The organism is Actinomadura sp. CNU-125, from assembly GCF_001942465.1.
Taxonomy (GTDB): Bacteria; Actinomycetota; Actinomycetes; order Streptosporangiales; family Streptosporangiaceae; genus Spirillospora.
In genome coordinates, this window is the sequence record NZ_MKJY01000321.1 from 1 (window position 1) to 53101 (window position 53101).

The following is a 53101-nucleotide window of genomic DNA, read 5'->3' on the forward strand; positions in this document are numbered from 1 at the left end:
GTCACGGGCAACTGCACCCAGCACCAGCGCGACGTCCCGCGGCGATCAAGAACGCCCGCGAGATGGCGCTGCTGCCCTACACCAGCACCGCGCGCTGAGTCAGGGGGACGCAGACCATGAAGCTCATCCTGACCCAGCAGGTCTCCGGGCTCGGCGAGCCCGGCGACGTCATCGACGTCCGTGACGGCTACGGCCGCAACTACCTGATCCCGCGCGGGTTCGCCATCCGGTGGACGCGCGGCGGCGAGAAGGAGATCGACTCGATCAAGAAGGCGCGTTCGGCCCGCGAGATCGCGACCGTCGAGCACGCCAAGGAGGTCGCCGACCGGCTCGGCGGCCTGCGCGTCACGCTGCGCACCCGGACGGGCAGCAACGGCCGCCTGTTCGGCGCGGTGACCGCGGCCGACATCGCCGAGGCGGTCAAGGCCGCCGACGGCCCCGACCTGGACCGCCGCCGCATCGAGATCGGCAACCCGATCAAGACCGTCGGCACCCACCGGGTCAGCATCCGGCTGCACTCGGACGTCAACGCCACCATCGACGTCAACGTCGTCGAGGGCTGACGCCCGACGCCCGCACGATCGCGAACCGGCCCCCACGCGTCCACCGCGTGGGGGCCGGTTCGCGTGCGATGCCGTGAACCTCCCGTTGCTTTGGAAGATCGACAAGCGGCGGATACGTTCCGTTACTAGATCACCACGGAACGGAAGGGACGGTGTCGATCGTGCGATCAGGAGAGGACCTGCGGTTCGACCCGGCGCCGACGCGCCGGACGATCATCCGCGGCGCGATGGGGGCGGGCCTGCTCGCGGCGGGTTTCGCCCCGCACAATGGGGCCATGGCGGACGAACTTCCCGCCGGGGGACCGGGCGGCCTCGGCGAGCGGACGGCGGCGGAGTTCTGGGCGGGCGAACCGCGCCTCTACACGCGCGCCGACTGGGACGCCCGTCCGCCCAAACGTCCCGCCGAGGTGCTGAACCGCGCGCCGGACCACATCATCGTGCACCACACCGCGACGGCGAACAGCAAGGACAGGTCGCTCTCGCACGCGTTCGCGCTGTCCCGCAAGATCCAGCGCTGGCACATGGACGGCAACGGCTGGGACGACGCGGGCCAGCAGCTCACGATCAGCCGCGGCGGCATCGTCATGGAGGGCCGCAACCGCAGCCTCGACTCGATCCGCGCGGGGAACCTCGCCGTCGGCGCGCAGGTGCTGCACCACAACGACCACACCATCGGCATCGAGAACGAGGGCACCTACTCCACCAAGGGCGTTCCCAAACGGCTGTGGACATCCCTCGTCGAGGTGTGCGTGTGGCTCTGCGAGCAGTACCGTCTCGACCCCAACGAGGCGATCGCCGGGCACCGCGACTTCAACAACACCTCCTGCCCTGGCGACCGGCTCTACCGGAGGCTTCCCGACCTGCGCCGCGAGGTCGCGGCGCGCCTGGACGGGGTCCCGAAGGGCGGCGCCCACCCGGAGACGTCGATCTTCCCGCCGTTCGACCCCTTCGGGTGAGCGCGCGCGCCTTCGTGCGTCGTCGTCACGTGCCGCGGTCGGTGTAACCGGTGCGGCGGCGGGCGATGTCCGGGTCGAGCTCCTCGACCAGCGACCAGATGCCGGCGACCCGCTCCACCAGCGTCTCGGGCGGCAGCTCGGCCAGGCCCTCGGCCGCCAGGTCGTCGATCGCCTGCGCGAGCCGGTCCAGAGGGTCGCCGTCCGTGGAACACATGTTCGAATAGTAGTGAGCGGGAAGTGTGGGACGCGTGTGCTTTGCCGATTCGATACGCACATCGACGAACACGTAAAGTGATGACGTGTAGCTCAGCGGACGGCGCCGGTCACCATCCAGCGGTCCCCGCGTGCTCGCAGGCCGAGGGTGAGCATCCGCGTGCCCATCCACAGCCCGATCGCGATCCACAGGCCGACGAGCCCGCCGCCCGTCCGGTACGCGACGAGCGCGGCGGGCAGGAACACCAGCGTCGCGACGAGCGTCGTCGCGGCCAGGTACCCGCCGTCGCCCGCGCCGATCAGGATGCCGTCCAGGACGAACACCACGCCCGCGATCGGCTGCAGCAGCGCGACGAGCAGCAGTGACGCGAGCAGCAGGTCGCGCACGTCGCCGTCCCCGGTGAACAGCCCGGGCAGCCACGGCCGGACCACGAGGATCAGCGCTCCGAACAGCACTCCGCAGGCGATGCCCCAGCCGACCATCCGCCGGGTGACGGCCCGCGTCCCCGCGACGTCCGACGCCCCCAGGTACCGGCCGGTGATCGCCTGCCCCGCGATCGCGATGGCGTCCAGCGCGAACGCCAGCAGTGTCCACACCTGGAATCCGACCTGGTAGGCGGCGATCTCCGCGTCGCCCATCCGCGCCGCGATCGACGTCCCCGCGATCAGCACGACGCGGAGCGCGGCCGTCCGCAGCAGCAGCCCGAACCCCGCGGTCGCCGCCGTCCGCAGCCCCGCCGCGTCCGGACGCACCGGCGCGCCGTGCCGTCGCGCCCCCCGCAGCACCACCGCGACGTAGACGGCCGCGCTGCCCGTCTGCGCGAGGACGGTCCCCCACGCCGAACCCGCGATGCCCCACTCCAGGACGATCACGAACAGCACGTTGAGCACCAGGTTGCCGCCGAAGCCGCCGACCGACACGAGCAGCGGCGTCCGCGTGTCCTGCAGGCCGCGCAGCACGCCCGTCCCCGCGAGCACCACGAGCATGGACGGGATGCCGAACAGACTCACCCGCAGGTACGTCTCGGCGTAGGGCGCCACGTCCGCCGACGCGCCGAACGCGTCGACGATCGCCGGAACCAGCGGCCACGCGGCCGCGACGAGCACCGCCCCGATCGCGAGCGCGAGCCACATCCCGTCGATGCCCTGCCGGATCGCCGCCCGCAGATCGCCCGCACCGACCTGCCGGGCGACGCCCGCGGTCGTCCCGTACGCGAGGAAGACGCACAGGTACACCAGCGTGCTCAGCGCCTGCCCCGCCACGCCCAGGCCGCCGAGCTGGCCGGTGCCGAGGTGCCCGATGATGGCGCTGTCGGTCAGCAGGAACAGGGGTTCGGCGACCAGGGCGCCGAACGCCGGCACGGCCAGCCGCAGGATCTCGCGGTCGTGCGCGCTCACGAGACGGCGGGGGTTCATCACCGCTGAAACCTACCAGGGTGTAACCCACGAAACGGAGTTCACCCCTTACCGGAAAGTTCTTCGGCGACTTTCTTTCGCCCACACCCCGTGGACGAAGTCGTGCCTGGTCAGGAAGCCGCCACGCGATCTTGTGGATAACTGTCCCCAGAGTTGTCCACAGGTCTTGCACAAGCTCTACGGCGTGTTTGCACAGGTTGTCCACATAGTTATCCACAGGCTGCTTTGCTCCGCGCCCCCGATGCTCGGGAGAATGTCGGACGCCTCGGATAGACCTGAGACGCACGGGCGACGCGCGGACGGGGCCGCCGACGCCCGAGATGAAGGGGGTGCAGCCGTGAGCGTGTCCGACCTCGGACCCCATGAGCAGGAATTCGAACGCACTCCCCCGCACGACATCGCCGCCGAACAGGGCGTCCTCGGCGGCATGCTGCTCTCCCAGGACGCCATCGCCGAGGTCATCGAGGTCCTGCGCACCTCCGACTTCTACCGGCCCGCGCACCAGATCATCTACGACATCGTCCTCGACCTCTACGGCCGCGGCGACCCCGCCGACGCCGTCACCGTCTCCGGTGAGCTCACCAAGAACGGCGAGATCAACCGCATCGGCGGCGCCCCGTACCTGCACACGCTGATCTCCTCGGTGCCCACCGCCGCCAACGCCGGCTACTACGCCAAGATCGTCCACGAGCGCGCCGTGCTGCGCCGCCTCGTCGAGACCGGCACCCGCATCGTCCAGATGGGCTACGCCGCCGACGGCGCCGACGCGACGAGGTGCTCGACCGGGCCCAGGCCGAGGTCTTCGCCATCGCCGAGAAGCGCGCCGGCGAAGACTACGTGCCGCTCAGCGAGATCATGCCCGGCGCCCTGGACGAGATCGAGGCGATCGGCAGCCGCGGCGGCCAGATGGTCGGCACCCCCACCGGCTTCGCCGACCTCGACGCCCTCACCAACGGCCTCCACCCGGGTCAGATGATCGTCGTCGCCGCGCGCCCCGCGATGGGCAAAGCCCTCAAATGCGACACGCCGCTTCCGACCCCCTCGGGTTGGACGACGATGGGCGAGGTCCGTGTCGGTGACCACCTGATCGGTGCCGACGGCAGGCCCACCCGGGTCACCGCCGCCACCGAGGTCATGGAGGGGCGCCCCTGCTACGAGATCGAGTTCTCCGACGGCGAGGTCATCGTCGCCGACGCCGAACACCAGTGGCGCACCACCGCCCGACCCGCGCGCCGGGCCGGGCGTCCCGAGGTCCTCGCCGGAGCCGGGAGCGGACGTCCCGGCGGGTTCGGCGGCGAGCGCGAACCGGCGCCCGCCACACGGACCAGAACGACGGCGCAGATCCTCGCCACCCTTCGCCACGACGGCGCCCCGAACCACGCGGTCGAGGCGGCCGCCCCCTTCCGTCTCCCCGCGGCCGACCTCCCCGTCGACCCGTACCTGCTCGGGCTGCGACTGGGCTCCGGCCGGGCATCGCACCTCCCGGACGGCTACCTCCGCGCGTCCGCCGAACAGCGCCGGGCCGTCCTCGACGGGCTCCTGGACACGGCGGCCGACACCGGGGAGGACGGCCGCGTCCGCCTGACGGTCGCGAGCGCGCACCTCGCGCACGCGGTCCACGAGCTGCTCGCGACCCTCGGCCGCCGCGCCACCGTCGGAGCCGGACGTCCGGACGGTGCGGCGCCCCACCGGGTCAGCCTCGCCGACACCGACACCGACACCGGCGCCGACGCGCGGGTCCGCCACATCGTGGACGTGCGGCGGGTGGCGAGCGTGCCGGTGCGGTGCGTCCAGGTCGACAACGCCGACCACATGTACCTGGCGGGGCGGTCGTGCGTCCCGACGCACAACTCGACGCTCGCGCTCGACTTCGCGCGGGCGGCGTCGATCAAGCACGGGCTGACGTCGGCGTTCTTCAGCCTGGAGATGGGCCGCAACGAGATCACGATGCGCCTGCTGTCGGCGGAGGCGCGGGTGGCGCTGCACGCGATGCGGTCCGGCACGATGCAGGACGAGGACTGGACGCGCCTGGCGCGGCGGATGAGCGAGGTCGCCGAGGCGCCCCTGTTCATCGACGACTCCCCGAACATGTCGATGATGGAGATCCGGGCGAAGTGCCGGCGGCTGAAACAGCAGCACGACCTGAGGCTCGTGATCATCGACTACCTGCAGCTGATGCGTCCGGCAAGCGGGTGGAGAGCCGCCAGGTCGAGGTGTCGGAGTTCTCCCGGTCGCTGAAGCTGCTCGCGAAGGAACTCGGCGTCCCCGTCATCGCGCTGTCGCAGCTCAACCGAGGTCCCGAGCAGCGAACGGACAAAAAGCCCATGGTGTCCGACCTTCGCGAGTCGGGCAGCATCGAGCAGGACGCGGACATGGTGATCCTGCTGCATCGCGAGGACGCGTACGAGAAGGAGTCGCCGCGGGCCGGCGAGGCCGACCTGATCGTCGCCAAGCACCGTAACGGGCCGACGGCGACCGTGACCGTCGCGTTCCAGGGGCACTACAGCCGCTTCGTCGACATGGCCCAGTAGATCGCCGGGAAATATTTGACCCGCAGGTCTAAAACCGTGCTAGTGTCGAGGACGTGGGAAGACCGAAGCAGTTCGATCCGGATGTCGCCGTCGAGCGGGCGATGGACGTGTTCTGGCGTAAGGGCTACGCCGGGACGAGTCCGCAAGACCTCGCCGTCGCGATCGGCATCGGCAAGGGCAGCCTCTACAACACCTTCGGGAGCAAGCACGCGCTGTTCGAACAGGCGCTGCGGCGGTACCGGGACGACCAGGCCGCCGCGCTGGTCGAGCTGCTCGAACAGCCGGGGCCGGTGAAGGAGCGGCTGCGCGAGGTGCTGGAGATGCTCGTCGCGATGGACCTCGCCGACCCGGATCGGCGCGGCTGCCTGGCCGTGAACTCGGCGGCCGAGGTCGCGTCGGACGATCCGGTGGCGGCCGAGCTGGTCCGGCGCATGCTGGACCGGACGGAGGGCGCCTTCCGTGCGCTGATCGAGCGGGGCCAGCGGGCGGGCGAGATCGCGGCCGACCGCGATGCCGCCGCCCTCGGGAGCCTGCTGGCGAACACGGTCGTGGGGCTGCGGCTGATGGTGCGGGTCGCGGAGGGGCCCGAACGGCTCGACCGGGTGATCGACGCGGTGGTCGACTCCCTCTGATCCGGACGCGGCGTCCGCCCCGTCCGGCTTTCTTTCGCCCGAATTTTGTACCTGTAGTTCAAAAAGGAGAATGTCATGAAGCTGGGACTCGACTCGAAGACGGCCGTCGTCACCGGTGCTTCCCGGGGGATCGGCCTCGCGACCGTCCGGACCCTGGTGGACGAGGGCGTGCGCGTCGTCGGTGCCGCCCGCACCGTGACGCCCGAGTTGAAGGAGACGGGCGCCCACGCGGTGGCGGCCGACCTGAGCACCGCGGAGGGCGTCGCCGCCCTGATGGACGCGGCGTTCACCGAACTGGGCGGCATCGACCTGCTGGTGAACAACGTCGGCGGCGGGGACGACGTCACGCCGGGCGGGTTCCTCGACGTCGACGACGCCGCGTGGGGCAGCATCTTCGACGTCAACCTGCTGAGCGCGGTCCGGACCACGCGGGCGGCGCTGCCGAGTCTGATCGAGCGGCGCGGGTCGATCGTCAACGTCTCGTCCATGAACTCGCGGGTGCCCGCGGCCGGTCCGGTCGCCTACAGCGCGGCGAAGGCGGCGCTGACCGCGCTGGGCAAGTCGCTGGCCGAGGAGTTCGGGCCGCAGGGGGTGCGCGTGAACACCGTGTCGCCGGGCGTCGTCCGCACCGCCATCTGGGAAGCCCCGGACGGGTTCGGCGCGAAGATGGCGGCCGCGATCGGGGTGGACCACGCCGCCCTCCTCGACGGGATGCCGCAGGGCGCCGGGATCACCAGCGGCCGCATCACCGAACCCGGCGAGGTGGCGGCGCTGATCGTGTTCCTGCTGTCCGACGTCGCGGGGAACATCATGGGCGCCGAGTACCTCATCGACGGAGGCTCGGTGAAGACGAGCTGAAACGATGGCCCGTCCGCCGCGGGAGCGCGGGGGACGGGCCATCGCTCAGGCGGAGACGGCATCGATCGCCGGCGTGCGGAGGGCGCGGCGGGTCGCGGTGGCGATCGTCGCGCCGGTGAGGACGGCCGCGAGCGCGACGACCGCGACGTACGTCCACGCGTCGCCCTCCGGGAACGGGGAGTCCACGCGGGCCAGGCTGAACGGGACGATCGTGAACAGCGCGGCGACGGACCCGCAGGCGACGCCGAGGGCGGTCTGCACCACCGACTCCACCGCGACCGTGTACATGACCTGGCGGGGCGTCGCGCCGACGAGGCGGGTCTGCCCGAACTCGCGGCGGCGGTGCGCGGTCGCCGCGACCAGCGTATTGATCAACATGATCGCGGTGAACACGATGATCATGCCGATGACCACGAAGTTCAGCGTCTCGATGTTCTTCTCCTCGGAGGTCTTGGCGATCCCCGCGGCGGACACGGCGGCGTTCTCGGTGGATTGCAGGTAGAGGGTGCCGACGGCGATGCCGGTGAACAGGATCACCGGAGTGACCGCGGCGGCCATGGCGTTCGTGCGGCGCAGCATCCCGGTGACGGCCAGGTCGCCCGCCGCGCCGCCGAACCGGCGCAGCGGACCGGCCAGCACCGACGCGGCCCGCCGCACGATCGCGGGCGCCAGCAGCGCCAGACCGAGCGCGGCGAAGATGTCGGCCTGCCCGGAGGTCGCCATGGCGTCGCTGCCCTCGTCCTTCATGACCGTCACCGTGATGACCGCCTCGTTGATCGCGACCACGAAGAACAGCACCGCGAACACGATCCGCTTCTTCGTCAGCCGCCCCGAGTCGGTGTCGGCGAGCGTGTCGGCGATCCGGCCGCGGGCGAGCCGCCGCGCGGTGAGCAGCGCGGCACCGACCGCGGACACGAACGTGATGCCGACGCCCATCGAGATCGCGATCGGGCCGAAGGCGTGCGAGACGTCCGCGGGGACCTGCCCGGTGTCGTGCAGGAGCGCGAGCAGCCCGCGCCCGGCGAGGACGGCGGGCCCGATCGCGAGCAGCGCCGCGACCACGGCGAGCCCCGCGGCCTCCCCGGTGATCATGCGGCTGAGCTGCGCGGGCGTCGCACCGATGCTCTTCAGCAGCGCCATCTCCGCCGACCGCTGCCGGACCGACAGCGTCAGCGTGGACGTCACGGCGAAGACGACGAGGAGCAGCCCCCAGCCGCCGACGACGCTCGCCATCGTGACCAGCGTCGTGTGGGCCGACCCGCTGGTTCCGGACGCCGTGTCGAGCATCGACGCGAACGCCATCAGGATCGTCGCGCCGAGGAACAACGCGAGGAAACTCGCGGTGAACGCGCCCGCCCGCTTGCGCAGGGAACGCAGCGCCAGGGCGGTCATCGTCCCACCCCCGCCGTGGTGCGCTGCCGCGCGACCTCGTCGGCCAGGTGCGTCATGCGCTCGGCGACGGACTCGGCGGTCGGCGCGGTCTGGTGCCCGACGATCCGGCCGTCCGCCAGGTACAGCACCGCGTCGGCGTACGCCGCCGCGACCGGGTCGTGGGTCACCATCACGATGGTCTGCCCGTCCACCCGCACGGTCTCCTGCAGCAGCGCGAGGACGTCACGGGCACTGCGGGTGTCGAGCGCGCCCGTCGGCTCGTCCGCGAACAGGACACGGGGACGGGCGACGAGAGCCCGCGCGATCGCGACCCGCTGCTGCTGCCCGCCCGACAGCTCCGACGGCAGCCGCCCGAGCCGGTCGCCGAGACCGACCCGCCGCAGGACGTCCTCCGCCCGCCGCCGGTCGACCGGCCGCCGCGCCAGCTTGAGCGGCAGCACCACGTTCTGCATGACGGTCAAGGTCGGAAGCAGGTTGAAGTGCTGGAAAACGAACCCGATGCGCTCCCTGCGGAACTTGGTGAGCGCCGCCTCCGTCTCGCCCGCCAGCTCGGCGCCGTCGACGAGGATCCGCCCCTCGGTCGGGCGGTCGAGCCCCGCGGCGCACTGCAGCAGCGTACTTTTCCCCGAACCGGACGGGCCCATGACCGCCGTGAACGACCCGGTCGGCAGCGACAACGACGCCCCGTCCAACGCCGCCACCTGCCCGTCGCCGCTCCCGTAGACCCTCCGCACCCCTTCGAGCCGCAGGGCCTCACCCGACCCGTCGGCCGGGGGCGCCGTCTTGCGTCCGAACATGGTTCCGCCTTCCGTCCCTGCACCCCCTCGCGGAGCGCCTCTGCAAACGAAGCTACGGACGACGGACGCCGGCGTGGATGGGCCTGAACCGCCGATCAGGGTAGGGAAATGTCCACTGTGTTTGTTTGCGTCGCCCTCGGCGTCGGGCCCTGGGGGCCCTCCTTCAACGGGCACCGCGTGCGATTGCTGCATCGCTCCGACTCGCCCGGGGGGCTCGCTGCGCGATCAGATTCTCGCTTCGCTCGAATCTGGCTTCGCTCGCAATCGCAGTGGTTTGGGTCCGCTCTGGCTGGGGTGGGGCTGGCGTTGGCTCACGGGGGCCGCCGGGCTCCGCAGCGGCCTCATCTGCGGGTTCCACCGCCCGGTCGTGCCTCCGGGCCCGCAGGCCACCTCCCGAATCCGTGAGCGGTCCCCCTGCTGCGAGCGAGGTGGGTGGGGTGTGGTGTTGTTCGGGCGGGGCGGGTCAGTGTAGGTGGGTGCGGGCTTCGGCCAGGAGGTCTACCTGGGCTCGCCAGTCGCCGCCGGAGATGCCGATGACGGCGTGGCGGGCTCCGGCGTCGCGGTAGGCGGCCAGGCGCTCGGCGGCCGCGGCGGGCGGGCCGGTGAGGGGGACGTCGGTGGCTTCGCGGCCGTAGGCGTCGGCGATGCTCGCCGCGATGTCCGCGCGGGACGGGACGTCGCCGCCGCCCAGTGCGCCGGTGCCGCCGATCGCGATGGTGGGGACGGGACGGTCGTGTTCGGCCGCGAGGGCGGCGAGCCGCGCGGCGCCTTCGGCGACCGCGCGCGGCGGGATCAGCGACGGGAACCAGCCGTCCCCGTACCGGGCGGCCCGCCGGATCGCCGCCGGGGAGTCGTTGCCGACCCAGACCGGCGGCATCGGGACCGCCGGGGTCGGCTCCAGGGGCGCGCCGGGCTCGTCGGGGAGCGGGGTGGCCTCGCCCGCGAGCAGGCGGGGAAGGAGGCTCAGCGCGGTGTCGGTGCGGCGGCCGCGTTCCCGGTAGGGGACTCCGGCGGCGGCCCACTGGTCGGGCCCGCCGCCCGAGCCGACGCCCAGCACGAGGCGGCCGCCGGACACGTGCTGGAGCGTCGCGACCTGCTTGGCGGCCCAGGCCAGCGGACGGATCGCCGGGACGAACACGCTGGTGCCGATCGTGATCCGTTCGGTGGCCGCGGCGGCGGTGGCGAGGGCGATCGGCGCGTCCAGCGTCGGGGCGCCGACGGCGAGGTGGTCGCCGTGCCACACGCCGTCGAGGCCGGCGTCCTCGGCGTGCCGGGCCGCGTCCCGCAGTGTGATGCCGTCCCGGTGCTGGACGGCGATGCCGGGGAGGATGACGCCGATCTCGATGGTGTCCATGCCACGATGCTGGACTCTCAAGTCGAGTCGAGGTCAAGCCGGGCGTTCGAAGAGGAGTTCGCGGCCGTCTTCCTCGTCCCACTGCTCGCCCACGTGGACGAAGCCGTGCCCGGCGATCGTCGCGAGGGAGCCCGCGTTGTCCGGGCGGATCGAGGCGCGGACCGTCCGGACGGACGGCTCCGCGGCGGCCCGGTCGAGCAACGCCGCGAGCATCGCGCGGGCGTGGCCGCGGCGGCGGTGCGCGGGGTCGACGGAGTAGGAGACCTCGACCAGGCCGTTCTCGTCGGGTCCCCGCTGGTAGCCCGCGTAGCCGACGACGGCGCCGTCCGGTTCGCTGATGGCGGCGCGGACGATCCAGGGGGCGTCCGCCGGGGTGCGGGCGAGCTGGTCGAGGCGGTATCGCCAGAGGTATTTGGCCTCGTCGGTCAGGAAGTAGCCGGTGAGTTCGACGCCGGTCGTCGCGGAGGCGCGGTCGAGGTCGTCGTCGAGAAGGGCGCGCATCGCGGCTCGGGGGAGTTCGGCGAATCGGAGGGGCATCAGTCGGCTTTCGCGTGGTGGTCGACGATCCGGGTGAGCAGGTCGGTCAACCGGTCGCGGTCGGCGGGGGAGAGCGGGGCGAGGAGGTCGTCCTGGACGCTGGTCACGGTGGTGTGGAGCCGCTCCAGGTGATCGATGCCGTCGGGGGTGATGGTGACGATGTTGCGGCGCGGTCGGCGGGGTCGGGGGTGCGCCGGACGTGGTGTCCGGCGGCGAGTTCGTTGAGGGCGGCGACGACGTCGCTGCGGTCGATGCCGGTGCGGCGGCCGAGGTCGGCCTGGCTGGCCGGGCCGTGTTCTTCGAGGGCGGCGAGCAGCCGGTAGTGGTATCCGCGGGCACCGGCGGCGGCGAAGGCCGCGAACACCAGGCGGTGCGAATGGACGGACGCCACGTTGATCAGCCAGCTCGGCAGGCGGCGGACGCGGTCGGACGGCTCGGCCTCGGCGATGTTCACGTAGGCCACTCTACTCGTTTGTTGGTCGAGCCAATGATTAGGTTACTGTTGGGCTCACCAATGTTGGCCAAGCCAATGGATTTCCGGAGGTTGTCAGTGATCACCGCCTTCAAGCTGGACGTTCCACAGCGCGACCTCGACGACCTGCGGGGTCGGCTCGATCGCGTGCGGTGGCCGGACGAACTGCCGGGCGTCGGCTGGGACCGCGGCGTCCCGCTCGCCCGCATGAAGGAACTCGTCGAGTACTGGCGCACGGGCTACGACTGGCGCGCGCAGGAGGCGCGGATCAACGGGTTCCCGCAGTTCACGACCGAGATCGACGGTGCGGACGTGCACTTCTTCCACGTCCGCTCCCCCGAGCCGGACGCGCTCCCGCTGATCGTCACGCACGGGTGGCCGAGCGCGTCCGCCGACTTCCTCGACATGATCGGGCCGCTCACCGACCCGCGCGCGTACGGTGGCGACCCCGCCGACGCGTTCCACGTGGTCGTTCCGTCCTTGCCCGGGTTCACGCTTTCTGGGCCGACGCGCGAAACCGGGTGGGACGTGGGGCGCATCGCGCGCGCTTGGGCAGAGCTCATGGAACGTCTTGGGTACACCCGGTACGGCGCGCAGGGCGGTGATTGGGGCTGGCCGATCTCGACCGGGCTGGCGGGTGTCGTCCCAGAGCGTGTCGTGGGCGTGCACCTCAACTACATGCCGTCGCCCCCGGGCGATGTCGAGGGCCTCGCAGAGGACGACCTGGAGCGGCTCGCCCAGCAGCAGGAGTACGTGTCCGACCCGGCGGGCTACTGGCAGATGCAGTCGTCGCGCCCGCAGACGCTCGCGTACTCGCTGGCGGACTCCCCCGTGGGACAGCTCGCCTGGATCGCCGACCGGGTCACCGCCTGGACGGATCCCGCGATCGGCGTCGCCGACGACCGGCTGCTCACGACGGTCATGCTGTACTGGCTCACCGGGACGGCGGGCTCGTCGTCGCGGCTGCACGCGGAGAACGCGGGCGTCCGGGGCGGTCCCCCGCCCGCGTGCCCGGTGCCGCTGGGCGTCGCGGTGTCGCCGCACGACCTCGTTCGTCCGGTCCGGCGGCTCGTCGAGAGCCGGCACGACGTCGTGCACTGGACCGAGTTCGACCGGGGCGGGCACCTGCTCGCGCTGGAGATCCCCGAACTTCTCGTTCCGGACGTCCGGGCGTTCTTCCGTCTCGTCAAGGTCTAACGAAACGCTTGCGTTTACTTCGTCGTGCCCGTAGTGTTCGAAACGGTAGCGTTTCGAAAGGACGGCGATGACACCACGGGGCGACGTGCGAACCGAGGCGATCCTGGCGGCGGCACTGCAGGTGCTCGCCGAGGTCGGCTACGACCGGCTCACCATGGAGGCGGTCGCCGCGCGCGCGCAGGCGAGCAAGGCGACGCTCTACCGGCGCTGGCCCGGCAAGGCCGAACTGGTGGTCAGCGCGGTGCGCGCGCACGGCGGCGACGGCGACGGCGCGCTCGTCCCGCGCGAAACCGGCGAGCTGCGCGGCGACCTCGTCGCGGTGCTGGAGCGGATGCGCGCGAACCTGGAGGCCCAGGACGCCGCGCTGCTCCTCGGGCTGGTGGCCGCCATGCACCGCGACCCGGTGCTCGCCGAGACGGTCCGCGACCGGCTCGTCGCCGACAAGGGCGCCGCGTTCGGGACGGTCGTCGAGCGGGCGGTGCGGCGCGGCGACGTCGCGGCCGACGTCGACACCGCGCTGTTCGTGGAGCTCAGCTCGGCGATGCTGTTCTCCCGGCTGTTCGTCACTGGCGAGCCGCTCGACGCCGCGTTCGTCCGGCACCTGGTGGACGCCGTCCTGATCCCGCTGCTGACCGGGGGCCGTCCGGCCGCCGGTCCACCGGCCGGACGGCCGACGACGCAGGGAGACCTTTAGATGTGGTCCGCGATCGTGCTCGGGTTCCTCGGCGGGGTGATGGGCGGCAACGCCCTCCCGCACTTCGTCCGCGGCATCACCCGGCGCTCCTATCCGTGCACGCTGGGGAACGGCCCGATCCCCAACCTCGTCGCGGGCTGGGTCGGGCTCGTCCTGTCGGTCCTGCTCCTCGCGTGGGCCGGGCCGGACGAGCACCCCGCCTGGACGCTCGCGGCCGCGGCCGCGGGCGTCCTCGCGATAGGCCTGTTCCATGCGGGGCCCGGCGCGTTCCCGCGGGCGAAGCCCGGCGAAGCCTGAGCGGAGGGGCTCACGGGCGGGAGAGGAAGTCCTCGACGTGCTTCACGAACTCGTCGGTCCGCTCCATCATCACGACGTGTCCGCTGTCCAGCTCGACGTACTCGCTCCCTGCGATGCCGGTGGAGAACTCACGGTGGTTCTCCACCGGAAGGGTCGCGTCGTGCACTGCGCCCAGGACGAGCGTGGGCGCCACGATCCGCGGCAACAGATACCGGATGTCGACCCTACGGACGAGGTCGACCTGGCGTAGGCGGGCCTGGGTCGGCGTCATGAACGCGTGGGCCTGTTCGACCGCCTCGTGCCCGGCCCGGTTCATGAAGCCGCGGCTGTAGGCGAGGAGGGTCGAGTACCGGCCGAACGCGTCGGCGTCGCCCGCGACCGCCAGCCAGGTCGTCACCATCTGGCGGACGTACTCGTCGTCCGGCCCGGCGACGCCCGCGACCGGGACCAGGCGCCGGACGAGCTCGGGCCGCAGGCCCGCGACGGCGGCGGCGACGAGCGCGCCGAGCGAGAAGCCGAGCACGTCCGCCGGGCCGGTCGCCGACGTCCTCGATCACGGCCGCGACCTGCGCGGCGAGCGTCTCGACGGTCAGCGGTGCGGCGTCGTCCGCGGCGAGGTCGCTGCCCGCCAGGTCGGGCAGGACGACGGTGCGGTGACCGGTGAACCGGTCGAGCACGCCGTCCCACATGGCCGAGCCGGAGCCGACGCCGTGCACGAGGACGAGCGCCGGGCCCGTCCCCTCGACGCGGTAGGGGATGCGGGCGTTTCCAACGTTGATGGTGGGCATCTGGAGCCGCCTTTCGGTTTCGGATGCCCCCGACGTTGCCCGGATCGCGCCGCGTTGTGGAGCGGACCGCCTTGCCTAGGACAACCGGTCCCAGGCTGCGGCGCCGCCCGATGCCCCACCATGGACGTATGGACATGGACCGCCGCGAACTCGCCGATTTCCTTCGCCGTTCCCGGGAGCGGCTCCGCCCGCGGGAGGTCGGCCTGCCCGCCGGACCGCGCCGCCGCACGCCGGGGCTGCGCCGGGAGGAGGTCGCGCAGCTCGCGGGCATGTCCGCCGACTACTTCATGAGGCTCGAACAGGCCCGCAGCCCGCAGCCGTCCACGCAGCTCCTCGCCGCCCTGGCCCGCGCGCTGCGGCTCACCGAGGACGAACGCGACCACCTGTACGTCCTCGCCGGGCACCGCCCGCCCGCCGGGCCGTTCGCGGGCGAGCACGTCCGTCCTGGCCTGCTGCACCTGCTGGACCGGCTCGGCGACACCCCCGCCCAGATCCTCGGCGACCTCGGCGACCTGCTCGCGCAGAACGCGGCGGCCGACGCCCTTTTCGGGTGCGTCTGCACGGTCGACGGGCCCGACCGCAACATCGTCTGGCGCTGGTTCACCGACCCGTTCGTCCGGTCCGCCTACCCGGCGGAGGACCACGAGCGCATCGCCCGCGTGCACGTCGCCGACCTGCGCGCCGCCGTGGCCCGCCGCGGGCACGACGCCGCGGCGGCGGCCCTGGTCGAGCGGCTGCACGGGACCGGCGGCGAGTTCACCCGGCTGTGGGAGCGGCACGAGGTCGCGGTGCGCCGCACCAGCCGGATGCGGGTGCTGCATCCGGAGGTCGGGGCGGTCGAGTTCGACGCGGAGGTGCTGGTGACGCCCGCCGCGGACCAGCGCCTCGTCGTCTACGCGCCGCCGCCCGGGTCGCGTTCGGTGGAGGCCCTCGAACTGCTGCGCGTCATCGGCCCGGAGTCGGCCCACCGGAGCCATGTCGCAGGCGCCACAGGGACGTGACCTCGGCGGCCCGCGCGGCGTGCAGCGGATCGTCGGCGTCGGCCGCCTTCGGGTGGACGGGTGTCGCGTCGAGCCGGTCGATCACCCGCAGGCCCGCCGCCGCGACCGCGGCGAGCAGCTCGTCGCGCGTCCGCAGCCCGAGGTGCTCGGCCAGGTCGGACAGGACGAGCCAGCCCTCCCCGCCCGGCTCCAGCCGATCGCCGAGGCCGTCGAGGAAGCCCCGCAGCATCCGCCCGCCCGGGTCGTAGACGGCCCGTTCCAGCGGCGTCGCGGGCTTCGCGGGGAGCCACGGCGGATTGCAGACGACGAGCCCGGCGCGTCCGTCCGGGTAAAGGTCCGCCTGCACGACGTCAACAGGGACCTGCAGCCGCTCGACGTTCTCCCGGGCACACGCAAGCGCGCGCTCATCGAGGTCGGTGGCGACCACCCGTCCCACACCGCGACGCGCGAGAACCGCCGCCAGGACGCCCGTGCCGGTGCCGATGTCGAAAGCGGACGTCACCCCAGGCGGGATCGGCGCGCGCGCGACGAGATCGACGTACTCGCCCCTGATCGGTGAGAACACGCCGTAGTGCGGGTGGATCCGGTCGCCGCCGAGCGCGGGCACGGGCACGCCCTTGCGCCGCCACTCGTGTGCGCCGATCACCCCGAGCAGTTCCCGCAACGGCACCGCGTACGGCTCCTCGCATGTCCCGTACGCCTCCGTGCACGCGTCCCGGATGTCCGGCGCCCGCCGCAGCGGGATCACGTGACCCGGCTCGACCGGCACCAGAACCATGCCCAGCGTGCGCGCGCGCTGGGCCCGTGCTTGCCGGAACAGGTGGAACACCTGGACACCGGACGGTTCCGCCTTCTTCTTCTTACGCGCGGGTGCGTCGATCCGGCGCGCCATGGCTTGGAGCAACTGCCTCGCGTTCTGGAAGTCGCCGCGCCACAGCAGTGCCGTGCCCTCGCACGCCGCCCGGTAGGCGTCGTCCGCGCGCGTCCCGTCGTCGGCGATCGTGACCCGGCGGGGCGGGGGCGCGCTCTCCGACCGCCAGCGCGCGCGCCGGTCCCGCCCGTCCTCGTACCAGCCGACGACCGGTTCGTCCGACACGCCCGCCCGTCCCTGCCCAGCACCCATAACGCGACCGTTCTGTGAGATCCCGCTTGGATCGTACGGTCGGTTCCGACCTGCCCGTGCAGGACGAATTGGTGCGACAATCCACGAATGCGACTTCCCGGGCCCTTGCACGTCATCAACGAGGGCCTCGCCTTCATCATCGAGATGGCCGCGTTCGCCGCCCTCGCCTGGTGGGGGTTCACGGTGGGAGACGCCGTACTCGTCAACGTCCTCCTCGGCATCGGGGCACCGGCCGCGGCGATCGTCCTGTGGGGCCTGTTCGCCGCGCCGAAGGCCCGCTTCGACGCCGGGCTCCCGGTCGTCCTGGCGGTGAAGACGATCGTGTTCGCCGCCGCGGCCCTGGCCGTGTTCGGCGTCGGGCACCCCGTGCTCGCCGCCGTGTTCGCGGCGATCACCCTCGTCAACACCGTCCTCGCCACGCTCGACCGGGAGGCCCACTTCCGCGCCGCGCGCGAGGACGCCGCGTCCTCCGGATGAGCCAGTACTTCCAGGTCGGCGACCACGTTCTGTGGAATCCGGCCACCTCCGTCGCCCGGCTGTTCGCGGCGACCGCCGAGACGCTCGCCGACATCGCGGACAAGCCATCAGGCATCGGCCCGGAACAGGCGGACGAGTACCAGATCGACGTCCGGACGTTCACCGTGTTCACCGACGAGCTGGTCCGGCGCTACGCCCGCTCTAACCACACCGTCATGCGGACCCTCATGGAGGGGTTCGTCGTGACGGCCCTCGCCCTCGCCAGCCGGGCCGGAGCCGACGTTCCGGCCGCCCGCGACGCCGACACGGCCGACGCGCGGGCGCTCGCCGAACGCGCACGGCGCATCGAACGCACCATGCCCCGCTGACCGTCCCGGCCGCGCGCTCAGGAGGCGGCGAAGGACCGCGCGTGCGCCGCGGCGAACGCGGCGAACGAGCGCGGCGGGCGTCCGGTGACCTGCTCGACCGCGTCCGTGACCCGGTCCTCGGCGCCCCCGGCGATCAGCCCGTCGAGGTCCGCGAGCATCGCCGCGAACCCGTCCGGCACGGACCCCGCCAGGTGCTCGCGCATCCGGTCCGCCGAGACCGCCCGGTGCCGGACGGGACGGCCCGTGACCCGCGCGATCGTGGCGGCGACGTCGTCGTACGACAGGACGCCCGGCCCGGTGAGGACCCGGTCGGTGGCGGGGGCCACCGGATCGGTCAGGGCGCGGACGGCGACGGCGGCGATGTCGTCCGCGTCGATGAACCCCACCCGGCCGCCGCCCGTGGCCGTCGTGATCACGCCCGCCGAGCGGATGCTCTCCGCGTGGACGTGCCCGCCCGTGAAGTTCTGCATGAACCACGACGGCCGCAGCACCGCCCACTCGCCGAACACCTCCGGCAGGGCTGCGTGGACGGCACCGGTCGCGGGCCCGCCCGGCGCGAGCTGGGACGAGCTGAGCAGCACGGCGCGCCGCGTCCCTGCCCGGACGGCCCGCTCCAGGAAGGGCAGCATGACGTCCTCCGGGTGCAGAGCCCCGATCGGCGGCACCAGGTAGATGCTCTCGACGCCGTGCAGGGCGGCGTCGTGCGTGGACGGGTCGAGCCAGTCGAACCGCACCGCGTCCCCCGCGTCCCCGGTGTTCGCCGCGCGGCGGCTCGCGACCCGCACCGTGCGGCCGTCCGCCCGCAGCCGGTCCGCGACGCGGGCGCCCGTCGTGCCGGTGCCCCCGGTCACCAGGACGGTCATCACGCGGCCCCGCGCATCGAGGCGGGCAGGTTCAGCGGGTTCCAGTAGTCGCGGTAGCGGACGAACCGTCCGTTCTCGACGTCGACCACTGCGATGTACGACATCTCGTACGGTTCGCCCGTTCCGACGACGCGTCCGGTCGCCCGCATCTCGGCGACGATGCGTCCGGGCGTCGCGGTCCGGTGGATCTCCACATGGGGGATCGCTTGGAGGTCGATGTGGTTCGGGTAGTCGCGCATGTAGGCGGCCACGGCGGCGCCGCCGTCGAGCCGCCGGGGCGCGCCGGCGGGCGCGAACGGGTGCTCCATCACCGCGTCGTCGGCCCACAGGCCGGCGAACCCGTCGAAATCGCCGTCCAGCAGCAGGTCCATCCCGTGGCGGAAGGTCTGTTCGGCGTCCATGACACCTCTCTCCGGTCGAGCGCGGGCCGATAGAATACGGACCGCCGGTCCGCACCACTATATGCGGACCGGCGGTCCGGATAGCAACACGAGAGGTCCCGATGCCCGAACGCAGGCACCGCGCCGACGCCGTCCGCAACCGCGAGGCCGTCCTCGACGCCGCCGAGGCGCTCTTCGCGCGCAGCGGCTCCGCCGAGGTCAGCATGAACGCCGTCGCCGCCGCCGCGGGCGTGGGCAAGGGCACCGTCTTCCGGGCCTTCACCGACCGGACGGGCCTCCTGCAGGCCCTCGCCGAACGCCGCTCCGCGCGGCTGCTCGAAGCCGTGACCGGCGGGCCCGCGCCGCTCGGCCCGTCCGCCCCGCCGCGCGAGCGCGTCCCGGCCCTGCTGGACGCCCTAGCCCGCCTCAAGCTCGACAACCGGAGCCTCTACCTCGCGATCGAGGAGACCGGCTCGGCGAGCCCGTACCAGAACGACTCCTACACACGGGGCCACGCGATCCTCGCCGACGCGCTCGCCGAACTGGTCGATCCCGGGCAGGCGGACTTCCTCGCGCACGCCCTGCTCGCCGCCGTCCGCGCCGACCTCATCACCCACCTGACGACCGTGGACGGCCTGACCGGCGACGAGATCCGCGCGCGGCTGGCCGCGTACGTCGAGCGGGTGCTCCCGGCATAGGACGCCCGGCCGCCGGATGTCGGTGGCGGACGCTAGCCTCCGGAGGCATCCTCCGGAACCCGCTGGGAGCACCCATGCCAAACCGATCCCCCTCGATTTCGTCGCCGCCGACGGTCCGGTGCGCGAACCGGTCACGAAGATCGGCGGGCAGCCGGTGTGGCTGGAGGAGCCCGCCTGGCCCGTCTCCGCCGAACTCGAAACGCCCATGCGCTTCCTCGGGCAGTTCGCGCTCGACGGCGGACGCCTCGCCTACCTGTTCATGACCGCCGACGAGGAGGAGTACGTCGACGACACGTGGGAGCCCGACGCGGGCGAGAACGCGCTGGTGATCCAGCCCGGCGGCCGGATCCCCGAGTTCGTGGAGGTCGAGGCGCTGGCCGAGGGCCCCACCTACGGTCCCGACCACCTCCCCGTGACCGGGACCGGCAAATGGCCCGACCAGTTCCTCGGCGGCCCCAAGATCAAGCCGTACTGGCTGCAGAGGGACGAGACGCCGGGCAAGGGCTGGCAGCTCGTGGTCCAGCTCTCGCACGGCATGCCGTTCGAACCGAACTTCGGCGACGCCGGGACCGGCTACGCCTTCGTGTCCCCGGACGGCAAGGAGGGCCGGTTCCTCTGGCAGTGCCACTGAGGCGGCGCCGCGCAGGTGACCGCGCGGCCGGCGCGGTCAGGCGGACGCGCGGAGCCGCGCGTCCAGGGCGTCCAGATCCGGGACGAACCAGACGTGCCCGCCCGTGTTCGACTCGGCGACGAGGGCGCGCAGCGCCGAGCTCGTCTCCAGATGCGCGGAGATGTCGCCGACGATCGCCAGCCGGATCCGGTAGTTGACGAACTTCTGCATGATCTCGCCCGCGAAGCGGGTCCCGAGGGCGAAGAACCGCTCGTCCAGGCGTCGTGCGGGGACGGCCACCAGCTCGGCGCCGAGGAACGCGGCGCCGATCAGGTCGAGCGCGTCCTGCTCGGTGGCGATCGGCGGCCCGTCCGGGTCGCACACCAGCACCGGGGTCCCGGCCCGTTCCGTCATCTCGTCAGCCATCGGTCTCCTCCGCTCCCAGCAGGTCGTTGTCGCCCCCGAGCACGCCGTCGAGCAGGCGCAGCACGTCCGCGGTCGCGCCCGCGCCGCCGAGGACGACGATCTTCAGGCGGCGCCGTTCCGCGTTGTGCATGGTCTGGATCCGCAGCCGGTGCCGCGGGTCGCCGCCGGTGTTCACGCCCGCCAGGACGAGCGTGCTCAGCCGGTCGGCCGCGGCCCGGTCGACGCCGTCGATCTCGACGATGCTCGACACTTCGACGGACGCGCCCGCGTCCGCCCGTCCGGACGGTGCGGGCGGGCGGCCGGTCAGCGCCTCCAGGTCGGCGGGCGCGATCCGGTACTGCTTGCCGATCCGCACGGCCTTGAGCCGTCCGTCGCGGATGTAGCCGCGCACCGTCCGCACATGCAGCCCGAGGAGGTCGGCGACCTCCTCGACCGAGTACATTTTCTCCGCCATCACTCCCTAACATACCGGATGATAGGGAGTGATGCGTCAGTTTAAGGCGTTGCGGCAAGTCCGCTGCCCGCAGGCGATGTTTCACGCGAAACACAGGACCACGACATCGCCCGGAACGGCGACGGGCCGCGCCCCCGGGAACATCCGGGGAGCGCGGCCCGTCGGTGACCTGCGCCGAGCGGTCGGCCGGGGTCAGCGGCCGGTGCCTCCGTAGACGACGGCCTCGACCTGCTCGGAGTCGAGGTCGAACGCGCGGTGCGCGGAGGCGACGGCGGTGTCGAGGTCGTCCTGCGCGACCACCACGGAGATCCGGATCTCCGACGTGGAGATCATCTCGATGTTCACGCCCGCGTCGGCGATGGCGGCGAACAGCGTGGCGGTGACGCCCGGGTGCGAGCGCATCCCGGCGCCGATCAGCGACACCTTGCCGATTCGGTCGTCGTAGCGCAGCGACTCGAAGCCGATGCGCTCCTTGACCTTGTTGAGGGCGGTCAGGGCGGCCTGCCCGTCGGTGGCCGGCAGCGTGAACGAGATGTCGGTGCGCCCGGTGGACGCGGCCGACACGTTCTGCACGATCATGTCGATGTTGATCTCGGCGTCGGACAGCACCGTGAAGATCGTGGCGGCCTCACCGACCTTGTCGGGCACCCCGACCACGGTGATCTTGGCTTCGCTCCGGTCGTGCGCGACGCCGGAGATGATCGCCTGCTCCATGTCCTGTCCTTCGAGTTCGCTGCTGTCGACGACCCACGTGCCTTCCTTCTGGCTGAACGAGGACCGCACGTGGATCGGGATGTTGTAGCGGCGCGCGTACTCCACGCAGCGCAGGTGCAGGATCTTCGCCCCGCTCGCCGCCATCTCCAGCATCTCCTCGTAGGAGATCTTCGGCACCTTCTGCGCCGCGGGCACGATGCGCGGGTCGGCGGTGAAGACGCCGTCGACGTCGGAGTAGATCTCGCAGCAGTCGGCGTTGAGGGCCGCCGCCAGCGCCACCGCGGTGGTGTCGGACCCGCCGCGGCCGAGCGTGGTGATGTCCTTGGTGCCCTGCGAGACGCCCTGGAAGCCGGCGACGATGCAGATCGAGCCTCGTCCAGCGCGGTCCGTATGCGTCCCGGGGTCACGTCGATGATCTTGGCTTTGCCGTGGGAGCCGTCCGTGATGACCCCCGCCTGGGAGCCGGTGAACGACCGGGCCTCGTGGCCCAGGTTCGCGATGGCCATCGCCAGCAGCGCCATGGAGATGCGCTCCCCGGCGGTGAGCAGCATGTCCAGTTCGCGTGCCGGTGGCAGGGGGCTGACCTGCTCGGCCTTATCGATGAGATCATCCGTCGTGTCACCCATGGCGGAGACGACGACAACGACGTCGTTCCCCGCCTTCTTCGTTGCGACGATTCGCTGGGCGACCCGCTTGACGCACTCGGCGTCGGCGACGGAGGAGCCACCGTACTTCTGCACGATTAGAGCCACGGTTTTGGGCGCTCCTCGGTTCGGGGTCAGGCGTACCGGCGGTCCAGTCTACCGAGGTCATCCCGATTGACTACGTCGAGGTGATTCACGGACTAGTCACCCGGCCCGGGTCGAAGTCGTACAACCAACCCGTGGCGCGCTCGTAGAAGCGGTCGAAGAACAGCGGCATGAAGACCTCGCGGAGGCGCGCCGCGACCGGCCCGGCCGTCTTCGCGTCCCGGTTCGCCGCCGCCGACTTCGCCAGCTTCGCCGTGCGCCCGTGCCGCTGCCGGTCGAACCGGGCGAGCGCCGCGGCCACGTCGCCGTCCCGTGCCGCGTGCAGCTCGCGGCCGAGGACGACCGCGTCCTCCAGCGCCATCGACGCCCCCTGCCCCGCGCCGACGGGATACGCCGCGTCGCCGATCAGCGCCGTCCGTCCGTCCTGGCGGCGCGCGACGGGCGCGAGGACGTGCAGCGGCGTCGCCGCGGTCACCCCGGACGCGTGCCGCAGCACGGTCGCGGCCGGTTCGTCGTCGCGGAACAGTTCCAGCAGCTCACCGGGCCCCACCGCCGCCGGATCGGACGGCTCGCGCGGTGCGGCGACCTGCGCGGACCACCACACCGTCCCGTCCGGGGCGGGGAGGAAGATGAACGCCCCGGCGCGCGCCATCACCATGTTGAAGCCGTGCGCCCCGTCCGGGGCGGCGGTCGCGGTGCCGGACACCGAGTACAGCCCCGCGTAGACGGGTTCGGGGGCCGCCGGGTCCAGCGCGCGCCGCGTGGCCGACCAGATGCCGTCCGCCCCCACGACGACGTCGGCGTCCGCGACCGCCGGGTCGCCGACCGCGACCCTTTCCCCGGTGACGACCCGCGCGCCGCACCGGACCGCCTCCCGCCTGAGCACCCCGACGAGGTCGGCCCGCATGATCGTGACGCTGCGGAGCGCGTCGTCCGAACGTCGTCCGCGCGGGACGTCGCCGAGCAGCCTGCCGCGTCCCGACCACATGCGCTGCCGTTCCACCGCGAACCCCGCCGCCTGCACGGAGGCGAGGCAGCCCAGCGCGTCCAGGGCCCGCAGGCCGTTGACCGCCAGGCTGACGAACGAGCCGACGGGCCCCGCCGGGTCGTCGTAGGCCTCGTACACCGTGACGTCCGCCCCGGCCCGCGCGAGCGCGATCGCGCTCGCCGTTCCGGCCACTCCGCCGCCGATCACCACCGCACGCATCGGCCACCTCCCGAATCTGCATTCACCGAATCCATATTCGGTGAAACTGGGCTCAGTATGCTGTGCCGGTACGGCGGGACGCAAGCGGAGGACACATGGGCGCGGAGAAGTCGGGCGCGGAGAAGTCGGGCGCGGAGAAGTCGGGCGCGGAGAAGTCGGGCGCGGAGAAGTCGGGCGCGGCGAAAGCGGGCACGCGCAAAGCGAAGGCCGCCGAGACGCAGGCGGCGCTGAAGGAGGCCGCGCGGCGCCGGTTCGCCGAGCACGGCTACCTCAACACGAAGATCACCGACATCACGGCCGCGGCGGGCCGCGCGACCGGGTCGTTCTACGACCACTTCGCGAGCAAGGAGGACCTGCTGCGGGCGCTCCTCGCCGACTGGCACCGGCAGGCGCGCGGCGAACTCGCCGGGGAGGACCACCCGCCGCACGACCTCACCGACCGCGACCAGCTCCGCGCCCACCTCGCCGTCCCGTGGCGCATGATGCGCGCGGACCCCGCCGTCATGGTCGCCCTCTTCGAGTCGCAGGCCGCCTCCGGGCCGACCACCGGCGAGGCGTGGCGGCGGCTGACCGGCGACACGCGGGTGCTCCGCGACCACCTCGACCACCTGCGCGACCGCGGGCACCGCCTGCCCGGCGACCCCGAACTGGTCGCCGCGGCGATCGGCGGGCTGCTGTCGATGCTCGCCTACGCGCTCGTGAGCGGGGCGGAAGAGTCCGGGTACACCGACGACCAGGTCGTCGACACCCTCACCGACCTGCTCCTGCACGGACTGGCCGGCCCGCACGGCCCGCACGGTCCGGGCGGTCCGGGCACGCGGTGACGATGCCGGTCAGCGGCTCGGACGTTCGGGTACGGCGTGCGCCACGACGAGCTTGAGCAGCAGGACGACCGGCAGCCACGCGAGGCCCTCGGGGGCGGGGATCGAGGGGGCGAGCATCGCGCCGGTGAGGACGATCAAAAGCGCAGCCGGACGGGCGAGGCGGCGCGGCGCACGGGCGACGAAGACGACGCCCGCGAGGGCCCACGCGTACCAGAGCGGCCCCCACCACCAGGCGGCGCCGAAGGCGAGGCCGACGATGATCGGCTGGACGTGCGCGGCGGCGAACCCGATCTCGTTGTGCATGAACCGGTTCAGGCGGGTCGGCGGCAGCGGCAGGGGGCCGTGGTAGAAGCGCTTGGCGGAGTCGAGGCCGTTGGCGACGACACCGCCCGCGAGGTCGTAGGCGAGTGCCGCGGCGAGGAGGAGCCGCCACCACGTCCAGTCCGCGTCGAGGCCGATACCGAGGGTCGCGGCGACGCCGAAGGCGCCCGCGAGGTGGGCCAGGGCGCGCTCGCCGCGGGTGGGGTCGACGCCGAAGAACCAGCTCGGTTTCACGTGAGCCCCTTCTCGTAGACGGTCATGGTCTCGGCGGTCCAGCGGGCAAGGCCCTCGCGCGACAGCGGGTCGGTGCCGAGCACGTCCGCGATCCGGTGCCGGAGAAGGATCATCGCGAGATCGTTGACCAGTAGGAACGCCGCGCGTTCGTCGGTCGCGGCGTGCCGCCGGGCCGCCTCGAACAGGCGCCGGAACAGGCGCGCGCCCGCCGGGTCGTCGCCGGGCAGGATCCGCGCGAGGTAGGCGGGCACGGGGGAACCGGGCGGCAGGCGGCGCAGCAGCGCGTCCGCGAGCGGCGCGGGCGTGTTCGCGCCGCTCGCGGACGCGTCGCCGCTTGTGGACGCATCGTTGTGCTCGGCCAGCTCGTCGAAGATCCCTTCGAGGATGCTCAGGACGTGCCGGTCGACGGTCTCGCGCAGCACGTCCTTGGAGCCGAAGTGGTGGATGACCAGGGCGGCGGAGACGCCCGCGGCCTCGCCGATCCGCCGGACGGTGACCCGATCCGGTCCCTGGAGGGCGAAGAGCCGCAGGGCTTCGTCGCGGATGACGGCCCGGGGCGTACGATCATCATTGACTGAACGCATGTTTAGGATCCTAAACAGATGTTTAGTCGCCGTGCAACGCTGATGTCGGTTTTCCGCTAGTGAACGCGCGTGGCCGTCGACGATGCTGGGGGACATGCACGAGGACGTGGAAAGGTGCGTACGGGCCGTCCGGTCGAAGGACGCCCGGTTCGACGGATGGTTCTTCACCGGGGTGGTGACCACCGGGATCTACTGCCGCCCGAGCTGCCCGGCCGTGCCGCCGAAGGCGGAGAACATGCGGTTCTATCCGAGCGCGGCGGCCGCGCAGCAGGCCGGGTTCCGGGCGTGCAAGCGGTGCCGTCCGGACGCGAGCCCGGGGTCGCCCGAATGGAACCACCGGGCGGACGCCGTCGCGCGCGCCATGCGGCTCATCGCAGACGGTGTGGTCGATCGCGAAGGCGTCCCTGGGCTCGCGCGCAGACTCGGGTACAGCACGCGGCAGATCGAACGGCAGCTCAACGCCGAACTGGGGGCCGGTCCCCTGGCGCTGGCGCGCGCGCAGAGGGCGCAGACCGCGCGCCTGCTGATCGAGACGACGCCGCTGCCGATGGGGGACGTCGCGTTCGCGGCGGGGTTCGCGAGCATCCGGGCGTCAACGACACCGTCCGGGAGGTGTTCGCCCTCACGCCGACCGAGTTGCGCGACCGGGTCGCGAAGGGGCATCCGCCCGCCGGGTCCGGCACGCTGTCCTTCCGGCTGCCGTTCCGCGCGCCGCTGTGCCCGGACAACCTGTTCGGGCACCTGGCGGCGACGGCGGTGCCCGGTGTCGAGGAGTGGCGGGACGGCTCGTTCCGCCGGGCGTTCCGGCTGCCGCACGGCCACGGCGTCGCCGCGCTGCGCCCGCACCCCGACCACGTCGTCTGCACCCTGACCCTCACCGACCTGCGCGATCTCACCATCGCGATCAGCCGGTGCCGGTGGCTGCTCGACCTGGACGCCGACCCGGTCGCCGTCGACGACCAGTTGCGCGCCGATCCGGTCCTCGCGCCGCTGGTCGGCAAGGCGCCGGGACGCGCGTGCCGCGTGCGGCGGACGCGCCGGAGTTCGCCGTCCGCGCCGTCCTCGGGCAGCAGGTGTCGGTCGCGGCGGCGCGGACGCACGCGGCCCGGCTCGTCGTCGCGCACGGCGAGCCGATCGACGATCCGTCCGGCGAGAACGGCGGGCTCACCCACCTGTTCCCGACGCCCGAGGCGCTCGCGGACCTCGACCCGGAGACCCTTGCGTTCCCCCGGACCCGGCGCGTCACCCTGGCGGCCCTCGTGGACGCCCTCGCGAAGGACGAGATCGACCTCGGCGTCGGAAGCGACTGGGAGACGGCCCGCGCGCGCTTGGCGGCACTCCCCGGTTTCGGACCGTGGACGATCGAGACCATCGCCATGCGTGCCCTCGGCGACCCCGACGCGTTCATCCCCGGAGACCTCGGCGTGCGCACGGCGGCCCGCACGCTGGGTCTCCCCCACACCCCGGCCGCCCTCACCCGGCATGCCGAAGCGTGGCGACCGTGGCGCGCCTACGCCGTCCAGTACCTGTGGGCGACCGGCGACCACGCCATCAACTACCTGCCCGCCTCCTAGAGGAGTTGACATGCAGACAACGCACACAGTCTTGGAAAGCAAAGTCGGACCGCTCACGGTGGTCGTCACCGGCGGCGCCGTGTCCGGGCTGTACATGGACGAACAGCGGCACCGGCCGCCCCAGGAGACGTTCGGCTTCCCTGTGGACGACCCCAGCGAACGGCCGTTCGCGCAAGTCGCGGAACAGCTCGCCGCCTACTTCGCCGGGGACCTGACCGAGTTCGACGTTCCGCTCGCCCTGAACGGGACCCCGTTCCAGCAACGCGTCTGGGCGGCCCTCCAAGACATCCCCTACGGCGAGACGATCTCCTACGGCGAGCTCGCGCGGGAGATCGGGAACCCGAGCGCCTCCCGCGCCGTCGGGCTCGCCAACGGCAAGAACCCGGTCGGCGTGATCGTGCCGTGCCACCGGGTCGTCGGATCGAACGGCGACCTCACCGGGTACGGCGGCGGCATCGACCGCAAGCGCTACCTGCTGGGCTTCGAGCGGGAGATCCGGCACGGCGCCGCGCCCGCGCTGTTCTGAAGTTTTCGTCGCAGGCGGCGGGTAGCGTACGGGCGCGACCGGGTATCCGGTCCGTGCGGATTGCGAAAGGGCAGATCAGGTGGAGTTCCGAGTCGATCGTCAGACGCTCGCCGAGGCCGTCGCGTGGGCCGCGCGGACGCTGCCGTCCCGTCCCGCCGTGCCCGTCCTCGCCGGGATGCTGATCGAGGTCGGTGACGGGGAACTGACCCTCGCCGGGTTCGACTACGAGGTCTCGGCGCGCGCGCGGATCGATGTGGAGGTCGTCGAGCCGGGCCGGGTTCTCGTCCCGGGCAGGCTGCTGTCCGACATCGTGCGGAGCCTCCCCGCGCAGCCCGTGGAGATCTTCACGAAGGGATCGGAGGTCGTCGTCCGGTGCGGGCCCGCGGAGTTCGGCCTGCTCACCATGCCCGTCGAGGACTACCCCACCCTCCCCGAGCCGCCCGCGCGCGCCGGCACCGTCCCGGGCGAACTGTTCGCGGAGGCCGTCGCGCAGGTCGTCGTCGCAGCGGGCCGCGACGACACGCTGCCGATGCTGACCGGCGCCCGGATCGACATCGACGGCGACACCATGTGGATCGCCTGCACCGACCGGTACCGGATCGCCGCCCGCGAGCTCACCTGGTCGCCCGCCGACCCCGGCTTCACCGCGGGCGTCGTCGTCCCGGCCCGCACGCTCGCCGACACCGCGAAGGCGATCAAACCGGGCGCGGAGGTCGCGATCGACCTCGGCGGTTCCGGTGAGGCGCTGATCGGCATCTCCGGCGGCGGCCGCACGATGACCAGCCGTCTCCTCGACGAGCAGTACATCAACTACCGGGCGCGGCTCACCGGCGAGTGGACGACGACGGCGCGCGTCCGCACCGCCCCGTTCGTCGAGGCGATCAAGCGGGCCGCGCTGGTCACCGACCGGGGCACGCCCGTCCGGCTGCAGTTCACGCCCGGCGAGGTGCGGATCCGGGCCGCCGCGGGCGACTCGGCCCGCGCGAACGAGGCCCTCGGCGCCGAACTCGACGGCGACGAGATCGACATCGCGTTCAGCCCCCAGTACCTCCTCGACGCCCTCGCCGGGATCCCCACCGAGTGGACGCGGCTGGAGTGCGCGAGCCCGACGAAGGCCGCGCTGCTCACCGGCGTCCCCGACGAGGAGGACGCCGCCGACCGCGACACCGGCTTCCGCTACATCGCGATGCCGGTCCGGCTCACCTCCTGATCACAGGTCCAGAACCGCGAGGACGAACCGGACGTCACGGTCGCCGGCGTTCGCGTACGAGTGCGGCCGGTCGCCGACGAACACGGCGGCCGCGCCCGCCTCCACGAGGTCGGTGCGCCCGTCGACGCCCAGCGTCAGCGTGCCGTCCTGCACGTAGACGATCTCCTTGGTGCCGGGCACGTGCGGATCGCTGTCGCGCGACTCGCCGGGCCGCAGCTCCCACCGCCACAGCTCCAGCGACGGCCGCGGGTCGCTGCCCGCCAGCAGCGTGCCGCGGCCGCCGTGCTCGCCCTCCCACAGCACCACGTGCCGTTCGGGCGGGAACATCCGCATCGGCGGCTCCTCCTCGACCTGCACCAGCCGGGTCAGCGGCACGCCGAGCGCGTCCGAGATCCGGATGAGCGTCCCCAGATTCGGATTGCCGCGCCCCTGCTCCAGCCCGACGAGGACGCCCTTGCTGACGCCGGCCCGGCCGGCGAGCTCGTCCAGGCTCCAGCCGTGCCCGGCCCGCAGCGCCCGGACGGTCCGCGCCACGGCCTCACCGATGACTCCCTGCTCGCCCACCGCTTCCTCCCTCACGCGGATACCAGGATGCCACCGCCCCGTCCGGTCGATACAATGACCTGTCGAGTTCACTCAAATGACCGCCAGGAGGGTCGATGCTGGAGCGGATCGTCGTGGCCGAGGCCGTCCGGGAACTGCGCCCCGACTTCGCCGTCCTCGCCATGACCGCCGAAGGGCTGGCGAACGGGCCGGGCGACGACGCCTCGGCGCGACCGGCTCGCGCGCGCCGCCGAACACGCCGACGCCGCGAACCCGCACGTCGAGGCGTGGCGCGAAGCGTACCGGGCGTTCGGCGCGAAGCCGAAGCGCACCCGCCCGTCCGTCGACGCCCTCATGCGCCGCGCCGTCCCGTCCATCAACCGGGTGGTGGACGCCTACAACGCGATCAGCGTGGAGTACGCGCTCCCGATCGGCGGCGAGGACCTCGACGCCTACCGCGGCCCCGCCCGTCTCGTCCGCGCCACCGGCGACGAACCCTTCGACGTCGTCGCGGCCGGCGAACCCGCCGTCGAGCATCCCGAACCGGGCGAGGTCGTCTGGCGGGACGACGAGGGCGTCACGTGCCGCCGCTGGAACTGGCGGCAGTGCGTCCGCACCCGCATCACCGAGGACACCAAGAACGCCCTGTTCCTCCTGGAACGCCTCGACCCCTACCCCCTCGACCGCCTCGAAGCGGCCGGAGCGGAACTCGCGTCCCGCCTCCGCGAGATCTCCCCGGACGTCCGGATCGCGACCCGGCTGATCCAATGGTGACGGTCCTCGCCCTCGGCGCCGCCCTCGCCTTCGGCGTCGCCGACTTCCTCGGCGGCGCCGTCTCCCGCCGCGCGACGGTCCTGCAAGTACTCCTGTGGTGCGTCCCCGCGGGCTTCGCCATCGTCCTCGCCGCCGCGCTCATCGACGGCGGCGCGCCCACCGGACCGTCCATGGCCTGGGGCCTCGCCGCCGGGCTCGCCGGAGGCACCGGCCTCATCACCTTCTACGGCGCGCTCGCCCGCGGCCCGATGAGCGTCGTCGCGCCCGTCTCCGCGCTCGCCGCCGCCGTCCTCCCGGTCGCGTCGGCGTGGTCGGCGGCGACCGGCTGAGCACCACCGTGATCGCCGGCGTCCTGCTGTGCCTCGTCGCGATCGGCATGGTCAGCATGGAGCAGGACGACCCCGGCGAACCGGCACCCGCCAAGGGGCGCCCGACCGACTCGGGCCCGCTCATGGCCGCGATATCCGGCATCTACTTCGGCGTCTTCTTCACCCTCCTGTCCGCGACCGGAGAGGAGGGTGGCTACTGGCCGATCGTCGCCGCCCGGATCGGCAGCCTGACGGTCGTCCTGGTCGCCGTCGTCTTCACCCTGCGCTTCCGCGGCGGGAGCCTCGGCCCCCGCCTTTCCGGACGCGCGCTCGTCGGCCTCGCGCTCCTGTCCGGAACCCTCGACGCGGGCGCGAACGTCCTGTTCGTCATCGCCACCCAGCACGGCGTGCTCAGCCTCGTCGCCGTCCTGACGTCCCTCTACCCCGCGATCACCGTCCTGCTGGCCCGCATCGCCTACAGCGAGCGGCTCCGCGTCGTCCAGCGGATCGGCTTGGCCGTCGCGGCCACCGGCGTCGTCCTGGTGACCGCCGGATGAGCGGTCAGGCCGACGCCTGGTCGCTGTCCTTCAACGCGCCCCAGCCGTGCCAGCGCTCGACACGGATCCAGGCGCTGAACCGCGTGCGAACGCGATCGGGGTAGGGCCCGCCGGTGTAGTGCCGGGCGATGCGGTCGATGTCGGCGAGCCCCTCGTCCTCGTGGATCTCGGTGACGTGGCCGATGAGCGTGACGTGCGTGTACCAGTCCTCGTCGAGGACCGTGAGGGAGACGCGCGGGTCGGCTCGCAGGTGGCGAAGGCGCACGCGGCTCTCGTCCAGGTTGACGAGCACCCGGCCGTCCTCCCACAGGTACCAGGTCGGCGTGGTCACCGGGGCGCCGTCCGCGCGCACGGTGGCCATGACGCACGGGCTGGGCTTGGCGAGCAGCGCGACGGCCTCCGGCGGCAGCGGCGGCTTGGACATCCGGACCCCCTGATGACGACTACGGGTGCACAAGATCACCTACCCGGAGACGAATCCCCGACACCTCGCCTGCGAGCCGCCCCCGGCTGATCACATGGTCAAGCGATCTTTTTCACGCAAACCGTCTTCAGGGTCCTCGTCCCGTCCGGAAGCTTCGGTAGCGGATTAGAGGGTGGGACAGAGGCTTTCTGGAACTTATGTGCCGCATTCGGTGGCGCTTCGACGAGCAGAATGGTGAAATTCTTGCCTATGTCCTGCGGACTGCCGAAACCGTGGAGCTTGACGGTCCAGTCGCCGTCGCCCGGGGAGCGTGGCCGGGCGACGGCTGCGACGTAGAACCCGTCCGAGGTTTTGGTGATCGCCCACAGTTCGGCGCCTTCGACCATATCGGCCGTACCGCCGAGAGCCAGGTCATTGCGGACCTGGTGGCATTCTTGTCCGTTCGCGGGCCGGGTCGTGATTTCGATCCGGCTCTTTTCTGCCGCTTCGAGTTCATTGTTGCGCATCGCCTCGCGGGCCGACCAGAGGGCCGCCAGCGCCGCAATGACGGTGCAGACGGTGATGATCACCGTTTGGGTCGTCGAGAGGCGGCGCCCGCCGCCCTGGGTCCCGTCCTGCTGTGCTCCGCTGGAACCTTGATCACTCATGTGCGCGACCCCTGATCCTGACCGACACCGTGAAATACCATATCTACCTGGCGTTACGGCACTCTAGGGGTGCTGGCCGAAGTCGGCCACCATTCAGCGGATTTCGATAACCGAATAACTGCGGACGGTCGCGACCGGCGGAATAAGCGGATATTTTGGCAACGAGGCCATCATTTCGATAAATAAAGCTCCCGTTGAAGGCGTCACCGCCGGGTGAGCACCAGGGGAGCGTCCTCGGTGATGGCGACCGTGTGCTCGGAGTGCGCCGTGCGCGACCCGTCCGCCGACCGGATCGTCCACCCGTCGGCGTCGTAGGTGATCTTGTCGGTCGTCCGGGCGAACCAGGGTTCGATGGCCAGCGTCAGGCCCGGCCGGAGCGGGAGGCCGCGTCCCGCCCGTCCCTTGTTCGAGACGTGCGGGTCCTCGTGCATGGTGCGGCCGATGCCGTGGCCGCCGAACTCGTTGTTGACCGGGTAACCGTAGCCGCGGGCCACCGCCCAGATCGCCGCGGAGATGTCGCCCAGGCGGTTCCCCGGACGAGCCACCTCGATCGCCGCCTCCAGCGCCTCCTCGGTGGCGCGGACGATCCGCAGGTCCTCCTCCGCGGCGGTCCCGACGATGACCGTGCGCGCCGAGTCGGCCGCCCACCCGTCGACACTGACCGCGATGTCCGCGGTGAGCACGTCCCCGTCGCGCAGCGTGTAGTCGTGCGGCAAGCCGTGCAGGACGGCGTCGTTGACCGACAGGCAGATAACGTTACGGAACGGGCCCTCCCCGAAGGACGGCGAGTAATCCCAGTAGCAGGACTCCGCGCCCCGGCGCTTGATCATCCCGCGAACGTGGTGCTCCAACTCCATGAGGTTGACCCCCACGTCGGCGATCCGCCCGACCTCGGTGAGCACCTCGGCGACGAAACGCCCGGCCACGTGCATGCGTTCGATCTCCGCAGGCGTCTTCAGTTCGATCACGAATACCTCGCGTCACAGAGTGTCGGTATAGTAATACCGACACCATAAACACTTGCCGGTATAGTAATACCACCGCTAGCCTTGGCCGCATGGTCCGCCAACCGCTCACACCCGAGCAGATCGAAGCCGGCAGACGTCTCGCGCCCTGCTTCGCCGCGCGCGAGCGGGACGCGACCTGGCGGAGGTCGCGCACACGGCCGGCATCTCGCCGGAGACCCTCCGCAAGATCGAGACCGGACGCCTGCCCTCCCCCGGCTTCGGCACGATCGTCTGCCTGGGCGAGGCCCTCGACATCCCGGTCCAAGACCTCGCAGCCACCTGGCGCGGCAACGACCACACCCTCGAAGCAGTCTCCTAAGCGTCCGCGGCCCCGATCGCCGAGAAGCAGACGCCCGTGCACCGCGCCGACGCCGCGCAGCACGTCCTGGGCGCTCGTGGGACGCGTCGATCGTGATCTCGCAGCCAACCAAAGCCCAAACGGCCGAGGACTCCTCTCGGGCAGGGAGGACGGCCAGGCGCGATCAACCTGGCCGCAACACATCGCGCCCGGATCGCTGGGGAATGAGCAGGACACCCATAATGGTTATCGCGAGAAGTGGACGCCGCCCGGAGGAAGTACACCATGTGGCTATCGGACGATCGCGAGTTGAGGCCATGACGAGAGCCGATGAGCGTCCCCCGTACGAGCAGATGGCCGCGAACGTGAGAGCCCGCATCATGGCGGGCGATCTTCCGCCGGGCACGCAGCTACCCTCCACGGCCCGCCTGGTGGAGGAGTTCGGAGTGTCCAACACCACCGTGCAGAAGGCATTGGCAGTACTCAAGGGCGAGGGCTACCTGACCAGTCGGCAGGGCAAGGGCGTGTTCGTTCGGGACCGCCAGCCGTTCCGAGTCGGGGCCGACACGTACTTCGAACCGACCCCGGGCGGCTACTCGTACGAGTTGCTGGAGGTCGCAGAAACGAAGGCGTCGCGTGAGGTCGCGGAAGCGTTCGGGTTGGAGAACGGTGAACGGGTTCTGATGCGCCGCCGACTACTGCGGCACGCTGGTCGGCCGGTAGAACTCGACCGGTCGTACTACCCGCTGGAACTGGCGCACGGTACCGACCTGGCCGGGCAGGGCAGAATCCGCGGTGGCGCACCGCGAGTCCTGGCCGAACTCGACCTGCCGCAGCGCTACCACCTCGACGCGGTCTCGGCGCGGATGCCGACGACCGAGGAGGCCGACCTCCTGTCGCTGCCGAATGTGCCGGTCATCCGCCAGTTCAGGGTCGTCTACTCCGACGGCGACCGTCCTGTCGAGGCGTCGATCCTCGTCAAGGGATCCCACCTGTACGAGCTCCAGTACCGCCTCCCCGCCTGACGGCCCTTCGCCGCGACCTTGTCGCAGCCGGAGTTCTCGCCGTTCCCTCTGTTCAGAGGTCGTGGGCGCCTGAGCGGATGGCGGCGAGGATCTCGCCGAAGGCCGGTCGGTCGAGGAGCAGTTTGGGGCCGTGCGGGTCGGTCGAGTCCCGGACTCCGACTGCGGCCCGAACGTTGGATGTCACTTCGACGCACGTGTCGGCGTCTTTGCTCCGCGTGCTCTTGCGCCACTGGACGTCGAGTCGATCTAGCAGGGTAGACATGGGTGGTCGAGTCCTCATCTCTTCGCCGCCGCATCGATCAGGTCAAGGGACTTCTCAGGGGCGAACGCCGCTGCGCAAATCTTTTCGAACGCTAGCCTACAGTGCTCGACTTGTTGTGGGCTCTCCATGTACACCACGCCGAAGAAGCCTTCGGCATATGCGACGTCCGGATCGGCCGGCTCGGCAAACCTGAGGACGATCAACGAGCCCTCCAAACCGCAGTGTGTGCCGACCGACTGCGGCAGAATTTGGATCGTTACGTTCGGGCGCTGAGCGTCGGCGCGAAGCTGGTTGAGCTGGTCACGCCATATCCTTGGTCCACCGATCGGACGGTTGAGTGCTGCTTCGTCGAGCACGACGCGCAGCCTGGGTGGGTTTTTCTCGCGTGTGAGAAGGGTCTGTCGAACCACGCGAGCGCGGATTCGTCGCTCGATATCGGCAGCTTCTCCCAGCTCGCCCGCCTTGATGACCTCGCGAGCGTAGTCCTGAGTCTGGAGAAGTCCGGGGATCACTTGAGGTGCCCAGTTGCCGATCTCGGAAGCCGCGTCCTCCAAGGCGACGTACGGTCCGTTGAGCACATCGATGTAGTCGGTCCACCAGCCGCGTTCTTCGGCCTCTCGGGCGAGAGCCAAGATCGCCTCGCGGTCGGGGCTGCTCACTCCGTATAGATGCAGCATCAGCTTGACGTCACGTTCGTTGGGCTTGTTGCGGGCGCTCTCGATATGGCTGACCTTGCCCTGGCTCCAGCCCAGCCGGGCGGCTGCCGCCGTCACTCCCAGTTCCGCATGCTCGCGGAACTCTTTGAGGCTGCGTGCGAGCCGACGTGCACGGACGGAGGGGATGTACGAAGGAGACATAAGGCAATTATCGCTTTGTGTGATCTTCTGGCTTCACTGTGTGGCCAGATTGGGCCACGACTGTCGGTATGGATAACTTGCGATCAGTAATCATTACGCACACGATGTAGTCGTGACGACACCGTCGGCGACGGCGGTGATGCAAGACCTGACAACAAGAAGACGCCGCGCAGTCGGGGCTGAGATTGGAACCCTCTCCCGACCGCGCGGCCACCATCCCCACAAGGAGGAGGTACCGCCATGGTAGACATCCCGGCGGCGCCAGACGGCGTCATGCGCGGACTCGGGGACCTGTGCCCCGGGTGGTGCACCGAACGGGTCGGCGGGCGACTTGTCGCGCGGCGGGTGGAGCGGCTTTCGGACTACCAGTTCGGGCACGGGTGCCTGGACGAGGTGACGGCCGGATCCGTCACCGAACTGCTGCTCGTGTGCGAGGCGCAGAACACCCTCGCCGAGCGGATCGCGGTCGCGGAGACGACCGCGCGTGGCGTCTGCGGGCCGGTGTCGTGACCGCCGCGATCGACCTCGTCCGTCTCGCCCCATGGGATCGGGGCCCGATCGATCCCGATGTCGCTCTCGCCGAGGCCCGCCGTGTGCTGCCGGGGGTCGTGGCCTGGGCGGGCGAGTTCACGGGGTCGTTCTGGCTCCTGCACGGCGGGCGGCTGGAGGAGTTCGCGGACGGGTGGGCGCTGCTCGCACGTGTGCGTGCGATCGCCGCGTCGATGCGTGCGTCGCGGGTGCCCCGGCGGCGGGACGTTCCGTCCGGTGCGGTGCCGCCGCCCTCGCGTCGCCGTCCGCCCGAACCGTTCTTCCTGCCGCCGAGCCGCTTCCGGCGATTCACCAGGAGGCTCGCAGCACTTCTGGGCAGTGTGGACGCCGGCCACTGAGGCGGCGTCGGATCCAACCCATCGATGTGAGAGAGGACGTTCATGTTCAAGAACGCCGATCGTCTGCCCACCGGATCCCCGGCAGTCGACGCTCCCACCACCGTGCGCCCTTGGGGGCTGGGGCGTATGGCGCCGTACAAGGGCGTGGTCTCGATCGACTTCGTCGCGACGGACATCGACCCCGTGACGCAGATGGGCGTCGGGGACGATGGTGAGCTCGTCGATGCCAAGCACAAGCGGTCCAACACAGGGACCGAGAAGTCGACGAGCACGAACAGCGAAGACGGCAGGGACGCCGGTCAGGACAGCGACCACGCGCAGGACAGCGACCAGGATTGATGGCCGAGCCGCTCCCCGTCCTGGTGGTCACGCAGCCCGACGACGTGACGGCCGACATCGTCGTCGCCGAACTCAACCGGCGTGACGTTCCGGTCGTGCGGTTCGACTCCGCCGAGTTCCCGCACGCTCTGGCGTTCTCGGCGACGATCGACGGCGACGGGCTGCGTGGCCGTCTGGCGACCCGGGCGCGTCGCGCCGAACTCGGCGGCGTCCGGTCGCTGTACTACCGGCGTCCGCGAGGATTCGCCTTCCCTGGTCTTGAAGAGCAGGAGGCCCGTTTCGCCTCTTTGCAGGCCCGGTTCGGGTTCGGGGGCGTGCCGGCGTCGCTGCCGCGATGCCTGTACGTCAACCATCCGCATGCGATCGCCGATGCCGAGTTCAAGCCCGCGCAGCTTGCTGTCGCCGCCGATGTCGGGTTCGTCGTTCCGAGGACGCTGATCACCAACGAGCCCGAGTGTGCTCGGACGTTCGCGGTCGAGCACGGGCCGGTCGTCTACAAGCCGCTGCGCGCCAGTCCGTACCGGCAGGACGGCAAGGCGCGGACGGTGTGGGTCGCCGAGGTCGGGCCGGACGAACTGGACGGCTCGATCGCCGCGACCGCGCACCTGTTCCAGACGAGGGTGCGGGCCGCCGGGCATCTGCGGGTGACGGCGATCGGCGAGCGTGTGTTCTGCGTGCGGATCGACTCCGGCGAACTCGTGGACTGGCGTTACGACTACGACGCGCTCACCTACGCGGTCGTCGACACGCCGCCTGGTCTGACGGAGCCGATCGCCGCCTTCCTCAAGCGGTTCGGGCTGGTCTTCGGATGCTTCGACTTCGCGCTCCGGACCGACGGGACGCCGGTGTTCCTGGAGTGCAATCCCAACGGCCAGTGGGCGTGGCTGGAGGACGAAACGGGCGTGTGCATGACCGCCGCGCTCGCCGATCTGCTCGAACGGGGGAACACATGACCGAGGACGAACGGGCGGTCGCGCTCGCCGATGAACTCGAACGAGCCGGCGATCTGCGTTCGCCGGAGTGGCGGCGAGCCGTCGAACGGGTGCCGCGCCACGTGTTCGTCCCCGCGTTCTTCGAGCGGACCGACACCCCCGACCGAGGCACGCTGTGGACGCCCGTCCACAGCGACGACGATCGGTGGCTCGACCTCGCCTACCGGGACGAGACGTGGGTGACGCAGCTCGACGGGCACATCACGCCGCACGACGTGGACGAGCCGGTCGGGGGTGACCCGACCTCGTCGTCCACGCTGCCCGGCCTGGTCGTGCGGATGCTCGAAGACCTCGACGTCGACGACGGCGCGAACGTCCTGGAGGTCGGCACGGGGAGCGGGTACTCGACCGCGCTGCTGTGCGAGCGGCTCGGCGCGGGGAAGGTCACGTCGATCGAGGTCGATGCCGGTGTCGCCGCGAATGCCGCCGCCGCGCTGCGGCGTGCGGGGCACGTCCCGAATCTGGTGGTCGGTGACGGGCTGGATGGATGTCCGCTCGCCGCACCTTATGACCGGATCATCGCGACCTGCTCGGTTCGGACGATCCCGTCCGCGTGGCTCGTCCAGGCACGTCCGGGTGGGCGCATCCTGGTCACGGTCACCGGGTGGCTCGGCGGGTACGAGCTCGCGCTGCTGGAGGTGGGCGACGGCGGGGTCGCCGAGGGCCGGTTCCTGCCCGGGGCGATCTCGTTCATGGTCGCCCGTCCGCAAGCACCGCCGGTGGTCGGGGACGAGCGGTGGCGCGCGGCGTTCGAGATGCTCGCCGACGCCGGGGCCCGACCTGCCGTCGTCGGCCCCGGCGTCCTCAAGGACTGGACGGGCGCGTTCGTGGCGCAGCTCGCGGCGCCGACCGTCGTCGCACAGGCGGTCCGTGTCGATGGCGGGCCGTGGGTCGAGTACTGCCTCGACACGGCGTCCGGTGCGGTCGCGTTCCTCACGCCCGATGCCGATGGCGGCTGGACGGTCCGGCAGGCGGGGCCGAAGCGGATCTGGGACGACGTCGAGGCGGCCGTCCGGACCTGGCGGGATGCCGGGAGTCCGGCGAAGGAGCGGTTCCGGATCCGCACGGACGGGCGCGTCCAGACGGTGTCGCTCGATGCGCCGGGCGGGCCGGTGTCGTGGGCGCCGCCTTTGTGATGTCCCCCTTGCGAGCTACCGGGCAATGTCCGCTGATTGGTGACGTTTCGTGGGGCGGTGATTCCGTAGCGTTTCTTGCGTCAGGACGGCGCCCCGCCGCTCCCCCCGCCGCAAGACTCGCCTGGAGGACATCGTGCTTCGCAAGTTCAAGGCCACCGCTCTGACCGCCCTCGCCGTTGCCGTGGTCGGTGCCGGGCTCACTGGCTGCGACGAGGACGCGATCGACAACTGGGACCCGTTCGCCTCCAGCCCGAAGGCCGAGGCCGCGTCGTTCGACGGAACGAAGAAGCTCGATGTCGGCGGCAAGGCCGTGAACGTGTCGTGCTCCGGCGAACTAGCCGACGGCAAGCCGGTCGTCGTGCTGCTGCACGGCGGCGGCGACGACCTGACCAAGATGGCCGCCCTGCAGAAGACGCTGAGCAAGGAAAACCGGGTCTGCTCTTACGACCGGCTCGGGGCGGGCGCGAGCGACAAGCCGGACGGGCCGCAGAGTTTCGACAGCACGGGGAAGGTGCTGACCGGGGTGCTCGACCAGATCGCGGGCGACCGTCCGGTCGTGCTGGCCGGGCACTCGCTGGGCGGGCTGATCTCCGCCCGGTACGCCCCGGGCCACCAGGAGCGGGTCAAGGGCCTGGTGCTGATGGACGCCACGCCGTCGACGATGATCGCCGACATCTCGAAGATCATTCCCGAGTCGGCGCAGGGGCCGGCGGCCCAGGTGCGCGCGCAGAACCTCGCGATCTTCGGCGGGCAGAACCCGGAGAAGCTGGTCATCAAGGACGGGAAGGTCGGTTCGGCGGGGAACGTCCCGGTCGAGGTGATCAAGCACGGGCAGCCGTACCTCGCGGCCGTCCCGCAGTACGGGCAGGGCCTGGAGGACGCGTGGACCGCGGGCCAGCGCAAGTGGCTGGAGCTGTCGGGGAAGAGCAAGCTGACCGTGGCCGAGAAGAGCGGGCACTACATCTACGTCGACGCGCCCGATGTGGCGGTGCAGGCCGTCCAGCGCGTCGCGTCGCAGGCCGGGGGCGAGTGACCTGACGGCGAAGGGCCGCGACCGCCGGACGGTCGCGGCCCTTTCGCGTGCGCCCGCCCCGGCTGAACTGGGAAAACGGGCGATCGTTTACTATTCAGTAGCTCCCGCGACGTATCAGGCGTAACACACGTGTCCTGCGGGGGGCTCGATGCACCACATGCAACACTTCGGCTACGGACCGCTCACGCCGGTGGCGGCGTACGCGATGTCCTTCATCGGGTCGCTCCTCGGCCTGCGGTGCGCGACGCGCGCGCGGGCCGGCACGGGGACCGAGCGTCTGTCCTGGCTGGTGCTCGCCGCGGTGGCGATCGGCGGCGCCGGTATCTGGGTCATGCACTTCATCGCCATGCTCGGCTTCACCGTCCACGGGACGGAGATCCGCTACAACGTCTGGCTCACCGCCGCCAGCGCGCTGATCGCGATCGTGATCGTGGGGATCGGGATGTTCCTGGTCGGTTTCGGCGGTACGCGGGCGCGGATGTTGCTGCCAGCCGGGGCCATCACGGGGGCCGGGGTCGCGGTCATGCACTACTCCGGGATGGCCGCGATGGAGATCTCGGGCAACGTCTCCTATGACGTGGTCTGGGTGGCGCTCTCGGTGCTCATCGCGGTGGTCGCGGCCACGGCGGCGCTCTGGTTCAGCGCGCGGGTGCGGGGCCTGCCCGCGACGATCGGCGCGGCCGCCGTCATGGGCGTGGCCGTGTCCGGCATGCACTACAGCGGCATGGCGGGCATGACCGTGGAGTACGTGGCGGGGCTGAGCGAACCGTCCGGAGCGACCGCCGCACAGTTGCTGCTGCCGTCCGTGCTGGTGGTCAGCGTGGTGACGGTGGTGATGCTCATCATCATCTCGCTGGCTCCGAGCGAGGCGGAGATGGCGCGGACGGCCGAGCTGGAGCGGCGCCTGCGGGAACGCAGGCAGGGCACGCCGTCGCAGTGACCGCACGAGGAAGGGCCGCGACCGTTCGACGGTCGCGGCCCTTCGCGGCGCGGTGGTGGTGGGATTCGAACCCACGGAAGGTTGCCCTTCACACGCTTTCGAGGCGTGCGCCCTCGTCCACTAGGCGACACCACCGCGGAAGAGCCTACCGGACGCGGCGCCCTGCGAAGAACTCGATTAACGGAGCCGCGCACTCGTCGGCCAGCAGACCGGCGACGACCTCCGGCCGGTGGTTGAGCCGCCGGTCCCGGACGACGTCCCACAGCGAGCCCACGGCACCGGCCTTCTCGTCGACGGCGCCGTAGACGAGACGGGCGATGCGGGCCTGCACGGACGCGCCCGCGCACATCGTGCAGGGTTCGAGCGTCACGACCAGGGTGCAGCCCGCGAGCCGCCACTCGCCGCGGACGGACGCGGCGGCGCGCATCGCGACGATCTCCGCGTGGCCCGTCGGGTCGCCGGTGCGTTCCCGGTCGTTGCGTCCCGTCCCGATGATCTCGCCGGACGGGTCGAGGACGACCGCGCCGACGGGGATCTCGCCCGCGTCCGCCGCGAGCCGCGCCTCGTCGAGCGCGCGTCGCATCGCCGGGACGAGCCCGGGCGTGGGGTCGTCAGTCACGGAGCCGGTCGAACTCCTCGCCGAACCCGGCGCGTTCGGCGACCGTGAGCAGCGCGTCGCCGGGCAGGACCCGCTCGCCGAGGTCGGTGAGGCCGCCGGCGTCGATCCCGAAGTCGTCCAGCAGGCCCGGGTCGCCGCCCGGGTCGCCGTCGGGGACCTCCCCGACGAGCTGGTGGAACAGGGTGCCGAGCCCGTCCCCGCGGACGGTCGAGACGTACGCGCGCGGCTCGTCCTGCCCGTCCAGGCGGACGACCGCGAACCAGTCGTCGTTCTCCTCGACCAGCAGGACGACGGGGTCGCCGTAGGACTCGACGGCCGCCTCCCGCATCAGGTCGGCGACGTCGTCGACGTCCGCGGCCTCCGCGAGGACGGCCTCGGTGCCGACCCAGCCCTGCGGGGTCCGCGCGAAGACAGCGGCGAAAGAGGACACGCGTCCATTGTTACCCACCGGGTTCCCCAGGTCACGCCCCCGCGGCCGTCGTCCTACGCCACGGTGTCCACGGCCCGTTCGAACGCGGCGGCGAAGCCGATGCGGCCCGCGATGCTGAGCAGCATCTCGTCCGGGTACAGCTCCAGGTCGCCGGAGATGGCGCCGAGCTCCATCTCGTCGAGCCCGAGATCGGCGAAGATCGACATGTCGCCGACGGGGAGGACCTGGTCGAGCTCCTCCTCGTCGGGGATGGGAATGTCGAGATATTCCAGGACCTGCTTGGCGAGCGGCCAGTCGACGGAGGCGGTGACGTCCGACAGGAACACCATCACCTCGTCGCCGAGCAGGCGGATCGCCACGAAGAAGTCGTCGCCGACCGCGACCAGGCCGACCGTGCCGCCCAGGCTGGGCTGCTGCCGCAGGGCATGGATCAGCCCCGCGAGGTCCTCGGTCAGCGCCACCGGGAGCACCTCGGCCTCCCAGGCTTCGTCCTCCCGGTACACCACGACGGAGAAGTCCGTCGCGTCCACATCCGTCATGTCCACCCCACCGGCGCGGTTCCTGCCAGGGCATGTTCGCAGATGCGGCGCGCCCCCGTACGTCCCACCGCCGAATTGGGGCGGGTCCCGCGCGGGCGGCCGACGCGTCGCGGCGCCCGGCGCATCGAACCTACTCGATGGGGGTCGGGGGCGGATCGGCCGCATCGCCCGCGGCGGGTCCCCTCAGTTGATGCGGAACGTGCGGCGGCGCAGCGCCGCGTGGATCCGGGCGCGGCGCGACCGGTGGGGCGTGACGCGGCGGCGCAGTTCGCGGGCCTCCGCCAGTTCGCGCAGGAACACGGCACGGCGGCGCAGGTGCTCGCGCACCTCCTCGGGCGAGATGTCCCCCTGCGGCCCCGGACGGGACGGGACGCGCCCCTCGTCCCCGGCGTGCCCGTCGCCCGCTCGCGCGTCGCTCGCGCGCCCGTCCCCGGTGCGCCGTTCGGCTGTGACGTCGCTCACGGTCGGTTCGGTCGAGTCCGGCGCGGGGTCGCGGGCCGGCCCGGGCGGCGTCGGCTGCTGATCGCTGTCGCGGCTCATACCGGTTTCGTGCCCAGCTCACCGCCGTCCTATCCTGCTTCGTCCCGGACCGGACGAACACCACATGTCGGCTACGGTGTCCGCATGCAGACCCTCGCCGTCGACCACCCGCTCGTCGCGCACAAGCTCACCACCCTGCGGGACTCGCGCACCGACTCGCCCACGTTCCGCCGGCTGGCCGACGAGCTCGTCACGTTGCTCGCCTACGAGGCCACCCGCGACGTCCGGGTCGCCGAGGTGACGGTCCCGTCCCCGCTGGTGGACGCCGAGGGCGTCCAGCTCGCCAGCCCGAAGCCGCTCGTCGTGCCGATCCTGCGCGCGGGCCTCGGGATGCTGGACGGGATGACCCGGCTGCTGCCGACCGCCGAGGTCGGGTTCCTCGGCATGATCCGCGACGAGGGCTCCTTGCAGGCCCAGACGTACGCGACGCGGCTGCCCGACGACCTGTCCGGCCGCCAGTGCTACGTCCTGGACCCCATGCTCGCGACCGGCGGGACGCTCGCCGCCGCCATCCGGCTGCTGTGCGAGCGCGGCGCCACCGACGTCACCGCCATCTGCCTGCTGGCCGCGCCCGAGGGGCTGACGTACCTGGAGCAGGCGTTCGCCGACATCACCGCGCCGATCCGCGTCGTCACCGCCGCGATCGACTCGCACCTCAACGAGCAGGGCTTCATCGTTCCCGGGCTCGGCGACGCGGGGGACCGGCTCTACGGCGTCGTCTGACCCGCGCCGCGACGCCCGTTCCTTTACGGACGGACGCGCGGCGCGGCACCGTCCGTCCGGATGACCACGCGGTCGCGATCGGGGGCGTGAGGATGTTCGTTCGCCCTGGCAGGGGGTATTGAGCCTCCACGGAACGCCAGTGCGCGTTCCCCTCCGCCGCCGCGGCACAGGGGACCGTTACGGACCGGGCGGCGCGAGCGAGTCCGAGGATGTCGCAATGGCTCACCAAGGGGATGGGGACCTGCCGCGCTACGCGGAGATAGGCGAGCGGCTGGCCGAGGAGTACGCGGGCGTGCACGCCGCCGAGACGGTGTCGCGTTGCGTGTCCGCCGCCAGGTACGGCGCCGAGGAGGTCACCGGGTCGGCGCCCGCCGACCTCGTCGAGCGGATCGCGCGCCGGCATCTGGAGGTGCTGGCGACGGTCGCGGCGGAGAAACGCCGCAGCGCGCGCCGGTCGTCTCTCGACAACGCGCCATAGACCTTCCTTTGCCGGGGGTTGCGGCTGTGCGAAACTGAACCGGGGTCTCGAGACAAGTGCTCCGGGAGGCAGCCGTGCCCGCCAAGAAGTACCTGACGTGGGCCGCGGCGGCCTTCGTGGCGTTCTACGTGGTCACACAGCCGGACGGCGCCACGCGATCGGTGGAGACCGTGGCGGGCGGCCTCGCCGACGCCGCCGGTTCGGTGATCACCTTCATCAACGCGGTCGGCTGAGCGCGCGATGAGACTGGTCACCCCCGGCGACTCCGCCCCCGCGTCCGTCAACAAGTACCTGCTCCCGCACGAGAACCAGGTCATCACCGTGCGGCGGCACCCCGCGGTCCTGATGGTCCCGGTCGGGCTCGTCCTCGGCGGCCTGATCGTCGCGGGCGCCTGGTCAACACCATCGGCGCCGTCATCATGTGGATCTGGTGGGGCTGGCTCGCGCTGCTCGCCTGGTTCGTGTGGCGCGTCGCGGAATGGTCGGTCGACTACTTCGTCATCACGAACCAGCGGATGCTGCTCACCACGGGCATCCTCACCCGCAAGGTCGCGATGATGCCCCTCGCGAAGGTCACCGACATGAGCTTCAAGCGGTCCATCACCGGCCGCATGCTCGGTTACGGCGAGTTCGTCCTGGAGTCCGCCGGTCAGGACCAGGCGCTGACGAACGTCGACTATCTTCCCTACCCCGAGCAGCTCTACCTCGAAGTCTGCGAGATGATCTTCCCCAACAAGAACCCCGACGACTAGCGGATCTCCGCGACCCGCCGCGGCCCGCTTCGTTACTCTCGATGTGCGATAACCCGCAATGTGCAATCATGTCGGCACCCCAGCCGCCTGATTACTTCCGCTAAGTGAGTCCACATGCCGGGTCCAGGCAATGTCGGCGAACGTGTCCGCAACCTGCGGCTGACCAGACGCTTGTCGCAGGCACAGCTCGCCGGTCACGACCTCTCCGACAGCTATATCTCCTTGATCGAGTCGGGTAAGCGCACACCGACCCCGACCGTGCTGCGAATGCTGGCCGAAAGACTCGGCTGCACGCCCGAGTACCTCGCCGAGGGCGTCGAGCCCGAGCAGCGCACCCACCTCGAGGTCCGGGAACGCCACGCGCACCTCGCCCTGCTGGGCGGCGACGCGGCGGCCGCCGAGGAAGGCTTCGAGGACGTCATCGCGCGCAGCGACGACCCCGACCTCACCTCCCGCGCCCGCTGGGGCCGCGCCCGCGCCCTGGAGGAGCTCGGCCGCACCGACCTCGCCATCGGGCTGTTCGAGGAGCTGCGCGAGCAGGCCGAACGCGACGCCGGCCGGGCCAGCACGCTGCCCGCCATCATCGCGCTCGCCCGCTGCTACCACGCCGTCGGCGACCTCGGGCAGGCCATCGCGCTCGGCGAGCGCGCCATGGAGCGCCTGCGCGTCCTCGGGCTCGGCGTGGGAATCGAGCACACCGAAGCGGGCCGCGTCCTGCTGCTGGCGTACGTGGACCGGTCCGATCCCGCGCGCGCGCACGAGATCGGCCGCCGTCTCCTGTACCCGGAGGGCGCGGACGAGCCGACGAGCGTCCACTACCAGCGGGCCAGCCTCCGCGCGCTCGACGAGGGCGCGATCGGCGACTCGCTGCACTTCGCCGACCAGGCCCTCGCCGCGCGATCCGAGGGCATCGCGCCGGAGAGCGCCGCGCGCCTGCACCTCGCCGCCGCGAAGGCGCTGCTGCGGGGTGTCGCACCCTTCTCGGAGAAGGACCCCACGGTCGTCCCCGGCACGTTCGGACGCCCCCGCTCCGAGGGTTCGGCCGACGCCGCACGCGAAGCGCTCGGCCTGCTGGAGCGGACGTCCGGGCTCTCCGAGTCCGAAGCCGTCGAGTCGGCCATCGCCCGTGCGCGCGCGCTGGTCCTCGTAGGGGAGCTGGACGACGCCATCTCGGTGCTCGAACGGTTCCTCGACACGGGCTTCGCCTTGCAGGCGCCGACGCCCACCATCGCGTCCCGTCCCCTCGCCCCGCAGCCCGGACAGGACCTCGTGGCCCGCTCCCGGACGACCGTCCGGGCACGCCTCGTCCTCGCGCGCGCACGGGTCGCGCAAGGGGACCGGCAGGCCGCGCAGGTCGTGCTCCAGGCCGCGTCCGGGCAGTTGGCGGCGCTCCCGGCGGGACGCGCCACGGCGCACCTGCTCCGCGAGATGGGCGAACTGTTCGAACTGGTCGAGGACGGCGAGAAGGCGGCCGCCGCGTACCGGCAGGCGCTCGAAGCCACCGGCCTGCGCGCCGGGCGCCCGCACGAGGCGAACTGCGACCTCGGCCGCGTCTGACGCCGCCGTCCACGCCCCTGCCCGTCCCGTTCGTCCTGCTTCGCGGTGTCGCGTGCGGCACACCTGCGTGCGTGCTGCGGAATAAAAGCACGCGGCGAGTGGTCCTAACATGTAGACATGGGATGACCGGCAGTCTGATGGCCGGGTGACGTTAGGGGCCGCCGATGACGCTGCGCACCACGCGCCGTTCCTCGCTCGTCGACCAGGTGATCGACCAGCTGAGGGACGAGATCGCGAACGGCGTCTGGCCGGTCGGCGGGAAGATCCCGCCGGAGCCGGTGCTGTCGGAGACCCTCGGCGTCGGCCGCAACACCGTCCGCGAGGCCGTCCGCGCCCTCACCCACGCGGGCCTGCTCCACAGCCGGCAGGGCGACGGCACCTACGTGCGCGCCACCAGCGAGCTGTCCGGCGCCGTCCGGCGGCGCCTGGAGAAGGCCGAGCTCATCGAGATCCTGCAGGTCCGGCGCGGCCTGGAGGTCGAGGCCGCCCGCCTCGCCGCCACCCGCCGGACGGACGCCGACGTCGCCGCGATCGCCGTCTCGCTCGCCCACCGGGACACCGCCTGGGCCGACGGGGACCACGCCGCGTTCGTCGAGGCCGACCTCGCCTTCCACACGGCCGTCGTCGAGGCCACCCACAACCGCGTCCTCACCGACCTCTACCGCGACTTCAGCACCGCGCTGCGCGCGAGCATCGGCGCCGCGGGCGTCCTGCTGCGGCACGCGGACGTCCCGCACGGTCCCATCGCCCGCGCCATCGAGGCGGGCGACGCCGAGGCCGCCACCCGCGCCACGCACGCCTGCCTCGACCGGATCCTCGCCTCCGCCGCCCCCGAGGCGTCCGAGGACGAGACCGTCGCCGCGGACCTTCCCGCGACGGCCGTGCCCGGGGCGCCGGAGCCGCCGCCTCCCGTCGGGGCGCCGGGCGGGGCCGCCACCTAGCGAGCCGCTTCCCCCATATCGCGGGTCCCGCCGGTCCGGTGCGCCCGATTCCTCCCACCGATTCCTGTTTCCGTTGAGCCGCGCCGCGAGCGCACGACGAAGGTGAAATGAACGCGTCCACGAAGCCCCCCGCCACGACCCCGTCCCCCGCCGCGACCGGATGGGCCCTGGCCGGGCTGGTGCTGCTCACCATCAACCTGCGCGCCGCGATCACCGGGATCTCCCCGGTCCTCGGGGAACTGCGCGACGCCTTCGGCCTGTCCGGCGTGGGCGTGAGCGTCCTCACCACGCTGCCGGTGCTGTGCCTCGGCGTCTTCGCGTCCCTCGCCCCCGTGCTGGCCCGCCGCCTCGGCACCGAGGTCGCCATCGCCGGATCGCTCGTCCTGATCACCGCCGGGATCGTGCTGCGCGTCGTCGCGTACGCGCCCGCGCTCTACCTCGGGACGGTCCTGGCGGGCGCGGGCATCGCGATGGGCAACGTCCTCATGCCCGCGGTGATCAAGCGGGCGTTCCCGCGCCGCGTCGGTTCGCTCACCGGCGTCGCGATGATGCTGATGGCCGCGAGCGGCGCCATCGCCGCCGGTCTCGCGGTCCCGCTCGACCACGCCGGCGGCTGGCGGCTCGCGCTCGCCGTCTGGGCCGTCCCGTCCCTGGTGGCTGCCCTGGTGTGGGGGCCGCTCGCGGTCCGCGGGCGGCGCACCCCGGACACGTCCGACGCGCCCGGCGACGGCGCCCACCGGACGGACGGTTCGCTGCTGCGCTCGCCCCTCGCCTGGTGCGTCGCGGCGTTCATGGGCCTGGCCTCGCTGATGTTCTACGTGCTGATGTCCTGGCTGCCGGAGATCATGCAGGACGCCGGATACGCTCCCGCGACGGCCGGGATGATGGTCTCGATCATGATGATCGTCGGCATCCCGCTGGGTTTCTTCGTCCCGGTGTTCGCCGCCCGGCTCCGCGACCAGCGCGTCGTCGTCGCCGCGATCGGCGTCGTCATGGTCGTCGGCATCGGCGGACTGCTCGTCGCCCCGTCCGCCGGCTGGGCGTGGACGCTCACGCTCGGCGTCGGCGTCGGCAGCGCCTTCCCGCTCGCCTACACGCTGCTGAGCCTGCGGTCGCCGAGCCCGTCGATCGCCGCCCGCCTGTCCGGAATGGCGCAGACGGGCGGATATCTCCTCGCCGGGTTCGGCCCGCTCGCCGCCGGTGTCCTGCACAGCGCCACCGGCGGCTGGAACGTCTCCCTCGGCCTCCTGCTCGCGCTGATCGTGCCCGAGATCGCCTTCGGCCTCCTCGCCGCCCGGCCGGGCTTCATCCGGCTCGGCAACGACGGCCCGCTCGTCGAGGCGAAGGAGATCGCCGTTCCCGCGACCGCCCGCACCCGCTGAGAACGCCCCCGCGAGGTCAGCCGCGCACGCCGACCGCGTCCAGGTCGAGGACGCGCGCGTGCAGGACGGTCCGCTGCTGCAGGGCCGCGCGCAGGGCCCGGTGCAGGCCGTCCTCCAGGTACAGCTCGCCGCGCCACTGGACGACGTGGGGGAACAGGTCGCCGTAGAAGGTCGAGTCCTTGGCCAGGAGCGACTGCAGGTCGAGCTCCCGCTTGGTGCTGACGAGCTGGTCGAGGCGGACCTGGCGAGGCGGGATCTTGGCCCAGTCCCGGGACGAGAGCCCGTGGTCCGGATAGGGCCTTCCCACTCCCACCGCCTTGAAGATCACCCTCCGAGTCTACGGCGTCCGACGCGGTCGAAGAAGGAAACTCAACTACCCGAGTCATCGTTTCCACTCCGAATGTAAACCAATTACATCGCAGGTCAGGGATCGTGTGACTATCTTCCGGCCGGTCGGTCAGCGCAACTTGATCGCGCCGCCGTCGGCCATGACCGTCTGGCCGGTCATGTACCGCGCGTCGTCGCCCGCGAGGAACGCGACGATGGGCGCGACGTCCCGGAGCGGATCGCCGAACCGGCCCAGCGGCACCTTCGCGGCCGACTGCTCGTACTGCTCCGGATGCGCCTCCGCCCACTGCGCGACCCCCGCGGTCTTCGCCATCGGGCAGACGACGTTGACGCGGATGTCATGCACCGCCCACTCGTTCGCCACGACCCTGCTCAGGCCCCGGATCGCCTCCTTCGCGGCGGCGTAGGACGCCTGGTTGCGCTGCCCGTCGAGCCCGGCACCGGAACCGAAGTTGACGACCGACGCACCGTCGGCCTTCTTCAGCTCGTCGAACGCGGCGAGCATGAAGTTGCGCGTCGCGTACACGCTGCTGTCCATCGCGAGGGCCCAGTCGTCGTCCGTCTGGTCCACGAACGGCCGCTGCCGCGAGACGCTCGCATTGTTGATCAGCGTGTCGAGCTTCCCGAACCGCTCGACGGCCGCACCGACCGCCCCGTCCGCGACCGTCCGGTCGGAGACGTCCCCGTGCCGGAACACCACCGCGTCGCCGAACTCGCGCGCGAGGGCCTCCCCGGCGTCGCGCTGCAGGTCCACGACGACGACCCGCGCGCCGCGTTCGACGAACAGCCGGGTGATCGCCTCCCCGATGCCCGACGCGCCCCCGGTGACGATCGCCGCCTTGCCGTCCAGGCTGCCGCTCCCCATGTCGTCCTGCCCCCTCGTTCGTCGCGTTCCGTAAACGCCGACACTTCGACGCCTACTCACCGTAGGCAGAGGCGGAGAGAGGTCGGTGCACCGGTACCGCTGATCGGTACCGCCGTCGGAGGTGACTCTTCTAGTGAACGGATCTGTTCTTTCAACTATCTTCTTCTCATGGCGGGATTGCGTGTGATCAACGATCGGTACCGGCTCGACGCGCCCCTGGGGCAAGGGGGCATGGGCATCGTGTGGCGAGGCCACGATCACGCCCTGCGGCGCCCGGTCGCCGTCAAACAGCTTCTGCCGCCCCAAGGGCTCGACCCGGGCCAGGAGCGCGAACTGCGAGCGCGGTTCCTGCGCGAGGCCCGCTCCGCCGCCTCGCTGGACCATCCGTCGGTCATTTCCATCCACGACGTCATCGAGGATCCCGGCGGCCCCTGGATCGTCATGCAGTTCGTCCAGGGCCGATCGCTCCAGCAGATCGTCGAGAAGGACGGCCCGCTGCCCGCCGACCGGGTGGCCGAGATCGGGCACGCCCTGCTGGACGCCCTCGAGTGCGCCCACGCCAACGGCATCGTCCACCGCGACCTCAAACCCGCGAACGTCCTGGTGGCCGACGACGGCCGGGTCGTCCTCACCGACTTCGGCATCGCCGCCGTCGCGGGCGCCACCCAGTCCCTCACCCAGACCGGCCGGCTCATCGGATCCCTCGGCTACATCGCCCCCGAACGGTTCTCCGACGGGACCGCCGACGGGAGAGCCGACCTGTGGTCGCTGGGAGCAACCTTGTACTACTGCGTGGAGGGCGGAAGGGCGTTCCGCGCCGACGAGGGGCCGGAAGTCCACATCGCGCGGCTGGTCATGGGGGAGCGCCCAGAATTCGCGCGGGCCGGGAGGCTGGAACCGGTCATCCGCGGACTGCTGGAAAAGGACCCCGGCAGGCGCCCGGCGATCGACCAGGCCCGCAGGTTGCTGGACAACCCGTCAGGTCGCGGAACGGCGTTCCGCGCGACTCGGACCCTGCCGGGGCGCCACCTGCCGGCGCGCCTCCCGCGCCGGCGCACGCTGATCGCACTCCCGGCTCTGCTGATCGTGTTCACCGCCGCGGCCGCCGTCGGCTACACCACCCTCAGCGAAGGTTCGCGGGGGGAGGCCGAGGGGGCGGAACCGGCCGCCTCGACCGCCGTCGAGTTCACGACCGTCCCGAACATCTGCGGGGCCTTGACGAACGAGCCGATGCTGGACGACCTCATCGACCGCCGCGGCCCCGGCGATTCGGAGATCACCGACGACTGGCGCAAGTGCGGCTGGGAGACCGAAGAGTCCGCCGAGGTGCCGGTGGACGGGAAACTGAGCATCTCGGCTCGCCTGCACACCAACGTGGGAGAAGCCGAGGAGTACATGGACGAGGAGAGGGCCGAGGCGCCGCGGTCCGGCGGAACCGACTTCTGGGACTACGAGCCCGGCGAGGTAGGGGATCGGGCGATGATCCGGGATGGGAAGGACTTCATTGACAGGACCATAGGCGGCGAGGTTTTCATCGGCATGGCCATGTCCCACGCCGTCGTCTGCGAGAGCAACCTTGTTGTGGAGATCCGCTACTGGCGATCGCGTGGCGAAGACCTGAAACCGGGCGACAACGCCGCGACGCGCGACGGGACCGAAAGGGTCCTCAAGGCGGTGGCCAGAGTTCTGGAGCGGGCAGCCCGGACGCACTGAGTCCGGACGCACTGAGGGCGGCACCCGGATCGGGTGCCGCCCTCGACGTCGTGCGCCCCCTCAAGGGCGAGCGGAGGATGCGAGATTCGAACTCGCGAGGGCGTGAACCCAACACGCTTTCCAAGCGTGCGCCCTAGGCCACTAGGCGAATCCTCCGCGGGACAGCTTACCGGGTGCCGGGCAGTGGTCGCGCATCAATTACCGCGTGGACCGGGATCGGGCCGTAGACGTGCGGGAACAGCTCGTCCCCCGCGGGCTCGTCGCGGACGGCGCGTCCAGGCGCGACGCGTCGATCACGAGGATGACCAGCGCGTCGCGGTCCACGCCCGTGTAGAAGCGGTCGAGGACGCCCCGCACCTGGTCCATATCGGACGAACAGTGCACGAACCCCTCGTCGTCGAGCGTCCGTCCGAGGGTGGACATCGCGTACGACACACCCGCGTCCCTGGCCGATTCCCAATGGCGTCGTTCGGCGATGTGCAGGAGCGTGCGCTGCGCTGGAGCGGTGTCGGAGTCGGCCATGTGGCGGAGACTAACGCGGAACCGTGCCAACCCCCGGGCCGGATGCCATAGACTCGGGGCAGACCCCTCGCACGGCGTCACCCTGTGAACCTCCCCAGGGCCGGAAGGCAGCAAGGATAAGCAGGCTCTGGCGGGTGTGCGGGGGGTCCTTTCGCTTCTGACGCTCTGCTCTTGAGGAGGGCGGACCCCCATGAGTCTGGCTCTGTACCGCAAGTACCGGCCTGCGACGTTCGCCGAGCTCAAGGGGCAGGAGCACGTCGCCGAACCGCTGCAGCAGGCGCTGCGCAACGGCCGGATCAACCACGCGTACCTGTTCAGCGGCCCGCGCGGCTGCGGCAAGACGTCCAGTGCCCGCATCCTGGCCCGCTCCCTGAACTGCGAGAACGGCCCCACCCCTGACCCGTGCGGCAAGTGCGACTCGTGCGTCGCGCTCGGCCCGACCGGCACCGGGCACATCGATGTGATCGAGATCGACGCCGCCTCGCACGGCGGTGTCGACGACGCCCGCGACCTGCGCGAACGCGCCTTCTTCGCGCCCGTGTCCGCGCGCTTCAAGGTGTACATCATCGACGAGGCGCACATGGTGACCCGGGAGGGCTTCAACGCGCTGCTGAAGCTCGTCG

Annotated in this window: 62 protein-coding genes, 2 tRNA genes, 1 other RNA gene and 7 pseudogenes (1 of these 72 cut by a window edge); 40 read left to right on the forward strand and 32 right to left on the reverse strand. The window is 71.6% G+C overall.

Annotated elements, in window-relative coordinates; genetic code table 11:
• The 3 genes and pseudogenes from rpsR to BJF79_RS30770 form a co-directional block, all read left to right on the forward strand.
• A pseudogene (gene rpsR, locus BJF79_RS54070) lies at window positions 1-98 on the forward strand (30S ribosomal protein S18); the annotation flags it as partial.
• An 18-nt stretch (window positions 99-116) separates the two neighbouring features.
• Complete coding sequence (rplI, locus tag BJF79_RS30765; RefSeq protein WP_075902681.1) at window positions 117-563, forward strand: 50S ribosomal protein L9; 447 nt, start codon at window positions 117-119, stop codon at window positions 561-563.
• 161 nt (window positions 564-724) lie between these two features.
• A complete protein-coding gene (locus BJF79_RS30770; protein WP_262402780.1) occupies window positions 725-1519 on the forward strand; it encodes a peptidoglycan recognition family protein in 795 nt (264 codons plus the stop codon).
• Window positions 1520-1544: 25 nt separating this feature from the next.
• On the opposite strand, the gene BJF79_RS30775 is transcribed toward BJF79_RS30770, so the two are convergent.
• Both BJF79_RS30775 and BJF79_RS30780 read right to left on the reverse strand, forming a co-directional pair.
• Entirely contained in the window at window positions 1545-1733 is a 189-nt protein-coding gene (locus tag BJF79_RS30775; protein WP_075902685.1) for a hypothetical protein, read from the reverse strand.
• A gap of 92 nt (window positions 1734-1825) precedes the next feature.
• Entirely contained in the window at window positions 1826-3148 is a 1323-nt protein-coding gene (locus BJF79_RS30780) for an MATE family efflux transporter (protein WP_075902687.1), read from the reverse strand.
• A gap of 337 nt (window positions 3149-3485) precedes the next feature.
• On the opposite strand from BJF79_RS30780, the pseudogene dnaB reads away from it, so the two are divergent.
• From dnaB to BJF79_RS30795, 3 genes and pseudogenes are all read left to right on the forward strand, one after another.
• Window positions 3486-5679 (forward strand): annotated as a pseudogene (gene dnaB / locus BJF79_RS30785) (replicative DNA helicase).
• Window positions 5680-5732: 53 nt separating this feature from the next.
• On the forward strand, window positions 5733-6311 hold the full coding sequence (locus BJF79_RS30790) for a TetR/AcrR family transcriptional regulator (RefSeq protein WP_075902689.1): 579 nt from the start codon (window positions 5733-5735) through the stop codon (window positions 6309-6311).
• Window positions 6312-6386: 75 nt separating this feature from the next.
• Window positions 6387-7169, forward strand: coding sequence for an oxidoreductase (locus tag BJF79_RS30795; RefSeq protein WP_075902691.1), 783 nt, complete (start codon window positions 6387-6389; stop codon window positions 7167-7169).
• A 45-nt stretch (window positions 7170-7214) separates the two neighbouring features.
• Here the strand turns inward: BJF79_RS30795 and BJF79_RS30800 are convergent, their stop codons facing one another.
• From BJF79_RS30800 to BJF79_RS30820, 5 genes are all read right to left on the reverse strand, one after another.
• Complete coding sequence (locus tag BJF79_RS30800; protein ID WP_075902694.1) at window positions 7215-8561, reverse strand: FtsX-like permease family protein; 1347 nt, start codon at window positions 8559-8561, stop codon at window positions 7215-7217.
• Entirely contained in the window at window positions 8558-9358 is an 801-nt protein-coding gene (locus tag BJF79_RS30805) for an ABC transporter ATP-binding protein (RefSeq protein ID WP_075902696.1), read from the reverse strand. The genes BJF79_RS30800 and BJF79_RS30805 overlap by 4 nt, the downstream gene beginning before the upstream one ends.
• Window positions 9359-9821: 463 nt before the next feature.
• Window positions 9822-10712: an LLM class flavin-dependent oxidoreductase gene (locus BJF79_RS30810; RefSeq protein WP_075902698.1), complete on the reverse strand. Its 891-nt coding sequence runs from the start codon at window positions 10710-10712 to the stop codon at window positions 9822-9824.
• A 33-nt stretch (window positions 10713-10745) separates the two neighbouring features.
• Window positions 10746-11249: a GNAT family N-acetyltransferase gene (locus BJF79_RS30815; protein WP_075902700.1), complete on the reverse strand. Its 504-nt coding sequence runs from the start codon at window positions 11247-11249 to the stop codon at window positions 10746-10748.
• A gap of 103 nt (window positions 11250-11352) precedes the next feature.
• Window positions 11353-11712: a helix-turn-helix domain-containing protein gene (locus tag BJF79_RS30820; RefSeq protein WP_316043476.1), complete on the reverse strand. Its 360-nt coding sequence runs from the start codon at window positions 11710-11712 to the stop codon at window positions 11353-11355.
• An 87-nt stretch (window positions 11713-11799) separates the two neighbouring features.
• Here BJF79_RS30820 and BJF79_RS30825 point away from each other — a divergent pair, with 87 nt between their 5' ends.
• The 3 genes from BJF79_RS30825 (at window position 11800) to BJF79_RS30835 (ending at window position 13909) form a co-directional block, all read left to right on the forward strand.
• Window positions 11800-12918 (forward strand): epoxide hydrolase family protein, encoded by a 1119-nt coding sequence (locus BJF79_RS30825; protein ID WP_075902702.1) that lies wholly within the window; start codon window positions 11800-11802, stop codon window positions 12916-12918.
• A gap of 67 nt (window positions 12919-12985) precedes the next feature.
• Window positions 12986-13612, forward strand: coding sequence for a TetR/AcrR family transcriptional regulator (locus BJF79_RS30830; RefSeq protein WP_075902704.1), 627 nt, complete (start codon window positions 12986-12988; stop codon window positions 13610-13612).
• The gene (locus BJF79_RS30835; RefSeq protein WP_075902706.1) at window positions 13613-13909 is read left to right on the forward strand and encodes a hypothetical protein; all 297 of its coding nucleotides are present in this window, start codon (window positions 13613-13615) and stop codon (window positions 13907-13909) included.
• Window positions 13910-13919: 10 nt separating this feature from the next.
• Here the strand turns inward: BJF79_RS30835 and BJF79_RS30840 are convergent, their stop codons facing one another.
• Complete coding sequence (locus BJF79_RS30840; protein WP_410050162.1) at window positions 13920-14432, reverse strand: alpha/beta fold hydrolase; 513 nt, start codon at window positions 14430-14432, stop codon at window positions 13920-13922.
• A gap of 399 nt (window positions 14433-14831) precedes the next feature.
• On the opposite strand from BJF79_RS30840, the gene BJF79_RS30845 reads away from it, so the two are divergent.
• Window positions 14832-15698 (forward strand): helix-turn-helix transcriptional regulator, encoded by an 867-nt coding sequence (locus BJF79_RS30845; RefSeq protein WP_262402781.1) that lies wholly within the window; start codon window positions 14832-14834, stop codon window positions 15696-15698.
• On the opposite strand, the gene BJF79_RS30850 is transcribed toward BJF79_RS30845, so the two are convergent.
• Window positions 15643-16821: a methyltransferase gene (locus BJF79_RS30850; protein ID WP_083734236.1), complete on the reverse strand. Its 1179-nt coding sequence runs from the start codon at window positions 16819-16821 to the stop codon at window positions 15643-15645. The genes BJF79_RS30845 and BJF79_RS30850 overlap by 56 nt on opposite strands.
• A gap of 87 nt (window positions 16822-16908) precedes the next feature.
• On the opposite strand from BJF79_RS30850, the gene BJF79_RS30855 reads away from it, so the two are divergent.
• Window positions 16909-17298 carry a YrdB family protein gene (locus tag BJF79_RS30855; RefSeq protein ID WP_075902712.1) on the forward strand — a complete coding sequence of 130 codons (390 nt, stop codon included), beginning with the start codon at window positions 16909-16911 and terminating at the stop codon, window positions 17296-17298.
• Window positions 17295-17666, forward strand: coding sequence for a DUF6086 family protein (locus tag BJF79_RS30860; RefSeq protein WP_075902714.1), 372 nt, complete (start codon window positions 17295-17297; stop codon window positions 17664-17666). The genes BJF79_RS30855 and BJF79_RS30860 overlap by 4 nt, the downstream gene beginning before the upstream one ends.
• A gap of 17 nt (window positions 17667-17683) precedes the next feature.
• Here BJF79_RS30860 and BJF79_RS30865 read toward each other — a convergent pair whose 3' ends face one another.
• Entirely contained in the window at window positions 17684-18529 is an 846-nt protein-coding gene (locus tag BJF79_RS30865; RefSeq protein ID WP_075902716.1) for an NAD-dependent epimerase/dehydratase family protein, read from the reverse strand.
• Window positions 18529-18930 (reverse strand): nuclear transport factor 2 family protein, encoded by a 402-nt coding sequence (locus BJF79_RS30870; RefSeq protein ID WP_075902718.1) that lies wholly within the window; start codon window positions 18928-18930, stop codon window positions 18529-18531. Before BJF79_RS30870 ends, BJF79_RS30865 begins: the two co-directional genes overlap by 1 nt.
• Window positions 18931-19031: 101 nt before the next feature.
• Between BJF79_RS30870 and BJF79_RS30875 the strand changes: the two genes are divergently transcribed.
• Window positions 19032-19607: a TetR/AcrR family transcriptional regulator gene (locus BJF79_RS30875; protein ID WP_075902720.1), complete on the forward strand. Its 576-nt coding sequence runs from the start codon at window positions 19032-19034 to the stop codon at window positions 19605-19607.
• Between the two features lie 118 nt (window positions 19608-19725).
• Complete coding sequence (locus tag BJF79_RS30880) at window positions 19726-20238, forward strand: YwqG family protein (RefSeq protein ID WP_262402782.1); 513 nt, start codon at window positions 19726-19728, stop codon at window positions 20236-20238.
• A 36-nt stretch (window positions 20239-20274) separates the two neighbouring features.
• Here BJF79_RS30880 and BJF79_RS30885 read toward each other — a convergent pair whose 3' ends face one another.
• The 4 genes and pseudogenes from BJF79_RS30885 to BJF79_RS30900 all read right to left on the reverse strand — a co-directional run bounded on the left by BJF79_RS30885 (window position 20275) and on the right by BJF79_RS30900 (window position 23767).
• Window positions 20275-20643: a DUF4180 domain-containing protein gene (locus tag BJF79_RS30885; protein WP_075902722.1), complete on the reverse strand. Its 369-nt coding sequence runs from the start codon at window positions 20641-20643 to the stop codon at window positions 20275-20277.
• On the reverse strand, window positions 20636-21097 hold the full coding sequence (locus BJF79_RS30890; RefSeq protein ID WP_262402783.1) for a helix-turn-helix domain-containing protein: 462 nt from the start codon (window positions 21095-21097) through the stop codon (window positions 20636-20638). The genes BJF79_RS30885 and BJF79_RS30890 overlap by 8 nt, the downstream gene beginning before the upstream one ends.
• Before the next feature lie 192 nt (window positions 21098-21289).
• Window positions 21290-22563 (reverse strand): annotated as a pseudogene (locus BJF79_RS30895) (aspartate kinase).
• 85 nt (window positions 22564-22648) lie between these two features.
• Entirely contained in the window at window positions 22649-23767 is a 1119-nt protein-coding gene (locus BJF79_RS30900) for an FAD-dependent oxidoreductase (protein WP_075902726.1), read from the reverse strand.
• Between the two features lie 95 nt (window positions 23768-23862).
• On the opposite strand from BJF79_RS30900, the gene BJF79_RS30905 reads away from it, so the two are divergent.
• Window positions 23863-24591 (forward strand): TetR/AcrR family transcriptional regulator, encoded by a 729-nt coding sequence (locus tag BJF79_RS30905; RefSeq protein WP_083734238.1) that lies wholly within the window; start codon window positions 23863-23865, stop codon window positions 24589-24591.
• Between the two features lie 9 nt (window positions 24592-24600).
• On the opposite strand, the gene BJF79_RS30910 is transcribed toward BJF79_RS30905, so the two are convergent.
• Both BJF79_RS30910 and BJF79_RS30915 read right to left on the reverse strand, forming a co-directional pair.
• On the reverse strand, window positions 24601-25146 hold the full coding sequence (locus BJF79_RS30910) for a hypothetical protein (protein WP_075902728.1): 546 nt from the start codon (window positions 25144-25146) through the stop codon (window positions 24601-24603).
• Window positions 25143-25730, reverse strand: a complete 588-nt coding sequence (locus BJF79_RS30915) for a TetR/AcrR family transcriptional regulator (RefSeq protein WP_075902730.1) — start codon at window positions 25728-25730, stop codon at window positions 25143-25145. The genes BJF79_RS30910 and BJF79_RS30915 overlap by 4 nt, the downstream gene beginning before the upstream one ends.
• Before the next feature lie 94 nt (window positions 25731-25824).
• On the opposite strand from BJF79_RS30915, the pseudogene BJF79_RS30920 reads away from it, so the two are divergent.
• The 3 genes and pseudogenes from BJF79_RS30920 to dnaN all read left to right on the forward strand — a co-directional run bounded on the left by BJF79_RS30920 (window position 25825) and on the right by dnaN (window position 29040).
• A pseudogene (locus tag BJF79_RS30920) lies at window positions 25825-27304 on the forward strand (AlkA N-terminal domain-containing protein).
• A 10-nt stretch (window positions 27305-27314) separates the two neighbouring features.
• Window positions 27315-27830 (forward strand): methylated-DNA--[protein]-cysteine S-methyltransferase, encoded by a 516-nt coding sequence (locus BJF79_RS30925; RefSeq protein ID WP_075902732.1) that lies wholly within the window; start codon window positions 27315-27317, stop codon window positions 27828-27830.
• A gap of 79 nt (window positions 27831-27909) precedes the next feature.
• Window positions 27910-29040 carry a DNA polymerase III subunit beta gene (dnaN, locus tag BJF79_RS30930; RefSeq protein ID WP_075902734.1) on the forward strand — a complete coding sequence of 377 codons (1131 nt, stop codon included), beginning with the start codon at window positions 27910-27912 and terminating at the stop codon, window positions 29038-29040.
• On the opposite strand, the gene BJF79_RS30935 is transcribed toward dnaN, so the two are convergent.
• On the reverse strand, window positions 29041-29604 hold the full coding sequence (locus BJF79_RS30935; RefSeq protein ID WP_075902736.1) for a helix-turn-helix domain-containing protein: 564 nt from the start codon (window positions 29602-29604) through the stop codon (window positions 29041-29043).
• A gap of 324 nt (window positions 29605-29928) precedes the next feature.
• Here BJF79_RS30935 and BJF79_RS30940 point away from each other — a divergent pair.
• The 3 genes and pseudogenes from BJF79_RS30940 to BJF79_RS62315 all read left to right on the forward strand — a co-directional run.
• Window positions 29929-30357 (forward strand): annotated as a pseudogene (locus BJF79_RS30940) (B3/4 domain-containing protein); the annotation flags it as partial.
• Window positions 30351-30686 (forward strand): hypothetical protein, encoded by a 336-nt coding sequence (locus tag BJF79_RS62310; RefSeq protein ID WP_262402784.1) that lies wholly within the window; start codon window positions 30351-30353, stop codon window positions 30684-30686. The pseudogene BJF79_RS30940 and the gene BJF79_RS62310, both read left to right, overlap by 7 nt.
• Entirely contained in the window at window positions 30665-31222 is a 558-nt protein-coding gene (locus tag BJF79_RS62315; protein WP_262402785.1) for a DMT family transporter, read from the forward strand. The genes BJF79_RS62310 and BJF79_RS62315 overlap by 22 nt, the downstream gene beginning before the upstream one ends.
• A gap of 4 nt (window positions 31223-31226) precedes the next feature.
• Here BJF79_RS62315 and BJF79_RS30950 read toward each other — a convergent pair whose 3' ends face one another.
• The 3 genes from BJF79_RS30950 to map form a co-directional block, all read right to left on the reverse strand.
• A complete protein-coding gene (locus BJF79_RS30950) occupies window positions 31227-31646 on the reverse strand; it encodes a PPOX class F420-dependent oxidoreductase (RefSeq protein ID WP_075902738.1) in 420 nt (139 codons plus the stop codon).
• Between the two features lie 98 nt (window positions 31647-31744).
• Window positions 31745-32215 carry a hypothetical protein gene (locus tag BJF79_RS30955; RefSeq protein ID WP_075902740.1) on the reverse strand — a complete coding sequence of 157 codons (471 nt, stop codon included), beginning with the start codon at window positions 32213-32215 and terminating at the stop codon, window positions 31745-31747.
• 281 nt (window positions 32216-32496) lie between these two features.
• Window positions 32497-33261 carry a type I methionyl aminopeptidase gene (gene map / locus BJF79_RS30960; protein WP_075902742.1) on the reverse strand — a complete coding sequence of 255 codons (765 nt, stop codon included), beginning with the start codon at window positions 33259-33261 and terminating at the stop codon, window positions 32497-32499.
• 202 nt (window positions 33262-33463) lie between these two features.
• Between map and BJF79_RS67480 the strand changes: the two genes are divergently transcribed.
• On the forward strand, window positions 33464-33619 hold the full coding sequence (locus BJF79_RS67480) for a hypothetical protein (RefSeq protein WP_410050163.1): 156 nt from the start codon (window positions 33464-33466) through the stop codon (window positions 33617-33619).
• 296 nt (window positions 33620-33915) lie between these two features.
• Window positions 33916-34623: a GntR family transcriptional regulator gene (locus BJF79_RS30970; RefSeq protein ID WP_075902744.1), complete on the forward strand. Its 708-nt coding sequence runs from the start codon at window positions 33916-33918 to the stop codon at window positions 34621-34623.
• Window positions 34624-34675: 52 nt separating this feature from the next.
• Here the strand turns inward: BJF79_RS30970 and BJF79_RS30975 are convergent, their stop codons facing one another.
• A complete protein-coding gene (locus BJF79_RS30975) occupies window positions 34676-34903 on the reverse strand; it encodes a DUF397 domain-containing protein (RefSeq protein ID WP_316043477.1) in 228 nt (75 codons plus the stop codon).
• A complete protein-coding gene (locus BJF79_RS30980; protein WP_075902749.1) occupies window positions 34900-35742 on the reverse strand; it encodes a helix-turn-helix domain-containing protein in 843 nt (280 codons plus the stop codon). The genes BJF79_RS30975 and BJF79_RS30980 overlap by 4 nt, the downstream gene beginning before the upstream one ends.
• Window positions 35743-35982: 240 nt before the next feature.
• On the opposite strand from BJF79_RS30980, the gene BJF79_RS30985 reads away from it, so the two are divergent.
• The 7 genes from BJF79_RS30985 (at window position 35983) to BJF79_RS31015 (ending at window position 41069) form a co-directional block, all read left to right on the forward strand.
• Window positions 35983-36252 carry a hypothetical protein gene (locus BJF79_RS30985; RefSeq protein ID WP_075902751.1) on the forward strand — a complete coding sequence of 90 codons (270 nt, stop codon included), beginning with the start codon at window positions 35983-35985 and terminating at the stop codon, window positions 36250-36252.
• Window positions 36249-36629 carry a hypothetical protein gene (locus tag BJF79_RS30990; protein ID WP_075902753.1) on the forward strand — a complete coding sequence of 127 codons (381 nt, stop codon included), beginning with the start codon at window positions 36249-36251 and terminating at the stop codon, window positions 36627-36629. The genes BJF79_RS30985 and BJF79_RS30990 overlap by 4 nt, the downstream gene beginning before the upstream one ends.
• A gap of 42 nt (window positions 36630-36671) precedes the next feature.
• Window positions 36672-36968 (forward strand): putative ATP-grasp-modified RiPP, encoded by a 297-nt coding sequence (tgmA, locus tag BJF79_RS30995; RefSeq protein ID WP_075902755.1) that lies wholly within the window; start codon window positions 36672-36674, stop codon window positions 36966-36968.
• Entirely contained in the window at window positions 36968-37921 is a 954-nt protein-coding gene (gene tgmB / locus BJF79_RS31000; protein WP_075902757.1) for an ATP-grasp ribosomal peptide maturase, read from the forward strand. The genes tgmA and tgmB overlap by 1 nt, the downstream gene beginning before the upstream one ends.
• Window positions 37918-39096, forward strand: a complete 1179-nt coding sequence (tgmC, locus tag BJF79_RS31005) for an ATP-grasp peptide maturase system methyltransferase (RefSeq protein WP_075902759.1) — start codon at window positions 37918-37920, stop codon at window positions 39094-39096. The genes tgmB and tgmC overlap by 4 nt, the downstream gene beginning before the upstream one ends.
• 133 nt (window positions 39097-39229) lie before the next feature.
• Window positions 39230-40129 (forward strand): alpha/beta fold hydrolase, encoded by a 900-nt coding sequence (locus BJF79_RS31010; RefSeq protein WP_262402786.1) that lies wholly within the window; start codon window positions 39230-39232, stop codon window positions 40127-40129.
• 148 nt (window positions 40130-40277) lie between these two features.
• A complete protein-coding gene (locus tag BJF79_RS31015; RefSeq protein WP_075902763.1) occupies window positions 40278-41069 on the forward strand; it encodes an MHYT domain-containing protein in 792 nt (263 codons plus the stop codon).
• Between the two features lie 50 nt (window positions 41070-41119).
• On the opposite strand, the gene BJF79_RS31020 is transcribed toward BJF79_RS31015, so the two are convergent.
• The 5 genes from BJF79_RS31020 to BJF79_RS31040 form a co-directional block, all read right to left on the reverse strand.
• A tRNA-Ser gene (locus tag BJF79_RS31020) sits at window positions 41120-41204 on the reverse strand.
• Window positions 41205-41214: 10 nt separating this feature from the next.
• Window positions 41215-41652, reverse strand: a complete 438-nt coding sequence (gene tadA / locus BJF79_RS31025) for a tRNA adenosine(34) deaminase TadA (RefSeq protein ID WP_075902790.1) — start codon at window positions 41650-41652, stop codon at window positions 41215-41217.
• A gap of 28 nt (window positions 41653-41680) precedes the next feature.
• Window positions 41681-42118 (reverse strand): hypothetical protein, encoded by a 438-nt coding sequence (locus BJF79_RS31030; RefSeq protein ID WP_075902766.1) that lies wholly within the window; start codon window positions 42116-42118, stop codon window positions 41681-41683.
• Between the two features lie 53 nt (window positions 42119-42171).
• Window positions 42172-42657 carry a tRNA adenosine deaminase-associated protein gene (locus BJF79_RS31035; RefSeq protein ID WP_075902792.1) on the reverse strand — a complete coding sequence of 162 codons (486 nt, stop codon included), beginning with the start codon at window positions 42655-42657 and terminating at the stop codon, window positions 42172-42174.
• 183 nt (window positions 42658-42840) lie between these two features.
• On the reverse strand, window positions 42841-43119 hold the full coding sequence (locus BJF79_RS31040) for a hypothetical protein (RefSeq protein ID WP_083734248.1): 279 nt from the start codon (window positions 43117-43119) through the stop codon (window positions 42841-42843).
• Between the two features lie 162 nt (window positions 43120-43281).
• Between BJF79_RS31040 and upp the strand changes: the two genes are divergently transcribed.
• The 7 genes and pseudogenes from upp (at window position 43282) to BJF79_RS31070 (ending at window position 49030) form a co-directional block, all read left to right on the forward strand.
• Window positions 43282-43920 carry a uracil phosphoribosyltransferase gene (gene upp / locus BJF79_RS31045; protein WP_075902770.1) on the forward strand — a complete coding sequence of 213 codons (639 nt, stop codon included), beginning with the start codon at window positions 43282-43284 and terminating at the stop codon, window positions 43918-43920.
• Window positions 43921-44137: 217 nt separating this feature from the next.
• Window positions 44138-44398 carry a hypothetical protein gene (locus tag BJF79_RS31050; RefSeq protein WP_075902772.1) on the forward strand — a complete coding sequence of 87 codons (261 nt, stop codon included), beginning with the start codon at window positions 44138-44140 and terminating at the stop codon, window positions 44396-44398.
• A gap of 74 nt (window positions 44399-44472) precedes the next feature.
• Window positions 44473-44631, forward strand: a complete 159-nt coding sequence (locus BJF79_RS57470; RefSeq protein ID WP_187357082.1) for a hypothetical protein — start codon at window positions 44473-44475, stop codon at window positions 44629-44631.
• Window positions 44632-44638: 7 nt separating this feature from the next.
• Window positions 44639-45150 (forward strand): annotated as a pseudogene (locus BJF79_RS31055) (PH domain-containing protein).
• 114 nt (window positions 45151-45264) lie between these two features.
• Window positions 45265-46707, forward strand: coding sequence for a helix-turn-helix domain-containing protein (locus BJF79_RS31060; protein ID WP_075902774.1), 1443 nt, complete (start codon window positions 45265-45267; stop codon window positions 46705-46707).
• 164 nt (window positions 46708-46871) lie between these two features.
• Window positions 46872-47648, forward strand: a complete 777-nt coding sequence (locus BJF79_RS31065) for a FadR/GntR family transcriptional regulator (RefSeq protein ID WP_083734240.1) — start codon at window positions 46872-46874, stop codon at window positions 47646-47648.
• 107 nt (window positions 47649-47755) lie between these two features.
• Window positions 47756-49030, forward strand: a complete 1275-nt coding sequence (locus tag BJF79_RS31070; protein WP_075902776.1) for a CynX/NimT family MFS transporter — start codon at window positions 47756-47758, stop codon at window positions 49028-49030.
• A 16-nt stretch (window positions 49031-49046) separates the two neighbouring features.
• On the opposite strand, the gene BJF79_RS31075 is transcribed toward BJF79_RS31070, so the two are convergent.
• Together BJF79_RS31075 and BJF79_RS31080 are read right to left on the reverse strand one after the other, a co-directional pair.
• Window positions 49047-49358, reverse strand: coding sequence for a type II toxin-antitoxin system VapB family antitoxin (locus tag BJF79_RS31075; RefSeq protein WP_075902778.1), 312 nt, complete (start codon window positions 49356-49358; stop codon window positions 49047-49049).
• A gap of 129 nt (window positions 49359-49487) precedes the next feature.
• On the reverse strand, window positions 49488-50243 hold the full coding sequence (locus BJF79_RS31080) for an SDR family NAD(P)-dependent oxidoreductase (protein WP_075902780.1): 756 nt from the start codon (window positions 50241-50243) through the stop codon (window positions 49488-49490).
• A gap of 183 nt (window positions 50244-50426) precedes the next feature.
• On the opposite strand from BJF79_RS31080, the gene BJF79_RS31085 reads away from it, so the two are divergent.
• Window positions 50427-51956 (forward strand): serine/threonine-protein kinase, encoded by a 1530-nt coding sequence (locus BJF79_RS31085; RefSeq protein ID WP_075902782.1) that lies wholly within the window; start codon window positions 50427-50429, stop codon window positions 51954-51956.
• A 71-nt stretch (window positions 51957-52027) separates the two neighbouring features.
• On the opposite strand, the gene BJF79_RS31090 is transcribed toward BJF79_RS31085, so the two are convergent.
• A tRNA-Ser gene (locus BJF79_RS31090) sits at window positions 52028-52112 on the reverse strand.
• 10 nt (window positions 52113-52122) lie between these two features.
• Window positions 52123-52478: pseudogene (locus BJF79_RS31095) on the reverse strand (DUF952 domain-containing protein).
• Window positions 52479-52536: 58 nt separating this feature from the next.
• Here BJF79_RS31095 and ffs point away from each other — a divergent pair.
• Both ffs and BJF79_RS31105 read left to right on the forward strand, forming a co-directional pair.
• An RNA gene (gene ffs / locus BJF79_RS31100) (signal recognition particle sRNA small type) lies at window positions 52537-52632 on the forward strand.
• Window positions 52633-52668: 36 nt separating this feature from the next.
• On the forward strand, window positions 52669-53101 hold the 5' end (the start) of the coding sequence (locus BJF79_RS31105) for a DNA polymerase III subunit gamma and tau (RefSeq protein ID WP_075902784.1). Its footprint extends 1124 nt past the window's final position; 433 of the gene's 1557 nt are visible here — the first part of the coding sequence; its start codon is at window positions 52669-52671; its stop codon lies off the right edge, out of view.

Bases quoted from the DNA above. Each gene is read 5' to 3' on its own strand.
- rplI (WP_075902681.1), top strand. From the start codon at position 117: ATGAAGCTCATCCTGACCCAGCAGGTCTCCGGGCTCGGCGAGCCCGGC.
- BJF79_RS30775 (WP_075902685.1), bottom strand. From the start codon at position 1,733: ATGTGTTCCACGGACGGCGACCCTCTGGACCGGCTCGCGCAGGCGATC.
- BJF79_RS30780 (WP_075902687.1), bottom strand. From the start codon at position 3,148: ATGAACCCCCGCCGTCTCGTGAGCGCGCACGACCGCGAGATCCTGCGG.
- BJF79_RS30795 (WP_075902691.1), top strand. From the start codon at position 6,387: ATGAAGCTGGGACTCGACTCGAAGACGGCCGTCGTCACCGGTGCTTCC.
- BJF79_RS30800 (WP_075902694.1), bottom strand. From the start codon at position 8,561: ATGACCGCCCTGGCGCTGCGTTCCCTGCGCAAGCGGGCGGGCGCGTTC.
- BJF79_RS30805 (WP_075902696.1), bottom strand. From the start codon at position 9,358: ATGTTCGGACGCAAGACGGCGCCCCCGGCCGACGGGTCGGGTGAGGCC.
- BJF79_RS30810 (WP_075902698.1), bottom strand. From the start codon at position 10,712: ATGGACACCATCGAGATCGGCGTCATCCTCCCCGGCATCGCCGTCCAG.
- BJF79_RS30815 (WP_075902700.1), bottom strand. From the start codon at position 11,249: ATGCCCCTCCGATTCGCCGAACTCCCCCGAGCCGCGATGCGCGCCCTT.
- BJF79_RS30830 (WP_075902704.1), top strand. From the start codon at position 12,986: ATGACACCACGGGGCGACGTGCGAACCGAGGCGATCCTGGCGGCGGCA.
- BJF79_RS30835 (WP_075902706.1), top strand. From the start codon at position 13,613: ATGTGGTCCGCGATCGTGCTCGGGTTCCTCGGCGGGGTGATGGGCGGC.
- BJF79_RS30845 (WP_262402781.1), top strand. From the start codon at position 14,832: ATGGACCGCCGCGAACTCGCCGATTTCCTTCGCCGTTCCCGGGAGCGG.
- BJF79_RS30850 (WP_083734236.1), bottom strand. From the start codon at position 16,821: ATGGGTGCTGGGCAGGGACGGGCGGGCGTGTCGGACGAACCGGTCGTC.
- BJF79_RS30855 (WP_075902712.1), top strand. From the start codon at position 16,909: ATGCGACTTCCCGGGCCCTTGCACGTCATCAACGAGGGCCTCGCCTTC.
- BJF79_RS30860 (WP_075902714.1), top strand. From the start codon at position 17,295: ATGAGCCAGTACTTCCAGGTCGGCGACCACGTTCTGTGGAATCCGGCC.
- BJF79_RS30865 (WP_075902716.1), bottom strand. From the start codon at position 18,529: ATGACCGTCCTGGTGACCGGGGGCACCGGCACGACGGGCGCCCGCGTC.
- BJF79_RS30870 (WP_075902718.1), bottom strand. From the start codon at position 18,930: ATGGACGCCGAACAGACCTTCCGCCACGGGATGGACCTGCTGCTGGAC.
- BJF79_RS30875 (WP_075902720.1), top strand. From the start codon at position 19,032: ATGCCCGAACGCAGGCACCGCGCCGACGCCGTCCGCAACCGCGAGGCC.
- BJF79_RS30885 (WP_075902722.1), bottom strand. From the start codon at position 20,643: ATGGCTGACGAGATGACGGAACGGGCCGGGACCCCGGTGCTGGTGTGC.
- BJF79_RS30890 (WP_262402783.1), bottom strand. From the start codon at position 21,097: ATGGCGGAGAAAATGTACTCGGTCGAGGAGGTCGCCGACCTCCTCGGG.
- BJF79_RS30900 (WP_075902726.1), bottom strand. From the start codon at position 23,767: ATGCGTGCGGTGGTGATCGGCGGCGGAGTGGCCGGAACGGCGAGCGCG.
- BJF79_RS30905 (WP_083734238.1), top strand. From the start codon at position 23,863: ATGGGCGCGGAGAAGTCGGGCGCGGAGAAGTCGGGCGCGGAGAAGTCG.
- BJF79_RS30915 (WP_075902730.1), bottom strand. From the start codon at position 25,730: ATGCGTTCAGTCAATGATGATCGTACGCCCCGGGCCGTCATCCGCGAC.
- BJF79_RS30925 (WP_075902732.1), top strand. From the start codon at position 27,315: ATGCAGACAACGCACACAGTCTTGGAAAGCAAAGTCGGACCGCTCACG.
- BJF79_RS62310 (WP_262402784.1), top strand. From the start codon at position 30,351: ATGGTGACGGTCCTCGCCCTCGGCGCCGCCCTCGCCTTCGGCGTCGCC.
- BJF79_RS30950 (WP_075902738.1), bottom strand. From the start codon at position 31,646: ATGTCCAAGCCGCCGCTGCCGCCGGAGGCCGTCGCGCTGCTCGCCAAG.
- BJF79_RS30970 (WP_075902744.1), top strand. From the start codon at position 33,916: ATGACGAGAGCCGATGAGCGTCCCCCGTACGAGCAGATGGCCGCGAAC.
- BJF79_RS30975 (WP_316043477.1), bottom strand. From the start codon at position 34,903: ATGAGGACTCGACCACCCATGTCTACCCTGCTAGATCGACTCGACGTC.
- BJF79_RS30980 (WP_075902749.1), bottom strand. From the start codon at position 35,742: ATGTCTCCTTCGTACATCCCCTCCGTCCGTGCACGTCGGCTCGCACGC.
- BJF79_RS30985 (WP_075902751.1), top strand. From the start codon at position 35,983: ATGGTAGACATCCCGGCGGCGCCAGACGGCGTCATGCGCGGACTCGGG.
- tgmA (WP_075902755.1), top strand. From the start codon at position 36,672: ATGTTCAAGAACGCCGATCGTCTGCCCACCGGATCCCCGGCAGTCGAC.
- tgmB (WP_075902757.1), top strand. From the start codon at position 36,968: ATGGCCGAGCCGCTCCCCGTCCTGGTGGTCACGCAGCCCGACGACGTG.
- tgmC (WP_075902759.1), top strand. From the start codon at position 37,918: ATGACCGAGGACGAACGGGCGGTCGCGCTCGCCGATGAACTCGAACGA.
- BJF79_RS31015 (WP_075902763.1), top strand. From the start codon at position 40,278: ATGCACCACATGCAACACTTCGGCTACGGACCGCTCACGCCGGTGGCG.
- tadA (WP_075902790.1), bottom strand. From the start codon at position 41,652: ATGCGACGCGCGCTCGACGAGGCGCGGCTCGCGGCGGACGCGGGCGAG.
- BJF79_RS31035 (WP_075902792.1), bottom strand. From the start codon at position 42,657: ATGACGGATGTGGACGCGACGGACTTCTCCGTCGTGGTGTACCGGGAG.
- upp (WP_075902770.1), top strand. From the start codon at position 43,282: ATGCAGACCCTCGCCGTCGACCACCCGCTCGTCGCGCACAAGCTCACC.
- BJF79_RS31050 (WP_075902772.1), top strand. From the start codon at position 44,138: ATGGCTCACCAAGGGGATGGGGACCTGCCGCGCTACGCGGAGATAGGC.
- BJF79_RS31060 (WP_075902774.1), top strand. From the start codon at position 45,265: ATGCCGGGTCCAGGCAATGTCGGCGAACGTGTCCGCAACCTGCGGCTG.
- BJF79_RS31065 (WP_083734240.1), top strand. From the start codon at position 46,872: ATGACGCTGCGCACCACGCGCCGTTCCTCGCTCGTCGACCAGGTGATC.
- BJF79_RS31070 (WP_075902776.1), top strand. From the start codon at position 47,756: ATGAACGCGTCCACGAAGCCCCCCGCCACGACCCCGTCCCCCGCCGCG.
- BJF79_RS31080 (WP_075902780.1), bottom strand. From the start codon at position 50,243: ATGGGGAGCGGCAGCCTGGACGGCAAGGCGGCGATCGTCACCGGGGGC.